Genomic DNA, 57,293 nt, shown 5'->3' with positions numbered 1-57,293 from the left:
GTCAGCGCATCATGGCGCGCCATGTGCGAGATCTTCGCCTGTGCCTCCAGCCATTCGGTGATGTCCTCGAAGGTCGCCACCCAGCCGCCGCCCTGCATCGGCTGGTTGACGACGCGGATGGAGCGGCCGAGCCGGTTGACGATTTGGCTGGTCGTGCGTGCCTCGCGCGCGTCGGCCACGAGGCGCGCGAAGAATTCGTCCGCGTCGCCCTGCCACTGGCCCTTGGCCTGCTCTTCCCGCAAGACGTCGACCAGCAGGCGGCCGGTCAGCATGACGTCGGCGCGACCCAGCATCGCCGCATAGCGCTCATTGAACAGCATGATCTTGCCGTCCGCGTCGAACATGCACAGTCCCTGCGACATGTTCTCGAGCGCGGTGTCCAGCACGACTTGCTGGCGTCCCAGTTCGCCCTTGGCACGGCGATCGAGCACAGCCGCCGCGAGCGCGATCGCGATGATCGCGGCTGCGGCACTGGCGGTGAGAATGGACAATGAGGCCGGCGGGATCGACAGGCCGCTGATGACGATCGCGGGATCGGCCGTCAACTCCACGGCGCCCATCGCGGTGAAATGATGTGAGACGATGGCGACGGTCAGCAGCACCGTCGCGCCGAGCGCACCCGCGAGGCTGTCGCGTCGCCCTGCGACGACCAGCGCAAGCGCCCCAAAGACGATGCCGAGGACGATCGAGACCGTCACGGTGCCAGTTGCCCAGCCGATATGCGCCGGTATTTCGAGCGCCATCATGCCGGTGTAGTGCATGGCCGCGACGCCGCTGCCAACGACGGCGCCACCGAGCGCAACCGGGATCGTCCGCGTCGCCGACACCGAGATGCTGAGGCCAATGAAGGTGACCGCGATCGCAAAGATCAGCGACAGCACCGTCACGGGAACGTTGTAGGCGCCGCCTGCACCGGGCCCATAGGCCTGCATCGCGATGAAATGGGTTGCCCAGATACCACAGCCGGCGACGACGGCATCAAGCGCGATCCACGAGACGCGAGCTCCCCCGATCGCCGCACGCGCGCGGTGAAACAGGCTGACGGCCGCCGCGCTCGCGAGCAGACATACCGCGCCGCCGAGTGCGACCAGGCGCCAATCATGCTGGTCCGTGAGACAGTAGAGAACTTGATACATTGCCGGCCCCTATCCAGCCTGCACTAGAGACCGCGGAGGTGGATAGTCGGTAACCGGCTATGTGCTGGTTCCCCGGATGGTGAACGCAAGATGTGTACGTTTGCTCACATTGTTTGTCCTCGCGAGGGTGCGCCCATCCCGATCACGGCCGCAGCGAGCAGCAGGGCGGTGGCCGATACGACCAGCGAGGCGTGCAGGCCCGCCATGAACTCCCCCTCCGAGGCCACAAGCGAGCCGAACAGCGCGACGCCAAGCACGCTGCCGGTCTGCCGCGTCGCGTTCAGGACGCCGGCGGCGATGCCGGAGCGCGCCTTCTCGACGCTGCCGAGCAAGGTCGAGGTCAGCGGCGGCACCAGCAGCCCAAGTCCGCCGCTGATCGCGATCATCTGCGCGCAGATCGTCCAATAACTGGTGTCAGCCTCGATCCATAGCAGGCCGAGACAGCCGATCGCCGAGACGCAGGCGCCGACCACGATGGTTGGGCACGGGCCGATCCGCTCGGCGAGGCGCGGCGCCAGCAGATTGACGGGCAGCACCGCCCCCATCATCGGCACGAAGGCGAGACCGGTCCACCATGCCGACAGCCCGTTGATCCGCTGAAAGTAGAGGCTGAGAACGAAGATCAGGCCGTAGATCGCGATGTTCACGAGCAGGCCGACGATCGCGGTCAGGGTAAACAGCCGGTGACTAAACAGCGACAGCGGCAGCATCGGCTGTGCCGCGCGGCTCTCCCGCCAGACAAACAGCATGGCCAGAACGGCCGCCGCCATGAATGCTGCGATCACCGCAGGATGTTCGAAGCCGAGTGTGCCGCCCTCGATGATCGCACCGGCGAGTGCGCCCAGCGCACCGATCGCCGCAAGCTGGCCGGGGAGATCGATCTCGCGCGAGGGCGCCCGCGTGGTTTCAGTAGCGTAGCGCCAGCTCAGCCAAAGGCCGATGAGGCCGATCGGCAGGTTGACGAGAAAGATCGCGCGCCAGCCGACCAGCGTGATCAGCGCACCACCGACGAAGGGACCGGCGGTGAGTGCAAGGCTCGCGCCGGCAGCCCAGACCGCGACGGCGCGACCGCGCGCGCGATCGTCGGTATAGGCATGATTGAGCAATGCGAGGGAATTCGGCACCAGGATTGCCGCTGCCAGTCCCTGGACCAGCCGCGCTGCGATCAGCACGATGGCATTGGGCGACAGCGCACAGGCCAGCGAGGCCGCGGTGAAGATCGCAAACCCCGCCATAAAGATGCGCTTGGCGCCGATGCGGTCGCCGAGCGCGCCGGCCGTCAGGATGAAGGCGGCAAAGGCGATGGTATAGGCGCTGACGACCCATTGCAGCTCGGCGACACCGCCGCCGAGCGTCCGGCCCATCGCATCGAGCGCGGTGTTGACGATGGTGACGTCGAGTTGCACCACGCCGTAGCCGAGGCTCATCGCCGCGAGCGTGAGGGAGGTCGCAAGGCGCGATGCGCCGCGCGGGGCGCCGTTCGCGTCGTCGAAAGCTTCATATTTGATGGTGTTGGCTCGCATGCTGCCACCTCGATTGCAGCCCCATGCGACATATACGCTTCCAGATCGCCATCATGGTTCGACAATGACCGAATGATGGATGCATCATGTACAAGCGCCGCGCGGATGACCGCGCGGCGCCCTTGCGGCTAAGCCTGGCCTCAGCCCGCCGCCCGCAGATTCACCTTGCTCTCGGCAAGCGTCGTCAGCTTCTTGTCGGTCGCCTTCTCTTCCTCGAGCGTCTTGGCGAGAACGGCGGCGCAATCGTTGCGGCCAAGCTGCTTGGCCCAGGCGATCAGGCTGCCGTAGCGGACGATCTCGTAATGCTCCGCGGCCTGCGCCGCGTTGATCAGGGCGGCGTCCAGCACTGCCTTGTCGGCGACTTCGCCCGCGGTTTCGTCCGCCTCCTCGATGATGCCGTCGATCGCGGGGCAGTCGACCGCCTTCACTTCTGCGCCATGCATCTTGAAGACTTCCTTGAGCCGCTCGACGTGCTGCCTGGTTTCTTCGAGGTGCGTCAAAAAGCCCTGCTTCAACTCCGGATCGGTCGCCTTATCTGCCATTTTCGGCAGCGCCTTGGTGAGCTGCTGCTCAGCGTAATAGATGTCCTGAAGCTGATGCACGAACAGGTCGTTCATGGTCTTGATGTCTTTCGTGAACAGTCCCATCGTTCCGATCCTCTCGGGTTTCGGGAACACGGAGGCATCGGCTTGCAGGAAAAGCCGCTCATTCCGCCATGTTCGATTGCTGATGGGGCGCTAACCAGCGCACAGCACCGACGTTCCAAAAAAGCGGCACCGCTTGCGTTGGAACAACGCCGGCGACGGCCGGACATGAAACGGTGTCAGCATGCGGGGCGCGATCCGGGCCGGTCTCTCGACTCATATGCTTAACGGCCCCGATGTGAACCACGTATGACAAAAGCGGCCGGTCCAACGCAGAACCTATCGTTGTCAAGGGCTGCACAAGTCGCTGTTTTTGCCTTAAATGAGCTACATCATGCCTAGCGATCAAAGCCCATTTCGGGCACTGATCGCACCCGACCGGCCAATGTCTGGCCCGGTCGGTCTTGCCCCCGCCGGGAGGATGAATGCACGGACTGCTGCCTGCGCTGAAGCGCGGCTTCAAGAGATGGATCGGCTGGCGACGGCTCGGCGTTGCGGCGAGCGTGTTCATCATCGCCTTCGCGATCACGACGCTTGTGCGCACTCTCAAACACATCGATACCGGCGTCATCCTGACCGCGTTGACCGAGATTCCCCGGGCCAATATTGGGCTGGCGGCGATCTGCGTCGTCTTCGCGTTCTGTACGCTGACGTTCTACGACTTTTTTGCACTGCGAACGATCGGCAAGAAACACGTGCCCTATCGCATCGCAGCACTCTCCAGCTTCACGTCCTATTCGATCGGCCACAACATCGGCGCCACCGTCTTTACCGGTGGTGCGATCCGTTTCCGGATCTACTCGGACTACGGGCTGAACGCGATCGACGTCGCCAAGATCTGTTTCCTGTCGGGACTGACCTTTTGGCTCGGTAACATCTTCGTGCTCTCGATCGGCATGGTCATCCATCCGGATGCGGCCTCTTCGATGGATCAACTGCCGTCGTCGATCAACCGGCTGATCGGGCTCGGCGGTCTCGCCGCGATCAGCGCCTATCTGATCTGGCTCTGCATGGGCGAGAAGCGTCGCGAACTCGGCCAGAAGGGCTGGAAGGTGGCGCTGCCCTCGGCGCCGCTGACGCTGGTGCAGATCCTGATCGGCGTGGTTGACCTCGGCTTCTGCGCCACGGCGATGTACCTCCTGATGCCGGCCAATCCGCCGATCGACTTCATGTCGCTGGCGGTGGTGTTTATCCTGGCGACGCTGATCGGCTTTGCCAGCCATGCGCCCGGCTCGATCGGCGTGTTCGATGTCGCCATGCTGGTCGCACTGCCCGAATACGGCCGCGAGCAGCTTCTGGCGACGCTGCTGGTCTTCCGCATCCTCTATTTCGTGATCCCGTTCGGCCTCGCCATCTCCATCATGGGCGCGCGCGAGCTCTGGATGAACGTGGTCAAGCCCTGGCAGGAGCGCCGGCGGCTGGCCGAGGCCTGCGTCCAGGGCAACCTGCCCAAGCAGGTGGCAGAGATGGAACGCGAACGGGCGCTGCGACAGGCTAGCAAGCGATAAAAGCGGCCAGACAAAGGTTGCAGGCGGAGGAGCAATGCTCTCTTATTTCCGCCTCAACTTTGCCGTTGAACACGCGGGCCATGATCCAAACATCTCTTCGCACCTTGTTTGCAGGGGCCCTGCTGCTTGCCGGGATACTGACGTCGTTGCCGCTCCAGCGCGCCACCGCGCAGGACGCCGGCGCGATGCAAATATCCTGGGAGGTGCGCAATCGCTTCCGGCTGTTCCGGGAGGAGCGTGACTTCCAGCTCCATGTCGAGAATGCGCGTAACCGCAGCATCCTCGCCGCCGAGCAGTCGCTGGAGCTCCAGAGCGAGGGCCGCGGCTGGGCCCGCAACATGGTCAACCGGCTCTGCATCGACCTCCAGGGCCGGGTCAACCAGCCCTGCACCCGCGACAACGTCAAAGAGGACTACATCACTCCGATCGACCACCCCGTGACCGTGCGCCTGACCGGCGCGGTGCCCGTCGGCGCCACTTGCGCCTGGTCGTTCGACGACGGCGACGGGCCGCAGACCTCGACCTTCGATTGCGCCGAGCCGATCAATTTGCGCGTCCGCTACGGCAAGCAGACGGTTGCAAGCGTCGACGTCTCCTCCGGCGCCGATCCGACCCAGCGCGTCCAGACCGAAATCCAGGTCCGCGACGTCTTCATCGCCGGTCTCGGCGACAGCATCGCCTCCGGCGAAGGCAATCCGGATCGGCCGCTGCCGCTCTCGGACGAGGGCTTCTGCTTCCGCTCCTATCTCGGCACTGCCGGCGGCGGCCAATACTACCGGCCGAGCCGGGCCGGGTATAAGGGCGGCCGCGCCTGCGAGGCGCCGGATACGCTCGCCAACTGGCAGCGCTACAGCGCGCTCTGGTTCAATTCGCCCTGCCATCGCTCGCTCTACAGCTACCAGGCCCGCACCGCGCTGGCGCTAGCGGTCCGCTACACCCACATCGCGGTGACCTTTCTGCCGCTTGCCTGCACCGGCGCCAGCATCGGCGACGGGCTACTCGGCTCACAGCGCGCCCGCGAATGTCCGCCCGGCAAGACCGGCGTCTGCAACACCAGCGTGAATGCGCAGGTCGCCGAGCTGCGCGAGGCGCTCACCGCGGCGAAGAAACGCCAGCCGGACCGCACGCTCGACCTCGTCCTGCTCTCGGTCGGCGCCAACGACATTTATTTCTCCGGCCTCGTCGCCGACGTCATCGTCGATACCGCAACCGAGCGCGCGCTGTTTCGCCGCTCCGGCGTGATGGCGAGCGTCGATGATTCCCGCGATGCACTACAGCGCGAGCTGCCGCAGAATTTCGTCAAGCTGCGCGAGGCCTTGAAGCCGCTGGTCGGCGGCGATCTCTCGCACGTGGTCTACGTCTCCTACGCCAATCCGGCACTCGCCGACGATGGCGTGCCCTGCCGCGGCGGCCGCGCCGGCTTCGACATCCATCCCGCCTTCAACGCCGATCCGCAACGCCTCGCCCGCGTCTCGACCTTCGTCGACACCGAGTTCCTGCCGCAACTGAAGGGCCTCGCCACCTGTACGCGCGGGGCGCTGTGCCGCGATCCCGAAGCCGACCGCATGACCTTCGTGGATTCGCATCAGGCGGCGTTCGCCGATCACGGTTTTTGCGCGCATTCGGGCAATGACCCCGAATTCGACCGCACGTGCTTTGCCGAGAACGGCAAGAGCTTCAATCCCGACATCGTGAGCGCCGCAAGCCAGCCGATGCTGTGCGGCCGCGGCGCCTCGGAGTATCGCGCCTACCTGCCCCGCGCGCGCTGGATCCGCGACGCCAATGACAGCTATTTTGCTGCGATGACCTATCCGCAAGGGCTACCGGCCGCGAGCCAGCCGACCGACATCCACGACGCGACCTGGGGCGTGCTCTCGGCGGTGTATGGCGGCGCCGTGCATCCGAGCGCAGAAGGACACGCTGCGATGGCGGATGCCACGCTGCCGGCCGCAAGCGCGGTGCTCGGCCTTGATGCCGTGCCGCCGGGTGTCACGCGCGGACTGCTCGCGCCACTGCTGCCGGGCGTGCAGCGGTAAGCGCGCGCGCAGGCGCGCTCCCCAACATTCGGTGTCATCGCCCGCGAAGGCGGGCGATCCAGTACTCCGTGACTGCAGTGATTGAATCGAGAAGCCGCGGCTTACTTCATTGCCTTCGCGGGGAACGACGACAGTGTGCCCCGACGTTCCATCAATCCAAAGACGGCATCGATCGATACTCCCTTCAACTTGGACACTTTGCCGCGCGCGCCTCTAGGAGTCGCATCGAGGAAACATTTCGAGTTCAAGGAGGCGCGTGATGAGCGCAGTGGTGTCCGCAACGGACGTGAGGAGGTCTCGCGTCAGGTTGTTCATCGTGACCATGTTGTTCTTGGTCACGACCGTGAACTATGCCGACCGCGCCACGCTCTCGATCGCGGGCTCCGCGCTCTCCAAGGAACTCCATCTCGATCCCGTCGCCATGGGCTGGATCTTCTCGGCTTTCGGCTGGTCCTATGTCGCCGCGCAGGTGCCGGGCGGATGGCTGCTCGACCGTTACGGCTCGCGCCTCGTCTATGCCTTCAGCATCATCGTCTGGTCGCTGTTCACGATGATGCAGGGCTGGGTCGGCTTCCTCAGCGCCGGCACGGCTATCACCGTGCTGTTCGCGCTTCGCCTCCTGGTCGGTGTCGCGGAAGCGCCGTCCTTCCCCGCCAATGCCCGCATCGTCGCGGCCTGGTTTCCAGGCAATGAGCGCGGCACCGCGTCGGCCTTCTTCAACTCGGGGCAGTATTTCGCGACCGTGATCTTCGCGCCGCTGATGGGCTGGATCGCGCATGATTACGGCTGGCGCTACGTGTTCTTCGTGATGGGCGGGCTCGGCGTCATCATGGGCCTGGTCTGGATCAAGACCGTGTACGGCCCGAAGGAGCATCCCGGCATCAATGAGGCCGAGTTCGACTACATCAGGGAAGGCGGCGCGCTGGTCGACCTCGATGCGCCCAAAGACGATCTGAAGCGCGAGCGCGCGCCCGAGTCCGGCTCCGGATGGGACCACATCCGCCAGTTGCTCTCCAACCGCATGATGCTCGGCGTCTATCTCGGCCAGTACTGCATCAACACGCTGACCTATTTCTTCCTGACCTGGTTCCCGGTGTACCTCGTCAAGGAGCGCGGCCTGTCGATCCTGCAAGCCGGCTTCGTCGCGACGCTGCCGGCGCTGTGCGGCTTCATCGGCGGCGTGCTCGGCGGCGTCATCTCCGACGCTATCCTGCGCAAGACCGGCTCGCTGACCATGGCACGGAAAATCCCGATCGTCGGCGGCATGCTTCTGTCGATGTCGATCATCGCCTGCAACTATGTCGACGGACAGGCGCTGGTGGTCGGCTTCATGGCGCTCGCCTTCTTCGGCAAGGGCATCGGCGCGCTCGGCTGGGCGGTCGTCTCCGACACCTCGCCCAAGGAAGCCGGCGGCGTCTCCGGCGGCCTGTTCAACACCTTCGGCAACCTCTCCTCGATCTCTACGCCGATCGTGATCGGCTACATCCTGGCCGCGACCGGCTCCTTCAACGGGGCGCTGCTGTTCGTCGGCGCCAACGCGCTGGTGGCGGCATTCGCCTACCTCGTGATCGTCGGCAAGATCGAGCGGGTGGTGCTCAAACGTTCCTCCTGAGCGCTCCGAGTGATCGGAGCGGGACAGGCAACTCAACGGCGGCTTCTTCAGCCGCCGTCTTTGTTTTGGGAGTGATCGATGCTAGAAGCGCCGGGGAAACGCCTTATTCATCTAAGGCATGTATCGATGTTCGACCTCAACCAGCTCCGCTGTTTCGTCACGGTGGCCGAAGAACTGCATTTCGGCCGCGCCGCCGTGCGCCTGAACATGACCCAGCCGCCGCTGTCGCGGCAGATCCAGGTGCTCGAGCACATCATCGATGCGCCGCTACTGGAGCGCACCAGCCGCTCGGTACGCCTGACGCCTGCGGGGCGCAGCTTCCTGCCGGAGGCGCGGCGCATCCTGAAGCTGGCGGAAAGCGCCTCGCAGGTCGCCCGCCGCATTGCGCTCGGAAAAACCGGCTCGCTGAAGATCGGCTTCACGGCCGCCGCCGCCTACGGCTTCCTTCCCGAGCTCGTCGCGGCCTGCCGCGCCAGGCTGCCGGAGGTGGACTTCTCGCTGAAGGAGATGGTCTCAGGCGACCAGTTCGAGGCGCTGACATCAGGTCAGATCGATGCAGGCTTGCTCCGGCCGCCGATCGCGCGGCCGGAAATCGCCAGCCGCCGCGTCGTCGCCGAGCCCCTGCTCGCCGCGATCCCGAAAAAGCATCCGCTGGCGAATGCGGAAACCATCACCATCAAGGATTTCGACGGCCAGCCCTTCGTGATGTATTCGCCTTATGAGAGCCGCTACTTCCACGACCTCCTGGTCGCGCTGTTCACCCGGGCCGACGTGCTGCCGCGCTATGTCCAGCATCTCAGCCAGATCCACTCGATCCTCGCAATGGTCCGCGCCGGCCTCGGCCTTGCGATCGTGCCGGCCGCGGCCGCCGGCTTGAAAATCTCCGACGTCCGCCTGCGGCCCCTGAAGCTGCGCACGCGCATCCCCGTCGAGCTGTTCATGGTCTGGCGCCGCGACAACGAGGATCCGCTGCTGGCGGCGCTGGTCAAAATCGCCGGCGAATTGTCCTCCGCGGAGGTGATGGAGGATTGATGCTCAATCCGCATCGGTCGATATAGGCTTTGGCTTGGACGCGCATCGAACGGTCTCCTAAACCACGGCGCATGGACGCGGAGGCCTCAAGCCCCCCTCCTCCACAACACGCAATCAGGGAGCAGCGCTCATGAGCAAAATGACCCCCCAGGAAATGGCCCAGAAGATCGGATCGGGCCTCCTGTCCTTCCCCGTCACGCCGTTCAAGGCTGACTATTCCTTCGACGAGGCAACCTACCGCGCCAACATGGACTGGCTGTGCGGCTATGACGTCGCCGGTCTGTTCGCCGCCGGCGGCACCGGCGAGTTCTTCTCGCTGACGCCGTCTGAAGTGCCGCATGTCGTCAAGATCGCAGTCGAAGAAACCAAGGGCCGCGTGCCCGTGCTCGCCGGCACCGGCTACGGCACCGCCACCGCGCGCGAGATCGCGATCGGCGCGGAAAAGGCCGGCGCCGACGGCCTGCTGCTGCTGCCGCCCTATCTCACCCATGCCGAGCAGGACGGCCTTGCCGCCCATGTCGAGGCGATCTGCGCCTCCGTGAAGATCGGCGTCATCGTCTACAACCGCGACAACGCCATCCTCCAGCCCGATACGCTGGCCCGCCTGGCCGAGCGCTGCCCGAACCTGGTCGGCTACAAGGACGGCATCGGCGACATCGAGCTGATGACCCGCGTCTACACCAAGCTCGGCGATCGCCTGACCTATGTCGGCGGCCTGCCGACGGCCGAGACCTTCGCGCTCCCCTATCTCGACATGGGCGTGACGACCTATTCTTCGGCCGTGTTCAACTTCGTTCCGGAGTTCGCGACCAACTTCTACGCCGCCGTGCGCAAGCGCGACCATGAGACGATCAATGCCGGGCTGAAGAATTTCATCCTGCCGCTGATCGCGATCCGCAACCGCAAGAAGGGTTACGCGGTCTCGATCATCAAGGCCGGCATGAAGGTGATCGGCCGAGATTCCGGGCCGGTTCGCCCGCCGCTGACCGATTTGACCGAGCAGGAGATGGCGGAAGTGGCCGCGCTGGTGCAAAATCTGCCCGCCATCCGATCGTCACAACAGGCTGCAGAATAAGAGGAAGACAACAGGGAGGTGCGTGCGATGGCCCAGACTGACATTTCCGGCGCGTCAGTCGCTGGTGCACCGGTCGTCACATCGATGCAGGTGATTCCGGTCGCGGGCCGCGACGGCATGCTCCTCAATCTGAGCGGCGCGCATGCGCCGTTCTTCACCCGCAACATCGTCATCCTCACCGACAATGCCGGCCACACCGGCGTGGGCGAGGTGCCGGGCGGGCAAAAGATCTGGCAGACGCTCCAGGACGCGCGCGATCTCGTGATCGGCAAGACCGTCGGCGCGATGAACAACATCCTCGCTGACGTTCGCACGGCCTTCGCCGACCGCGACGCCGGCGGCCGCGGCAAGCAGACGTTTGACCTGCGCGTGATGATCCATGCGGTCACGGCGATCGAATCCGCGCTGCTCGACCTGCTCGGCCAGCATCTCAATTTGCCGGTCGCAGCGCTGCTCGGCGAAGGCCAGCAGCGTAAGAGCGTCGAGACGCTCGGCTATCTCTTCTTCGTCGGCGATATCAGCAAGTCGAAGCTCGACTACGTCAAGGGCGAGACCGGCAAGCCCGACTGGTTCAACCTCCGCCATCAGGAGGCGATGACGCCCGAGACCGTGGTGCGGCTCGCGGAAGCGACCCACGACCATTACGGCTTCGCCGATTTCAAGCTCAAGGGCGGCGTGCTGCGCGGCGAGCAGGAGATCGAAGCCGTCACCGCGATTGCAAAGCGCTTCCCCAATGCACGCGTCACGCTCGATCCCAACGGCGCCTGGTCGCTCGACGAGGCGATCGGCCTCTGCAAGAACATGCACGGCATCCTCGCCTACGCCGAGGACCCCTGCGGCGCGGAAGGCGGCTTCTCCGGCCGCGAGATCATGGCCGAGTTCCGCCGCACCACGGGCCTGCCCACAGCGACGAACATGATCGCCACCGACTGGCGCCAGCTCTCCCACGCGCTGCGCCTCGGCGCGGTGGACATTCCGCTGGCCGATCCCCATTTCTGGACCATGCAGGGATCGGTGCGCGTCGCCCAGACCTGCCGTGACAACGGCCTGACCTGGGGCTCGCACTCCAACAACCACTTTGACATCTCGCTCGCCATGTTCACCCATGTCGGCGCCGCCGCCCCCGGCAAGGTCACCGCGATCGACACGCACTGGATCTGGCAGGACGGCCAGGCGCTGACCAAAGAGCCGCTCCAGATCAGGGGCGGCAAGATCGCCGTGCCGGATCGCCCTGGCCTCGGCATCGAGATCGACCGCGCCGCCATCGAAGCGGCGCATGAGCTCTACAAGAAGCATGGACTTGGCGCCCGTGATGACGCTATGGCCATGCAGGACCTGATCCCGGGCTGGACCTTTGACGACAAGCGTCCGTGCCTAGTTCGCTAAGAAACTCTGGAGGAATGAGATGACTGCGATCCTGAAGAACTTCATCGGCGGCGAATGGGTCGATGGCTCCGGCATCACCAAGAATATCAACCCCTCCAACACCAACGATCTCGTCGGCGAATACGCCAAGGCCGACAAGGCGCAGACCGAGAAGGCGATTGCCGCCGCCAAGGCCGCCTTCCCCGCCTGGGCGCAGTCGACGCCACAGGTGCGCTATGACGCGCTGAACAAGATTTCTCTCGAAATCATCGCCCGCAAGGAAGAGCTCGGTCGTCTTCTGGCGCGCGAGGAAGGCAAGACGCTCCCCGAAGGTATCGGCGAGGTCGCGCGCGCCGGCCAGATTTTTGCGTTCTTCGCAGGCGAAGCCCTGCGCCTGATCGGCGAGAAGGGTGCGTCCGTGCGTCCCGGCCTCGATGTCGAGCTCACCCGTGAGCCGGTGGGCGTCATCGGCATGATCACGCCGTGGAATTTCCCGATCGCCATTCCTGCCTGGAAGATTGCGCCGGCGCTTTGCTACGGCAACACCGTGGTGTTCAAGCCGGCTGAGCTGGTGCCGGGTTCCGGCCATGCGCTGTCCGAGATCATCGCCCGCTCCGGCATTCCCGCCGGCGTGTTCAACCTCGTGGTCGGCTCCGGCTCGGTGGTCGGCCAGACCCTGCTCGACCACCCGGATGTGGCCGCGATTTCCTTCACCGGCTCGGTGCAGACCGGCCGCAAGATCGCGCAGGCCTGCGTGCTCTCGAATCCGATGAAGAAGTTCCAGCTCGAGATGGGCGGCAAGAATCCGCTGGTCGTGCTCGACGATGCCGATCTCAAGACCGCCGTCGAGGTCGCAATCAACGGCGCCTATTTCTCGACCGGCCAGCGCTGCACGGCGTCCTCGCGCCTGATCGTCACCGAAGGCATCCACGACCGTTTCGTTGCGGCAATGACCGAGCGCCTGAAGGGGCTGACGGTGGACGACGCGCTCAAGGCCGGCGTGCATATCGGCCCGGTGGTCGACCAAAGCCAGCTCGATCAGGATTTGCGCTACATCAAGATCGGCCAGGACGAGGGCGCCAAGCTCGCCTGGGGCGGCGAGCTGCTCAAGCGCGAAACGCCCGGCCATTACCTTCAGCCGGCGCTGTTCACCGAGGCCAACAACAACATGCGCATTTCGCGCGAGGAGGTCTTCGGCCCCGTCGCCGCCGTCATCCGCGCCAAGAACTACGACGAGGCGCTGGCGATCTCCAACGACACCGAGTTCGGCCTCGCCTCCGGCATCTGCACGTCCAGCCTGAAATACGCCTCGCACTACAAGCGCAACAGCGAGTCCGGCATGGTGATGGTCAATCTGCCGACCGCCGGCGTCGACTATCACGTGCCGTTCGGCGGCCGGAAAGGCTCGAGCTACGGCGCCCGCGAGCAGGGCTCCTATGCGCGCGAGTTCTACACGACGGTGAAGACCGCCTATACCTTCCCCGGCTAACCACGGGGAAGATATCGTAGGGTGGGCAAAGCGAAGCGTGCCCACCGCTTACGTTCGGTGTGAAAGATGGTGGGCACGGCGCGTTGCGCCTTTGCCCACCCTACGACTCCAGTTTCTGAGGTAAGAGCAGATGGACCAGGACGTCGCAGCGAAAGAGCAGCCCCGCTACATCAAGCTCAACGAGCGCGACAATGTCGCGATCGTGGTCAATGATTTCGGGCTTCCCGTCGGCTCCCGCTTCGCCTGTGGGCTGACGCTGCGCGCTTTCGTGCCGCAGGGACACAAAACGGCGCTGGTCGACATCGCGCAAGACCAGCCGATCATCCGCTATGGCGAGGTGATCGGCCACGCGCTCGCACCGATCCTGGCCGGCGAATGGGTCGACGAAGTCCGCATCCGCATGCCGGAGGCCCCTGACCTCGACAAGCTTGAGATATCCACCGCCGTCCCCGCCCCGCTGCCGCCGCTCGAAGGCTTTACCTTCGAGGGCTTTCGCAATACGGACGGCTCGGTCGGAACGAAAAACATCCTCGGCATCTCTTCCTCGGTGCAATGCGTCAAAGGCACGATGGAGTATGCGGTGAAGCGCATCCGCGCCGAGCTCTTGCCAAAGTATCCGAACGTTGACGACGTGGTGCCGCTGACCCACGCCTATGGTTGCGGCGTTGCCATCAATGCGCCTGACGCGGTGATCCCGATCCGCACGCTGCAAAATATTGCGCAGAACCCGAACTTCGGCGGCGAGATTTTGGTCATCAGCCTCGGCTGCGAAAAGCTCGCCCCCGAGCGGCTGGTACCGGAAGGCATCAGCGATGCCATCGTGCGCATGCAGGACGAATCCTTTGACGGCTTTGGCGCGATCGTCGATGCGATCATGACCCAGGCCGAAGCCCGCCTGAAAATCCTCAACAAGCGCACCCGCGAGACCTGCCCGGCTGCCGATCTCGTGATCGGCCTGCAATGCGGCGGCAGCGACGCCTTCTCCGGCGTCACCGCGAATCCTGCCCTCGGCTTCGCCGCGGACCTGCTGGTGCGCGCCGGCGCCACCGTGATGTTCTCGGAAGTGACGGAGGTGCGCGACGCCATCCAGCTGCTCACGCGACGCGCGATCAACGAGGACGTCGGCCGCGCGCTGGTGCGCGAGATGGCCTGGTACGATTCTTATCTGGCCCGTGGCGGCGCCGATCGCAGCGCCAACACCACGCCCGGCAACAAGAAGGGCGGCCTCGCCAACATTGTCGAGAAGTCATTGGGCTCGATCGTCAAGTCCGGCTCATCCGCCATCACCGGCGTGCTCTCGCCCGGCGAGAGGGCGACGCAGAAGGGCATGCTGTTTGCGGCAACCCCCGCGTCAGACTTCATCTGCGGGACGCTTCAGCTCGCCTCCGGCATGACGCTGCAGGTGTTCACCACCGGCCGTGGCACGCCTTACGGCCTTGCGGCTGCACCCGTGATCAAGGTCGCGACCCGCACCGAGCTCGCGCGACGCTGGAAGGACCTGATCGATTTCGACGCCGGCGGCATCGCCACCGGCGAGAAGACCATCGAGGAAACCGGCTGGGACCTGTTCCGCCTGATCCTCGATGTCGCCTCCGGCCGCACCAAGCCGTGGTCGGATCGCTGGGGCATCCACAACGACCTCACGCTGTTCAATCCGGCGCCGGTGACTTGAAGACCGGCAACCGCACCCACAAGAGGACGTCTCAATGTCCCGCATCACGGCCCTGCGCACGATCCGCATCGACGAGCGGCCGAACCTGATCTGGGTCGAGATCGAGACCGACGAAGGACTGACCGGCCTTGGCGAGAGCTTTCGTGGCGCGCAGGCCGTCGAGGCGGCTGTGCATGAGCTCGCGGCACCGCTGGTGCTCGGCCAGGACTCCCGCCGGATCGAGGCGATCTCGCGCCAGTTGCTGACGCCTTATCTTGGCTTCCACAGCGTCAGCGCGGAGGTTCGCGCGGCGAGCGCCATCGACATCGCATTGTGGGACATCAAGGGCCAGCGCCACGGCATTCCCGTGCACGAGGCGCTTGGCGGCGCGAGCCGGTTGGAGATCCGCGCCTACAACACCTGCGCCGGCTATGCCTACAACACCAAGAGCGCCAGGCGCCGCGAGATCGATGCGGACGATGCCGCGCTCGGCCCCTATGACGACCAGGTCGCCTTCATGCGCGACGCCGGCGCGTTGGCCGAGAGCCTCGTCGGCGAAGGCTATGGTGCCATGAAGATCTGGCCGTTCGATCCCTTTGCAGCCAACGGCGGCCATTCGATCTCGCTCACCGACCTCAAGATCGGGCTTGAGCCATTCCGAAAAATCCGAGATGCGGTCGGCGATCGCATTGAGATCATGTGCGAGCTGCACAGCCTGTGGGGCACGCACACCGCCGAACGGATCTGCCGCGCACTCGAAGACTACGGCGTGTTCTGGGTCGAGGATCCCCTCAACAAGATGGACGATGTGCAGGGCCTCGCGGACCTCAGGCGGCGCGTGAAGACACCGATCTGCGGCAGCGAGACGCTGGCGGGCGTCGCAAGCTTCCGCAATCTGCTCGCAGCCGACGCCGTCGACGTGGTGATGCTTGATATCGCCTGGTGCGGCGGATTGAGCGAAGCGCGCAAGATTGCGGCGCTGGCGGAGGCCTACAACAAGCCGCTTGCGCCGCACGACTGCACCGGCCCGGTGGCGCTGATGGCCGGCCTACACCTTGCGCTTCACGCACCGACTGCGATCTTCCAGGAGGTCGTGCGCGCGACCTTGGCGACATGGTATCGCGACCTCGTCACCGATCTTCCCACTGTCAGGAACGGTGTGGTATCGGCACCGCGCGGTCCCGGCCTCGGACTTGCGCTTGTCCCAGGCTTGCGTCAGCGGCCGGACGCGACGGTGCGAGAGTCCAGGTTCGACGTGAAAGGCGGCTAGCGCGCCCTCGGCGTGAAACCGTCCGGAAACATTGGCGCGGAAAACTTCCTCCTCATTCGTCGTGTCGCATCACGCAATCAAATAAATCGCAGGCTGCGATCGAATGTTCGTATACAAGCGAACCTGTTGCGGCATCGACGCGACAAAACCTCCGATTGCCATCTTCCACGGAGATTTTCCCAATGCGCGTTCTTTCAATAATTGCCGTTTCCGCCGCGACGATTGCGAGCTCGGCCGGTGCATTCGCTGGCGAGCTTCCCTCTTACGAAGTGAAATCGTTTCCCATCTCGGCGGCGCAAGTCCAGGTGCTCGGCGGCGCCGGCGTCGAAGAGCAGTCGACTGCGCCCGCGATGATCGTCGCCGGCATGCCGGCTTCGCCGGCGCAAATGTCGGTGCTGTCGCCGCGCGTGAAGCGGTTTGCGAGTGTGAATGCGGAGAGCGAGGCGCGTTGAGCCGCTCCTGTCTTTCCGGGGCGTGCGTCGTCCCGGAAAAACGCGTCACCTCTACGTCATGCTGCCCGGCATGAAGCAGCGCACGCGCGGATGGCCGTCGATGTAGTGCTTCCATACCATGGTGCGGCCGATCTTGTTCGGCTCGGTGATGACGGCGCCGTCGGGTACGATGACCCATTCGTCATCGAGGTGCACGCGGTAACGCCCCTTGTCGGATTCCCAATCGACGTCGGCGACGACATAGCCGTCGGCATCCGAGCAGCATTGTCCGTACTCGCTATGCAGGCTCTCGAACCAGGGTTTGAGGGGCGAGTTGGCGTAGCGCCCGTCGTCGCGTGCCTGCGCCGATGTCGCCAGCAGCGCCGTCAACGCGAGCAGCACCGCCGCACACGGTCTTGCAAGTCTCATATCGTTTTCTCGCGGATCGAAGTCAGCGCCGCGAGGGACAGGCACCGCCGTCCCGTTCCGCACGAATGGCGGCAAGCGTCGAGACGGCGACTCAGCTCCCCCTGCAGCTTTGCGACAGCTATGCAAATCCGGCGCCAGCGCGCATTCCGGGGAACTACTGTCGCGCGCTGTTGCCCACGGCGCGCACGTCCTGCATGCATGAACCTCCAGCGATTTGGAGCAGCCATTTTCGAGGCTTTCCTTGGCGCGCCGGGACGTGTACGAACGTTGCCGTGAACCTTATCGCATTGTTTAACCGGCTGTTTCGACTAGAGAATCGGGTGTTGGCGTGACAGGCATCGGACCGTCAGCGCTATGAGTTCAAAAGAGTTGCTCCCTGGCCAGCAGGACGCCACCGATCTGCCGGCAAACCAGGTGCAATTCGCGCTCGTGATTTCGCGCATGCTCGATACGGTGAAAGACGACGCCGAAGCCAGGCGGCAGATGGTCTACGACCTTGCCCGCTACAAGCTCCAGGAGCAGTTCACCTACGCCGACACCAAAAACATCGACCAGATGAAGCGGGCGCTCGAAGTCGCGATCGAGGAGGTCGAAAAGTTCTCGCGCGAGCAACCGCCGCTGGAGCGCTTGCCGCAACAGCAGCTCACCTCGTCCAGGATCGACGAGACGGTCGGCCATCCCCTGCCCGCCGACGCTCAGGTGCTGCAATCGGAGATCAAGATGTCCCGCAGCAAGCCACCTGCGACTTCGGGTCCGCTCTGGCCGGTGATCAAGCGTACGGCGGCCATCCTGCTTGCGGCCGGCGCCGTCGCTCTCGTCATCTCGCAGCGAGACAATATCGCCGCGCTGCGCCGGCTGGTTACGCCCAAGTTCCAGGAATTCGCTCAGCAGACCGCCCAGGAGATCGCGCAAGCCCCGCCCAAACCGGAGCCGACGGTCACGGTCGCCAAGCCGGAGATGGTCACCGCCGTCGCGCCTCCGGCGAAACCGACGCGCGTGCTTCCGACCGACTACGGCATCTACGCCTTGATCGACGATCAGTCACTGGCGGAGTTGAACGCAACCGGCATCGCGGCGCCGGACATGCGGATCGCGATTTCAGCGGCATTCAAAAAACCCGATCGGCCCCATTTGCCCAGCGGTCGTGTCAAGTTCATCGTGTTTCGCCGGGAAGCGGCAAACGCGGGCCCGATGCGCGCCGAGGTTCGGGTGGTGGCGAAGGTCGCCAAAGAGTATTCGAACGACGCCGCAGGCAAGACGCCGAGTGGCGGAGACGATTCCGGGGTCATCCGCAACTTCGCCTATCCATTCCGAGTGGCACCGATTCCAGCAACACCCGAAATGTACGAGGTTCACGCGAGCGATCCAGAGCTCGAACTTCCGCCGGGGCATTACGTTCTGAGCCTGGGAACGCAGACTTACTATTTCCAGATCGACGGCGAGATCACCGATCCCCGGCAATGCCTCGAGCGGGTCGTCACCACCAGCGGCATGCTCTACACGCCTTGCAAGGTGGCGCGGACGTATTGACGGTGCCGTAGCCCGGGTGAGCGCAGCGACACCCGGGACAAGCGGCCCCGCATATCGCTTGGCTCATGAGGGCTACGCGACCGTCAATGACCAGTTGAGACACAACGGCCGCGCGAGCAGCCCTACTGCTTCGGCGCCGGCGCCATCATCATCGCGCCACCCTTTTTCGCCGCAGGCGCCGGTTTTGTGGTCGCCGCAGGCGCCTGTGCTGGAAGATACTTTGCGACGATGGCGGGATCGACCTGGGCGATGTTCGCGTCGGGCAGGCGCGTCCAGGTCTCGTCCTTGCCGAACAGGGAGATGCCGAGGAAGCCGCGCATGGTCAGGGTCTGGCCATCCGGGCTCACCGTCATCTTGGCCTTCCAGATGTTGCCGTCGCGCGGATTGACGACGTTGCCGCCGTCATACTTCAAACCGTCGCGCTTCATGTCGCGGATGAAGGACAACCCGAGCACCGGTGCGTTCTTGCGATCGTCGGCGCATTTCGCGCAGATCTCGTTCGGGTCATCGCCGGGCCGCGGAAAGGTCTTTGCAATCACGCCCTCGAAGATGCCGTTATGGTCGATGAAGAGGAACCACCCCACCGTCTTGCCGTCTTCGACCTTCTGCCAGAGGCCCGCGGCGGTTGGCTGGCCCGACACCGCAGCCGGCGCTTGCGCCGCAGCCGGCCTCACCGCGCCAAGCGACAACGCGAGCGCGAGGAGCGAGAGCAGCCGAAAGCTGAAAAAGAGTTTCCGCATTATGATCACCTTGCTAAGCCGCCACTGCAATGGCCGCAGACTACGGCGATTTCGCGAACGATTCCAGCACCAGAAACATGGGGCATCGCCTGCCCGTCCCCGGTGCCGTCAGTTGACACCGAGTTTCTTTTGCAGGCTGGAGGACGAGGTCGTGTACTGGAACACGAGCCGCTTCTCCGGATACACGTAGCGGTGGGCTTTTTGCGACATCAGCGCGCCCTCGTGGAAGCCGCACAGGATCAGCTTGATCTTGCCGGGATAGGTGTTGATGTCGCCGATGGCGAAGATGCCGGATACGTTGGTCTCGAACGCTGACGTCTCGACCGGCACCAGATTGTTCTCCAGCGCAATGCCCCAGTTTGCGACCGGACCGAGCTTCATGGTCAGTCCGAAGAACGGCAACATGGTGTCGCAGGAAATTTCGGTGACGTTGTTGTCGTTGCCCTTGATGGTCGCGCCGGTGAGCTTGCCCTCAGTGCCGGCAAGCGCCGTGACCTGGCCGAGCCGCAGATCCATCTTGCCGGAAGCCACCAGCGCGCGCATCTGCTCGACGCTGTGGGGCGCGGCGCGGAAATCGTCGCGACGGTGCAGCAGCGTGATGCGCTTGGCCAGCGGATGCAGATTGAGCGTCCAGTCGAGCGCGGAATCGCCGCCGCCGACGATCAGCACGTTCTTGTCGCGGAACGTCTCCATCTTGCGCACGGCGTAATGCACCGAACTGCCTTCATAGGCTTCGATGCCCGGCACCGGCGGGCGCTTGGGCTGGAACGAGCCGCCGCCGGCCGCGATCACCACCACCTTGCATTCGAACACCTTGCCGGTGTCGGTGGTGCAGCGAAATGCGGGATCGCCGATCCGCTCCACCGTCTCGATCATCTCGCCGAGATGGAAGGTCGGATGGAACGGCTTGATCTGCTCCATCAGCGCCTCGGTGAGGCCCTGCCCCGAAACCTGAGGAATGCCGGGAATGTCGTAGATCGGCTTTTCCGGATAGAGCTCGGCGCACTGACCCCCGACCTTGTCGAGGATGTCGACGAAATGCGCCTTCATGTCGAGAAGGCCAAGCTCGAAGGCGGCGAACAGGCCGCAAGGGCCGGCGCCAATAATCAGTACATCGGTTTTGATCACGTCGCTCATATCGTCTCTTTATCGATCGTTATCGGTTGGACGGCGCCGGTGGGCAGAGGTGACCCTGCCTGTCTAGCCAACGGGGATGGATCAGGGAAGGCATAAAAGCGGGAGCGCCCCGCAGCCGCGCCCACTTGCCGGGTCAGGATAACTGGGCTGTAACGGGATGCGATATGACGGAGATCAATCGGTGAACGCACCAAGCCGCCTCGATCCGACGCCGCGCCTTGAGGACTTTCCCTTTCGCCTCAGCGACAACGTCCGCTACGGGGATCTCGATCCCAACCAGCACGTCAACAACGCGGTCTACGCCACCTATTTCGAGACCGGCCGTGTCACGCTGATGAAGCTTCCCGAATACGGGCTGACGCCGCCGGGCCTCGCCTGGATCATGGTGCGTCTCGACATGCATTTCCGCGCCGAGCTGCACTGGCCGAACACGATCGAGCTCGGCCTTGGCGTCGTGAAACTGGGACGGACGTCAGTGACCTTCGAGCAGGTCGTGTTTTCAAACGGGACGTGCATTGCCTCGGCGACGTCCGTCGGCGTCCTGCTCGATGAGGCGACGCGGCGGCCGGCGCCGCTGACCGCAGAGGTAATCGAGAAGTTCAGACCCTGGCACAAGCGCGGCATCGAGGTCGGGCCGCCCGCTGCATAGACGAGAAGCGTTCAGGCCTGGCGTTCCGGCGTTGCCACCACCAGCCCGTCGAGCTCGTCGGAGACCTTGATCTGGCAGGACAGGCGCGAGTTCGGGCGCACGTCGAAGCCGAAGTCGAGCATGTCTTCTTCCATCGGCGTGGGGCTGCCGACCTTCTCGCGCCAGGCTTCGTCGACATAGACGTGGCAGGTCGCGCAGGCACAGGCGCCGCCGCATTCGGCTTCGATGCCGGGAATGCTGTTACGGATGGCGGCTTCCATCACGGTCGCGCCGTTCTCGACGTCCACGGTGCGGGTTTCGCCCTTGTGATCGACAAAGTGAATTTTGGCCATGTGTGCTCGTGCTGCCGCGATCTTGGGAAAAAGGAGGGTCTGGGCTGTCCTATAACGGGTCGATCAGGCCCGCGCTAGTGCGTAGGCCGCCCGCATATTACGGGATCGGCGGCCTAGTGCTTCAGGACCGCCTCGATGGCGGCGCGGACCTCGGCCACCGCCTCTTTCAGCGCGGCGAAGGCGTGGGGCTGGTTGTGGCCGATCCGGATCGCAGTCTCCAGGCTTGCGGCGGCGTCCGCGACCGCAAAGGCGCCGATCCCGCGCGCCGAGCCCTTGAGCTTGTGGGCGAGCGCGCCGGCATCAGTCGGCAGAGCCGCCATGGCCGAGATCAGGCGGACCGCCTGCTCGGCGAACATCGCGAGCACTTCCTGTTCCAGCTCGGCATCGCCGAGCGTCATCCGGGAGAGATGGTCGAAATCGAGCGGGCTGTCGATCGGTGCAAGCGGGGGCGAGGGCATCCAGTCCATCCGTTGCAGTTCAGGTGTCATGGCGCAGGCCCCGGCATCGCACGATGGTCCGCCGGTACGGCGGTCAGGTTCCCCCACCCAAGCATGGAAATGGTTAACGAAATGTTCGGGCCGTTTTACCTAATTCTGCCGGTTTATTGACGAAAAGTTGCCGCAATCCGGCGAGTCCGGTGGAGAATTGCATTTATTGCTAAGGCGTTACGGCGCGATCCTGTTAACGATGATTAAGATTGTCTTAATCGCAGGCATTTCATTCGCGACGCTCTGCCAATAGGATGTTTTGGAAATTGGCGGACAAGCCGTCCGGGTGGGGACGGCTCGGAAATCCGCGTAAGCGGCATGATCCGGTCTGTGAGCTTGCGTAGCGCGCGGGGCTCGCGGGGGGACGCGTACCAGTAACGAGGGCTCGGACTGAACATGGCAAACACTCCGAAAAAGGCCAAGGACCCCACGGAAGTTGCGCTTTCTGCGATCCAGGAAGCCCTGAACATCAGCGACACGGCGGCCGATACCAGCCGCAGCGCGTCCATGCGCAACGAAACGGCATCTTCCATGCCGCCGCCCGCTCCCCCGATGTTCGACGAGCCGAGCTTCGAGCCGCGTGCTGCCGCCAACGAACGTGCCGTGTTCGACCCGATCGAGGAGCCGCGTTCCTCGCGCCGCGCCGCCAACGACGACCGCGCGACCATCGGCCAGCTGCTGCAAACGTTGCAGACGGGACGCCCGACCCGCAACATCTATACCGGCGCGATCATCTTCACCGTCGTCTGGCTCGCGGCCTGCGCCGCGCTGACGGTCGGCTTCCTGCCCTCGATCCAGGCGGCGATGGGCCAGAGTGGCGGCGTGCTGGCCATTGCCGGCCTCGTCACGATGTTCTTCGCACCGATCATGCTGTTCTTCTTCCTGGCGAGCTTGGTCTGGCGCGGCCAGCAAATGAGTGCGGTCGCGCAGGCGATGGCGCAGGTCGCGATCCGCTTCTCCGAGCCGGAAGGCTCGGCCTCCGATTCCATGGTCACCGTCGGCCAGGCCATCCGCCGCGAGGTCGCGGCAATGGGCGACGGCATCGAGCGCGCCATTGCGCGCGCCGGCGAGCTCGAGACGCTGGTCGCCAACGAGGTCGCAGCTCTTGAGCGCGCCTATTCCGACAACGAAGTGCGCATCCGCGCCCTGCTCCAGGACATCGCGCATCAGCGCGACAACCTGGTCGGCCAGGCCGAGCAGGTCCGCAGCGCCATCTCGGGCGTGCAGATCGATTTGCGCCATGACATCGCGCTGATCTCGGACGCGATCGCCTCGCGCGTCGACGAGGTCGCCAAGTCCATCACCGGCGCTCTCGAAGAGCGCGGCGCCCACATCACGGGCGCGCTGAGCAATGCCGGCGACAACATGATCCTGGCGCTCGGCGAGCGCGGCGGCGACCTGCTCGACCGCCTCGAGGAAGCCAGCAACGAGACCACGCGCGCGGTGCTCGACGCCAGCGAGCGGCTGACCACCAGCCTCAACTTCAAGACCGGCCACGTCCACGACGAGTTCGTCGACCTCGCCGATCGCGTCCACGAGATGCTGAACGAGCGCATCGACCGCATCACCGGCGAGTTCGAGCAACGCTCCTCGGCGATCGTCGACGGCATCTCCGACCGCACAGAGCAGGTGCACGATAGCCTGAAGAATTCGTCGGACTCGCTGCTGCTCGAGCTCGAGCTGCGCTCCAACGACCTCTCCGCCAAGATCGACGACGCCGGCAACCGCCTCGCCGGCCACATCATGACCTCCGGCGACAAGGCGAGCGAGGCGCTCGACGCCACGGTCAACACGCTCGTCGCCAAGGTCGTCAGCCAGACCGAGACCGCGCACGACTCGCTCTCACTCCAGATGAGCGCGTTCGACGAACTGGTGAAGAACCAGGGCACCGAGCTGGTCGAGAAGTTCGCCCGCGACTCCGGCACGCTGGGCGCGCTGATCACCCGCCACATCTCCGAATTCGACCGCACCGTGAAGACGTTCGGCGGCGAGATCGTCGAGCGCATGGGCCAGCGCACCCATGACATCCATGAATCGCTGAAGACCTATGTCGACAATTTCGACACCCGCTTCACCTCCAACGGCGGCGAGATCACCGCTGTGCTCGACCAGCGCCTGGTGCAGTTCGAGACCGTGATCGGCGAACGCGTCACCAATCTCGACGCCTCGCTGAACGGCAAGATCTCCAGCCTCGACGGCACGATCGAAGGCCACATCAAGACCTTCGACGAGCAGCTTGTCGGCCGCGTCGGCGCACTCGAGCAGTCGTTCGACGTCCGCGCCAAGTCCGTGACCGAAACGATCGACGCGCGCCTCAACACGCTCGCCACGACACTGACCGACGGCGCCGCCCAGGCGATCCAATCCGTCGATACGCGGCTGACGCACCTCACAACGACGCTGACTGGCGGCGCGTCCGAGGCCCTCGAGGCCATCGACTCCCGTCTGACCAACCTCACCACAACGCTGACCGACGGCGCATCGCAGACGATCCAGACGATCGATAGCCGCCTGACGCATCTGACGACGACATTCAACAGCGGCGCGTCGCAAGCACTCGAGTCGGTCGACAGCCGCCTCACCTATCTGACGACGGCGCTGACCAACGGCGCCGGGCAGGCCGTGCAGTCGATCGACACCCGCCTGACGCTGCTGACCTCGACGCTCACCGACGGCACCGCGCAGGCGATCGAGGCGATCGACCGCCGCATCACCGGCGTCACCGAGATCATCGACGGCCGCAGCACGCATCTGACCGACACGGTCACAGCACGCTTCCAGGACATCCACCAGGCCATCGAGACCAAGGTCGGCTCGGTCGCCAGCGACATCGACGTGCGCGTGGCGCAGTTCGAGGACCTGCTCGGCTCGCGTGTCGAGGCCGTCGCCGGCCGCATCGAAAGCAGCGGCCGCCAGGCGAGCGAGGACATGATGTCCCGCGCCGAAATGATCTCGACCGCGATCCGCTCGCATGTCGAGGACGCCGAGCGTTCGCTCACCAACCTCGTGGTCAACACCAGCGAGACGATCCAGACCGGTGCGCGCACCGCGCAGCAGTCGCTGATGACGGTCTCCTCCGACGTCAACGCCCAGCTCAAGATGACCTCGTCCGAGGTCGAGCGCGCGCTGACGGCGGTCGGCACCGGTGCTGCGAACTCGATCCTGACCAGCGCCCGCGAGGCGCAGTCGACCCTGGTCGCCGCCTCCGGCGACGCCTCCAACCAGATCAAGGGGCTCGCAGCCGACGTCGAACGCACGCTGTCGGCGACCGGTTCTGCCACCGCAGCCTCGATCCTGGCCGGCGCCCGCGAGGTGCAGACCACGCTCGTCACGGCGTCCTCGGACGCGGCCAACCACGTCAAGACGCTCACCGCCGATGTGCAGCGTTCGCTGTCGCTGGCCGGTACCAGCACGGCCGAGGCGATCACCGCCGGCGCCCGCGATGCGCAGAGCGCGCTGATCGCGGCCTCGAGCGAGACCGCCAACCAGATCAAGGCGCTGTCCTCCGACGTGCAGCGCTCGCTCTCGATGGCCGGCACCTCGACCGCAGAGACCATCATGACCGGCGCCCGCGAAGCGCAGAGCACGCTCGTCAATGCGTCCTCGGATGCGGCGAGCCAGGTCAAGTCGCTCGCGGCCGAAGTGCATCGTTCGCTCTCTCAGGTCGGGCAGTCGACCGCCGAGGCGATCACCACCAGCGCCCGCGACGCCCAGAGCACCCTGCTCTCCGTCTCGGCCGAGCAGACCGGCCAGGTCCGTTCGCTGGCAGCCGAGATGCAGCGCGCGCTGGCGACCGCCGGCGGCGCCACCATCGAGGCGCTCACCAGCGGCGTGCGCGAGGCGCAGGGAACGTTGATCTCCGCCTCGACGGATGCGGCCAGCCAGATCAAGTCGCTGACCACGGATATCGAGCGCACGCTGACCTCGGTCGGTGCCGACACCGCCTCGACCATCCTCAACAGCGCGCGTGAGGCCCAGACCTCGCTGACATCGACGTCGGCGGATGCCGCGAGCCAGATCCGCACGATCTCGACCGAGATCGAGCGCGTGCTCAGCACGGCCACGACCAATGCGACCAACGATATCCAGACCAGCGCGCTCAACGCCCAGAACGCGCTGATCAACGCCTCCAACGAGGCGAGCTCGCGCGTCAAGTCGAGTTCGGCCGACGTCGAGCGCTCGGTGCTCGCCGCCAGCTCCAGCTTCGGCCAGGCCATGACCGGCAAGACCGACGAAATCGTCACCTACGTGCAGCAGCAGGCCGACCGCCTGACCAACATGATCGACGCCAAGCGCGGCGCCCTCGTCGACGCGATCGGTTCGAAGACCAGCCAGCTCACGCTCGACATCGACCGCGTCACCTCCGATGCGCTGAAGTCGATCGAGACGCGCGGCCATGCCTTCTCGCAGACCATGATGGGCAACGGCTCGGAAGTCGCCCGCACCATCAACGCGGCGAGCGAGATGGCGACCGGCGCGGTCGGCAAGTCGCTCAAGGACCTCGAGCAGGCCTCGCGCTCGGCGATCGACCAGTCGCGCCAGGTCTCGATCGCGGCCGTCACCGAGATGCAGGAGACCAGCAAGATCCTGCGCACCGACACGGTCGCCCTGTTCGAGCGTCTGCGCGAAGGCAACATCCTGCTCCAGGAGGTGCTGACCGGTGCGCACGACAACCTCAACTCGCTCGAGCGGGCGCTGGTGACGCGTGTCGCCGACTTCGTCTCGGCGATGAACGACGTCACCTCGCGCAACGGCGCCGCGACGCAGAACCTGGAAGACCAGCTCAACGTCTTCAACACGAAGACCACGCGGGCGCTGCAGGACCTCGGCGAGCTCTCGACCCAGTTCGACGCCCACGGCAAGGCGCTGGTCGAGGCCGCCCAGGTCGTCGAGCAGAGCAACAAGAACACCACCGCCTCGCTCGCCGAGCGCAAGCTGGCGCTGGAATCGCTCGTCACCACGATCGACCTGCGCACCACCGATCTCGACCAGCGTCTGTCGCGCTTCACTGGCCTGCTCGATGAATCGCTGGCCGCCGCCGAAGAGCGCGCCCGCGACATCGCCCGCGTCGTCGCGGAGACCGCCGGCGCAGGCTCGGCCGCGATCACCCGCCAGTTCGAGGCGGTGCGCGCGGCGTCCGAGGAGGAGCACCGGCAGACCGTCGAGTCCATGCACGACATCTACCGCCAGACCACGGACGAGGCGGATGCGATGTTCAAGCAGTCGACCGAGAAGTTCACCAACCTCGTCTCCAGCATGAAGCAGATGGCGTTCGAGATGCACAACGAGCTCGAAGCCACCCGCAACGAGCTGCGCCGCGGCGTGCTCGAGATGCCGCAGGAGGCCGCCGAGAGCACGGCGCAGATGCGCAAGGTGATCGTCGACCAGATCGAGGCCCTCGCCGAGCTCAACCGCATCGTGGCCCAGCACGGCCGTGGTCTCGACGTCTCGACGACGGGCCGCGCCAGCGTGCAGCGCCAGCAGGAAGAACCGATGATGGCAACCGTCGGCGCCCGCAGCAGCGAGACCCGCGTCCGCGACACCGGCAGCGCCTCGACGCTGCCGCCGCCGGATCTCGGCATGCCCGCGCCCGCGCGCCGCACCGAAGCGCCGCCGGTTGCGCCTTCCAGCAACGACCAGGGCCGTGACGGCTGGCTGTCGGACCTCCTCAACCGCACGGACGCCAACCAGGGCGCGCCGACCGGACGTGAGGCGCCCCGCGGCCGTGCGGCACCCTCGCCGCAGCCGCAGGCCCCGCAGGCCAGCAGCAATCCGCTGGAATCGCTGACGCTCGACATCGGCCGGCTGATGGACCGCAACCTCGCGGCCGAGATGTGGGACCGTTATCAGCGCGGCGAGAACAAGGCCTTTACCAAGCGCCTCTACACGCCCGCCGGCCAGAAGGCCTTCGACGAGGTCGCCCGCAAGTACCGCGCCGACCGCAACTTCAAGGGCACGGTCGACCGCTATGTCGCCGAGTTCGAACGCCTGCTCGACGAAGTCGCCCGCGACGGCCGCGGCCCGCAGGAGCTGCGCAGCCACCTGACCTCGGAGACGGGTCTGGTGTACACCCTGCTCGCCCACAGCGCGGGGCGGCTGGGGTGAGCGCGGGTAGCGACAACGAATAGCGAATAGAAAACGGAGGCCTCACGGCCTCCGTTTTTGTTTGGAGTGATCGTAGGCGTCTCGTGCCCGGACGCAGCGCAGCGACTCCTCGGCGATCCGCTGCAGAGCCGGGGCCCATCGCGCGGCACTGTACCGTGTTGCCTGCTCGGTCCCGGCTCTGCGCAGCAGCGTTGCACGCTGCAGCGCGTCCGGGACACGAGAGGTGATTGCGCTGCATCTCCAAGCACCGTCATTGCGAGGAGAGAGACGCGGATTACCCGTCTACTGCCGCCTGCGCTCGGGCTTCGGCGGCTCGGCAGGCGGCGGTGCCGCTGCCGGCGCGCTGTTGCTCGCGCCGAACAGGACGCGGGTCGGGTTGCGGTCAAAGTTGTTCACGGCGCGGCTGATGTCGCCCAGCGTCCGGCGGCCGTCCGTCATCAACGCGCCGGAGCGCTTGTCGAAATCGTCGGCGAGCTCGCGGATCGATTTCACCGCCTGGAACAGCTCGCCGCCGTCCTTGCCGCCGGCGAGCGTATTGAGGCCGAGCATGAGGCTGTCGGCCTTGAGCATCACGCCATCGACCTTGGCCATCACGCCATCGATCTTCTCGGCGTTGCGCGCGAGCGAATTGGTGAAGGTCTCGAGATTCTTCAGCGAGTTCTTCACCGATTCCTGATTGTCGGCGACGATCTTGTTGATGTTCTGCAGCGTGCCGCGGATGGCTTCAGTGACGTCCTGGAGCTTGTTGGGGTCGGCCGTCAGCGTCGGGATGCCGTCCTCATCGAGCGGCGGTGGCGGAGCCGCCTCCTCGCCGCCCTTGAGCGAGATCGCGGCAACGCCGGTCAGGCCCTGGAATTCGAGCCCGACGAGCGTGTCCTTGCGGAGCGGCGTGTTGTTCTCGACCATGGCGAGTGCGACAACCCGCCGCGGGTTGTCGAGCTTCACCGAGACGACCTCACCCACCCGGATACCGTTGAAATTAACGCTGCCGCCGTTGCGCAGGCCCGCCGCCGGGCCCTCGAACACGACTCGGAACGGGCTGCGCTGCTTGACGGAGTGCAGCGACTGGAACCACAGCACGAAGCCGATCGCCGCGGCGATCACCGCCAGCGTGAACGATCCGATCAGTACGTAATTTGCCCGCGTTTCCATCAGCTACTCCGGCACCTCAGCCCATCACCGCGCGAGCGCGCTTGCCATGGAAATATTGCCTCAGCCAGGGATGCTGCGAGGCCTGCATGTCGGCGATCGACCCTGCCGCAATGATCTTACCGTTCCCTAAAACGGCGATGCGGTCACATGCTGTGTAAAGGCTGTCGAGGTCGTGGGTTACCATGAAAACGGTCAGCCCCAAAGTGCGCTGGAGCGTCCGGACCAGCTCGTCGAAATCGCCGGCGCCGATCGGATCCAGGCCCGAGGTCGGCTCGTCCAGGAACACCAGATCAGGATCGAGCGAGAGCGCGCGCGCCAGTGCAACGCGCTTGATCATGCCGCCCGAGAGCTCCGAGGGAAAGCGATCCGCAACTTCGGGCTTGAGGCCGACCATGGTCAGCTTGGCCATGGTGATCTCGTCCATCAACCGCTGCGACACCCGCAGATATTCGCGCATCGGAAACTGGATGTTCTGCCGCACCGTCAGCGAGGAGAACAGAGCGCCCTGCTGGAACAGCACGCCCCAGCGCCGCTCCACGTTGCGGCGCTGCGAAGTGTTGGAGGAATCCAGATCGACCCCGAACACCTCGATGGAGCCCGCAATCTTCGGCACGAGGCCGATGATGGTACGCGTCAGCACCGACTTGCCCGCGCCCGAGGGACCGACAAAACCCAAAATCTCGCCGCGCTTGACGTCGAGGTCGAGGCCGTCGAGCACGCGCGTGGCGCCGAACTGCACGGTGATGTCGCGGACGCGGATGATGGGATCTTGAATCCCGTTTTGAGTTTCTTGCGCCATCGTCACATCCCGATCGAGGCGAAAAAGATGGCGAACACGCCGTCCATGACGATGACGAAGAAGATGCCCTTCACCACGGACGCCGTGGTGTGCTGTCCGAGCGATTCCGCGCTGCCCTGCACGGCGAGGCCCTCAACGCAGGCGACGATGCCGATCACCGCGGCCATGACCGGCGCTTTCACGATCCCGACGATGAAATGGTCGATCGAAATGGCGTCGCGCAGGCGCAACAGAAACGCCTCGGGATCGACGCCGCCATAGAGCCAGGCGACCAGGCCGCCGCCATAGAGCGCGGCCATCGCGCCGAGGAAGGCCAGGATCGGCAGCGCCAGCACCAGGGCCAGCATGCGGGGCAGCACCAGCACCTCGATCGGGTCAAAGCCCATGGTGCGCAGCGCGTCGATTTCTTCCCGCATCTTCATCGAGCCGAGCTCGGCGGTGTAGGCGCTGCCCGAGCGGCCCGCGACCATGATCGCGACCAGCAGCACGCCGATCTCGCGCAGCACCAGCACGCCCAGCATGTCGACGACGAAGATGTCGGCGCCAAAGCGGCGGAAATGGAAAATGCCTTGTTGCGCGATGATGCAGCCGATCAAAAAGGTGATCAGCACCACGATCGGCACCGCGCGCCAGCAGACCTGCTCCATGTGGTGCACGGTCGATGTCAGGCGGAACGAGCGGGGGTGGATCAGTGTGCGAAAGCCTGCCGCGAGCACCGCGCCGAGCATGTCGACGAGGCCTGCCACCGTACCGGCGACGCCGGCCACAGTGCGGCCGATCTGCTCCAGCATGCCGGTGATGGTGATCGTGCCCGAGTCGATCACAGGATTTGCCCTGACCCGCCGCACCTCGTCCACGAGGCTCGAATAGTTCGCCGAGAGGCCCGCGATCTGTGCTTCGACCGCGCCTTGCGTCAGGCTGCGGCGCAGCCGCTCGATCAGCCAGGCGCCAAACGTGTCGAGCTTGGCGACCTCGGAGACGTCGATGAAGATGTTTTGGGGGCTGCCGGCCAACTTCTCGGCATCCGCCACCATCCGCTCCAGGACCGGCGCGAAGCTCGCGGTCCAGGTTCCGGTGGCGCAGAGTGCCAGCGCATTGCCCTTCGCAATCCGTTCCAGCTTCGGATCGCTACTCAAGATGTCCGCTCCCGTGCCGGGGCGGAGAAAATCGGATGGTTGCGCACGCGCCCTTACCCAGAGAAGGTATCCCCAACTGCTTAATGTTAGTTGCTAGAGGTAACTAGCAGGTTCAGATTTCGCCAGAGTTCAAAATGACTTCCAGCAAAGTTCCGGCCCTTACCGCGCGAATCGAGCGCTTTCCCATCGCCGGCAGTTTCACCATCAGCCGGGGCGCCAAGACCGAGGCCGTGACCGTCGTGGCCGAAATCAGCCGGAACGGCCTGACTGGCCGCGGTGAATGCGTGCCCTATCCGCGCTATGGCGAGACCCCCGAGGCGACCTTGGCGGCTATCCAGGCCATGCAGGCGGCCGTGGCGGGCGGCCTGTCGCGAAAGGCCCTGCAAGCCGCCATGCCGCCCGGTGCCGCCCGTAACGCGCTGGACTGCGCCCTGATCGACCTGGAGGCCAAGGCGGCGGGCCTGCGGGCCTGGAACCTGCTCGACCGTCCGGTCCCCGGCGAGCGCACCACGGCCTACACGATCTCGCTAGGCACCCCCGAGGCCATGGCCACGGCGACCGCCAGGGCCGCGCACCGTCCGCTGCTCAAGATCAAGCTCGGCGGCGACGGCGATCCGGAGCGGATTGCGACCGTGCGCAAGGCCGCTCCCGAATCCGAGCTGATCGTCGATGCCAACGAGGCCTGGACCGAGGCCAATCTGGAGCGGAACCTTGCCGCCTGCGATGCCGTCGGCGTCACCCTGGTCGAGCAACCATTGCCAGCGGGCAAGGATGACGCGCTGGCGCGGATCAAGCGCCCGCTCGTGGTCTGCGCCGATGAGAGCGTGCACGACCGGGGCTCGCTCGCTCCCTTGCGCGCGCGCTACGACGCCGTGAACATCAAGCTCGACAAGACCGGCGGCCTCACCGAGGCCCTCGCCATGGCCGACGCCGCGCAGGCGCTCGGCTTCGAGATCATGATCGGCTGCATGGTCGCGACCTCGCTGTCGATGGCCCCGGCCATGCTGGTGACGCCGCAGGCGCGCTTCGTCGATCTCGACGGCCCGCTGCTGCTGGCGCACGATCGCGACCATGGCCTTCGTTATGACGACAGCCTGGTCTATCCGCCGGCCCCTTCGCTCTGGGGCTGAGCGATCAGCCGATGCCGCGCCGACCAGATCACGAGCGCACCGGCAGCGGCCATCGCAGCCATGACGTAGTACAGGCTGTCGCCGATGCGGGCGTAGATCGCGCCTGACGCGATCGAGGTCGTCGCGCCCAATAATCCGCTGCACGCGGCATAATAGCCCTGCCCGCGTGCGATCTGATGCGCGGGCACACGCTGCACCAGCAAATTCATCGTGCCGACAATGGTCATGCCGAAGGTCAGGCCGTGGCCGAGCTGCACGATCGCAAGCAGCGCGAGCGGCGGCTCGTTGGCGGTAACGATCCAGCGCACCACGGCGCTTAGCCCCCCGATCGCGATCAGCGTGGACGGATGCAGCGAGAAGCGCGGCGACAGCGCGAACACGACGATCTCGGCGATCACGCCCAACGTCCACAGCCCCGCGATCGTCAGCCCGCCGAGACCGTGGAGCTGCCAGTTGATGGCCGAGAACGTGTAATAGGCGACGTGGCTGCCCTGGATCAGCGCGGCCGCCGCGATCACGGCCCAGAAGCCGCCATCGCGCAGCAGCGCCTTGGTTGGATGCGTCTCGGCCGTCTTTCGCCTGACATCGTCGAGCGGCTGCAGCAGCAGGCTGGCGCCGACTGCCACCACAGCCCATGCGACGATCACCCAGATGAGATCGCGCGCCGCGATGTGGTCGACGAGAAAGCCGCAGGCGAGCGAGCCGGCGGCAAACGCCGCCGAACCCCACAGCCTCAACGGCCCGTAGTCGAGCCCGTAGCGCGCGACACCGCGCAGCGCATAGGCATCGGTCAGCGGGGTCGTCGGCGTCCACATCATGCAGGTCAGTGCATAGATCAGGAACAGCGCCAGTGGCTGCTGCTGCAAGCCGACTGCGGTGAAGCCGATCGCGGTCGCCAGCACCGACACCATCATGGCGGTGCGAATGGCGTGTCGCTTTTCGGCAAAGGCGGTGATCTGCGGCAGCGTGGTGAAGCGCGTGATCGCCGGCAGCGCGTTGATCAGGCCGATCCAGCTTGCGTCGATGCCGATCGACTTCAGCCAGACCGGGAAGAACGGCAGATGCGTGCCTGAAACAGCAAAGACCGCCGAATAGAACAGCGCAAGACTCACGGCGAATCGCCGCTTGACGGCTGCTGCGATGGGGATTTGTGATTCGGGCGGCATCAAACCAATTGCGATTCGGTCGATATCGTGGTGATCGTTACAGTAACGCGTACTGATTTGCGCGACGAGATTGTCATGGCCAACGAAGCATTCGCCCTCTCGCCCATGTCTGCCCGCGCGGCCGAGCCGAACGAGCAGGATTACGACGCGATCAGCGAAGCCTTCATGGAGACCGCGCGCGGCCGCTGGTTCCTCGGCGAATATGCCAAGCGCAACCGCAATGCCGACACCAGCATGGTGCTCGACGCGGTCGCGAAAATCGAAGAAACCCTTGCGGCACAGCGACAACCTGTCGTCGAGGACCGCCTGCCCGAAGCACTGATCGAGATCCGCCGCGCGATTCGCGAAGCCGAGACCATCGCGATCTCGGCCGTCGATCCCGCGGCGATGGAGGCCAGCCTCGCGGCGATCCCGCGCGGCATCCGCATCATCAAGGAGATCTCCTGGCGCTGGCGCGAGATCGGCGCCGACGGACGAATCTGCGACCTCATTGATTCGCAGCTTGCCTCGATCGAGGCGGCCTGCGGACAGATTTCGACCCTCGACCCCCGCGTCGAGCTCAAGGCCGCATTCGATCTGCTCAGGGATCGGGTCGGGCAGCTCGATGCTGAGGGCGACACAGCGCCGCAAGCGGCAGCCAGTCCCGCGCCGGCCGCGGTACAGGAAGCACCGTCATCCGTGGCGGAGCCTGCGGCGGTAGTCAGCGAAGCACCCGTGGCTTTTACCGAGGCGCCGCAAGAGATCGCGGAGGCTATCGAGCCCGAAGCAGCAATTGAAGCGTCCAGCAGCGTCGAAGCGCTCGCAATGGCCGAAGAACCGATGGACGTCGCCATCGAGCCGGAGATCGTCGCCGGCAACCACGTCGCGCACGAAGAGGAGATCGTCGAGCCCGCCTCCTTCGCGGAGGTGACCGACGAGTTCTCGCTCGATGCCGCCGCGGAAGCCGAGGACGAAGCCATCCTCGATGCCATCGCGCTGGAGATGGCCGCGCCCGATCCGGAGTTCGACGCGATCGTCGAACCGGTCGAGATGGAAGCGCCAGTTCCAGAGCCGATCGAGGTCGCAGCGCCGATTGCCGCCGAGCTTCCGGAACCGGTCGCACCGGCGCCCGCCGTCGCACCGATCATGGAAGAGCCTGCCGAGGAAGCGCCGATCGCGATGGAATCGCTAGCGCGTCTCACCAACGCGATTGCAGAAGCCGCCGCCGAGGTGATGGAGCAACCGCAGCAGGCCGTCGCCGCCAACGCGATATTCGCCGCGAGCCCGAGCGCGACGCTCCCGATGCCGTCCCCCTTGTCAGCGTCCCTGCCCGAGCAATCGCTCGGCGCAACCATCCTCGCCAGCGGCATCCTGCAAAAGCCCCGCGCCGCCGCCAACGACGCCCTCGCACCGATCCGCCGCATGACGCAAGCCGAGAAGATCGCGTTCTTCTCGTAGGGGCATGCTGCGCCAAGCCCGCTCCGGTAGCGCCCTCCCGACAGCATAGTCCGCGGAAATTGGCGGAGACGGGCATACGCTCCTGCTATAGTGTCGCGGCCATGGACTCAAACGAAACGCCGCCGCTTCAGCCTCGCTCCGAGCATACAGGCCCACGAATTGAATTCGCCAACAAGCTGAGAGGTATCGCGGCCGTCTCGGTCGTATTCTACCACTATGCAATGTTCTGGATCTTCGGGTGGCCGCCGAAAATATGGGGCAACCTGCCCGATGTGCCGCCGGTCAAGACCTTTTGGCTCCCTTTCCTTTACCAGTTTCCCGTTCAACTGCCGCGTCCGTTCGTCCCCAACATAGACTGGGGAGCGTTCGGAGTTGGTCTCTTCTTTCTCCTCAGCGGATTTGTCATCGCCAACTCCGTTCGGAGCTATCGACCATCGCAATTCCTGCTGAACCGAGCTCTGCGTATATATCCGACCTACGCCGTAGGCTTCATGGTTGTGCTGACGGCACATGCGATCGCAGGCTGGATTTACGGCAGAGGCCTACCGTACTCCGCAGCGCAGATGGTGGCGCATACCTTCCCCGGGGTTCGGCAGGTATTTAACACCGCCTATATCGATCCAATCATCTGGACCCTGGAAGTCGAGATCAAGTTCTACCTCGTCGCATTCATCGCCATGTCGATCCGGCGCAACGGCGCCAGCCTGCCTGTGACAGGCATCGGCCTTGGCATTGGAGCCGCCACGCTCGTGCTGTCTCTGGTCCTTCCCTCCTCCTCAGGCGTTGCCGCGCGTCAGCTCCTTTCGGACGCTCAGTTTGTCTGCTTCATCCTGATTGGATCATCATTCTTCGAATACTGGATCGGCGCCTCCTCGAGGCGTGAACTCACGCACCGCGCTGGGGCCATCTTCGCGCTGTTCGCATTGACTTGGATTGTCAGCGAGTATCGAGGCATTTCCATCCAATGGATAGGGCGCATCTGGAGCTATGCAGCCGCGTTGGCGATCTTTGCCCTCGCGATGAAGTTTTCCGAGAAGTTCGAATCCCGCAACCGCCTCGCCGACTTTTACGCCAGGATCAGCTATCCGCTCTATGTCGTGCATCTGGCAACCGGGTACCTGGTCCTTTCCCTCCTGCACGCGACGCCACTGCCCATCTTCATCGATATCGCAATCGCTTTTGCTGCAAGCACCGCGGCCGCTTTCATGCTTCATCTGGCCGTCGAGGCTCCGACTATGAAGCTGGCTCGAGCATTTGCCCGGAAAAAGGCGCAGTCCGCGATCCCGGCTCCTGAACCGGTCGAAGAGACGCTGCGCTGGGTCCGGGGCGCGAGAGGAGAATGAGGCACACACCACCGTCATCCTGAGGCGCGAACTGCGCAGTGCATTAGCATTGCGCTAAGAGCCTCGAAGGATCAACGGCCCCGATGCAGCCGGGCCGTCGCCCTTCTCGCCGAAGGGGCGAGCACCTCAGGATGACGGGGCAAACAAGTATTCGCTGCTTGGGCTCGTCGTTGCGAGTTCAGCGCAATCGCCTGCTCAACCACAATTCCAAACCGCGCCGATCGGCGTCCGCGTCCAGCACGGCCCAAAACTGCCGCCATTGTAGCGGCCGCCGCCGAAGCCGGGCCGGCCGAAATAGCGCCACTCGCCATCCCAGCCGTAATATTGCGGAACCGGGTCGATGTACCAGTGGCGGCGGTCGCTGCGCGACATGCGCCGCATCGCCTCTTTCTGCTTGTAGAGCGGAACGCTGTTGCTCAGCGGCTGACGATAGCCCGGCAGGAAGCCGTAGCCATGCCATGCCTGCTTGGGGCGTTTTTGAGTTGACGCAGCGGACGCGATAGCGGGCAGCAGCGACAGGATGACAGCAACGGATAGACACATTAGGCGCGACATGGATCGACCATAGACAGTCGATCGCGAGATGGCCATTCAAATTCGGGTGCGAGACTTTTCGCCGCTTCGCATCGGCTGGCCTTCCGAGCCGACGACGTCACCTAGCTGATCACGCCCTTCCTGATCAGGAAGCATCCATAGCCCCTGCTGTCGCCGACCTGCACGACGCCAAAGCCCGCCGCCGCCGCGCGATAAAAATCCGGACGCGAGAGTTTTCCTGGAGCAACGGCGCGGCCGACCGAGCGCTCGATCTCCGACAGCACCGCGCGTTGCACGTCGGGGACGCGATCGGGATCGTCGACCGGCGCCATCACGCGCACCGGATCGGGATCGAAATCATCGAGCGGATAGACCGACATGATGGCGCGAATGGCAGCTTCCATGCTCATGCCCGGCAGCTGGATCAGGCGCTGCGATGTGGTGCTCTGCGCGATGCGGGCGGCCGGATGATTGGCATCGACGAACACGAGGTCGTCGCCATGGCCCATGGAGGCGAGCAGCCAGAGCAGATCGGGCGTGAGGATCGGATCGATCGATTTCAGCATGTGACGTCCGGTTCCAGCGTGATTCAGATCACGCATACTAGCACGGTGATCGTCATCACGGACCACCGGCTCGAACGCGGTCAGGCTTCCCCGCAACCAATCTCGCACCGAGATCAGTGCCAGAGGAGCACGCCATGTTCCGCCTAAAGCCTTTCCTGATGACGGCTAGCCTCGTGGGAAGCCTGTTCGGCTTCGCCTGCGGCCCCGTTTCCGCGCAAGTCGCCCCGGTCCAGCCTGCCCCCACCGCGCTGCAAGGCCCGGAGCAGCGCGTGGCGCTGGTGATCGGCAATTCGAACTACCAGAACGCGCCGCAGCTCGCCAATCCCGACAATGATGCGGAGTCGATGGCGCAGTTTCTGAATTCGGCCGGCTTCGAGGTGGTCGCCGCAACCGATTTGACCCAGAACGACATGCTCCGCGTCGTCCAGGACTTTTCCGCAAAAGTGTCCGCGCGCGGTCCGAACACGGTGGCCATGGTCTACTACGCCGGTCACGGCGTGCAGCTCGCCGGCGAGAACTATCTGGTTCCGGTCGACGCCAAGGTGTCGAGCCAGACCGAGCTCGTCAACAATTCGGTCCGCCTCGTCGACGTGATGTCGACGCTGGAGACGATCCCGAGCCGCATGCGCATCGTCATCCTCGACGCCTGCCGCAACAATCCGTTTCCGAACGTCAACGACGCCGGCCGCGGCCTTGCCATCGTCGACGCGCCGAACGGCTCGATCGTCGGCTACTCGACCGCACCGGGCGCCGAAGCGCAGGACGGCACGGGCGGCCACAGCCCCTATACGCAGGCCTTCCTGAACGTCGCGCGCGAACCCAACGTGCCGATCGAGCAGCTGTTCAAGCGCGTGCGCCTTCAGGTGAACCAGACCACACTCGGCGCGCAGATCCCGTGGGAGAGCTCCTCGCTGACGTCGGACTTCACCTTCTTCGGCGACACAGCGGTGGCCGCCAACCGCGCGCCGGTGAATACGCCTGTCGTGCAGATGGCCTCCAATTTGCCGAGCCGTTCGACGCGCCAGGCCTATGACTACGTCGTGTCCGAGGCACGGCCGGAGTACTATCAGGAGTTCATCCAGATGTACCCGCACGACCCCTTGTGCGATCACGTCCGTTGGCTGCTCAATAACCTGCAGCTCACGCAGGCCTGGCACAAGGCGGTGCTGGCGAACTCGCCGCTCGGCTACAAGAGTTTTTACGACAGCTACGGCAACACGCCTTATGCGCAGGTCGCGCTGAAGCTCGAGGCTCAGCCGAAGCAGATCCCCCTGATGCAGGCGACCAAGTTCCTGGCGCCGCAGAACATCAACCCGACCTTCAAGATCGGCAATCTCGGCCAGCCCAAATACATGCCGCTGATGCAGCAGGGTAATGGCGGATCGCAGATGAACGGCACGCCGTCGCAGTCCCCGGGAAAGATCGTCACCCTGCCTGCGCCGACCAACACGACGACGAACAATGGCGGCATCGGCAAGATCGTGACCTTGCCTGCGACCAACAACAACCAGAATGCCGGCAACGGCACGCCCGGCAAGATCGTGAGCATGCCGGTGAATATCGGCAAGGGCGGCTCGACGGTTGATACCAAGCCGGTCGTTCAGACCCAGAACAATCCGATCCGCGTCAACAACGGCGTGAAGATCAACAACAACCCAGTGAACAAGGTGCAGGTGCAGAACACCCGCCCGCAGTTCAACACCACCAACCGGATCATCAACAACGGCAACAGCAACTTCCGCCAGTCGATGAACCAGTCGCAGAGCAACGGCGGCGGCAATAACCACCGCGGCTTCATGCACTGATCGCGCTAAAAGCGCACACAAAGAAGGGGCAGAGCGACGACGCTCTGCCCCTTCTTCATGTCAGAAGGTTAGAGAATCAGGCCACCAGCTCGGCAAACAAATCGGCATCGACATTGCCGCCGGAGAGCACGATCACCACGTTCTTGCCGGCGACGTTGAGACGCCCCGCGAGCAACGCGGCGAGGCCGACGGCACCGCCGGGCTCTACCACGAGCTTGAGCTCGTGATAGGCGAACGAAACCGCCGCGCCGACTTCCTTGTCCGATGCGGTCACGCCGCGCGCCAGCAGCTTGCTGTTGATCGCAAAGGTCATCTCGCCGGGGATCAGCGCCATCAGTGCGTCGCAGATGGTGCGGCCCGCGGGCGCATGCGGCTCGCGGTGACCCGCAGTCAGCGAAAGGCTGTGATCGTCAAACGCCTCGGGCTCGGCCACCACGATCTCGGCCAGCGGATAGCGCGCCTTCACGGCGGTTGCAACGCCCGCGATCAGGCCGCCGCCGGAGGCCGGCGCCACCACGATGTCGGGGCTAAGGCCCAGCCTTGCCATGTCCTCGGCAATCTCGCGCCCGGCGGTGCCCTGGCCCGCGATCACGAAGGGATCGTCATAGGGCCTGACCAGCGTCGCGCCGCGCTTCTCGGCGATGCCGCGCGAGATCGCCTCGCGATCGTCGTTGTAGCGGTCGTACAGCACGACCTCGGCGCCATAGGATCTGGTGCGCTCGCGCTTCGAGAGCGGCGCGTCCGCGGGCATCACGATGGTCGCCTGCATGTCGAGGATTTTTGCCGCCGCCGCCACACCTTGCGCATGGTTGCCGGACGAGAACGCGACGACGCCGCCGACGCGCTTGTCCTGCGGGATCGAGAACACCTTGTTGAAGGCGCCGCGGAATTTGAAGGAGCCGGTGCGCTGGAGCATCTCCGGCTTCAGGAACACTTTGGCACCGACGCGCTCGTTGAGCACGGGAAAGGACAACAGCGGGGTGCGGACGGCGTAGGGCGCGAGCACGCGCGCTGCGGCATCGATATCGGCAGGGCCGATCGGGAGGAGCTGTTCGGTCATGTCTGACCTTACCGTGGCCGATCAGGCCCGGGCAAGACACCTCCGCGCGAGGATTTCGTCGCCTCAGGCGACGAAGCGTGGCTGTTCCGTGCCGCTTCGGCCCGGCAGCACCGCGCCGACCGCCAAAATGCTGTCTATGAAGGCCCTCGCCGAGGCCTCCCAGGTGTAGTTGGAGGCGAACTCCACACAGTCCTGCCGGGAGACGTCGAGCGCCGCGAAGCAGGCGTTGCGCAGGTCGTGATCGAGCGCGCCGACGGGCGCATCGCCGATCACGTCGCGGGGGCCCTTCACTGGGAAGGCTGCAACCGGCAGGCCGCTTGCGAGCGCCTCCAGCAGGACCAGTCCGAACGTGTCGGTCTTGCTTGGGAATACGAACACGTCGGCAGCCGCATAGATTTCCGCCAGCGCCTCGCCGTGCTTCTCGCCGAGGAAGATCGCGTCGGGATAGGCCTCTTCAAGCGAGGCACGCGCCGGGCCGTCGCCGACAATCACCTTGGTGCCGGGCAGATCGAGGTCGAGGAAGGCCTCGAGATTCTTCTCCACCGCGACGCGGCCGACCGACAGGAACACCGGCGCCGGCAAGCAGAGGTCGATCGCGCGGGGATGGAACAGTTTTGTCTCGACGCCGCGCGGCCACAGCACCACATTATCGAAGCCGCGCTCGGTCAATTCCCGCGCGAGCGCAGGCGTCGCCGCCATCACCGCACGGCTGGGACTGTGGAAACGGCGCAGTGCCCGCCAGATCAGAGATTCCGGAACCGGCATCCGGGCACGGACATATTCGGGAAAGCGGGTGTGGAAGCTGCTCGTGAACGGCAGCTTGCGCTGGCGGCAATAGCGGCGGACCATCAGGCCGATCGGCCCTTCCGTCGCGATATGGATGCTGTCCGGCTGCGCTTCCTCGATCAGTTTTGCAATTCGCGCCGGGCGCGGCATGGCGAGCCGCACATCGCGATAGCTGGGCATCGCGAAGGTGCGGAACGATTGCGGCGTCAGGAACGTGAATTCGGCGCCAAGACCTTGAACATCAAGACCTTGAACATCAAGACCTTCAACATTAAGCGCCTCCGCGGCATCAGCAAGCTTGGTCAGCGTCCGAACCACACCGTTGACTTGCGGGTGCCAGGCGTCGGTCGCGACCAGGATGCGCATCGGGCGGCCCTTTTTATGCAGCTCTGGCTGCCACCTGCGGGACCTGCGCCGGCTTCTGCGCATGGTCCGCCCAGGTGATGATCTCGAAATGACCGTCGTCGTGCTCGACCAGCGCGGTGCAGCTCTCGACCCAGTCGCCGCAATTCATGTAGCGGATGCCGCCCTCGTCACGGATCACCGCATAATGGATGTGGCCGCAGATCACACCGTCGGCGTCGTGACGGCGCGCCTCGGCGGCGAGCGCCTGCTCGAACGCGCCGATGTAATTGACGGCGTTCTTGACCTTCTGCTTGGCCCATTGCGACAGCGACCAATAGGGCACCTTGAACAAGCGCCGGAAGAAGTTGACGAAGCGATTCATCTGGATCGCGAAGTCGTAGGCCTTGTCGCCGAGATGGGCGAGCCAGCGCGCGTTCTGCACCACGAGATCGAAGATGTCGCCGTGGATGACGAGATAGCGCTTGCCGTCCGCGCCGGTGTGGACGGTGTTCTCGACCACGTCGATGCCGCCGAAATGCGTGCCGTAATAGTTACGCAGGAATTCGTCGTGATTGCCGGGGATGTAGATGACCTTGGCGCCCTTGCGCGCCTTGCGCAGCAGCTTCTGGACGAGATCGTTATGCGATTGCGGCCAGTGCCAGCTCGACTTCAACGCCCAGCCGTCGATGATGTCGCCGACGAGATAGATCGTGTCGGCGTCATGGTAGCGCAGGAAGTCGAGCAGGAGATCGGCTTGAGAACCGCGGGCTCCGAGATGAACGTCGGAGATAAACAACGTGCGAAAGCGCCGCTCCGGGCTCTCGTCACTCACATCGTAACTTCCCATGCGCCAGCCTGTACCAAACGTCCCGTGACAGGGGGATGACAGATTGAACCCTTGAGGCACCCTCAGATACGAATCAGACCTTGCCTCGCTCTCCCCGCGAATATCAGTCGCATGCGACAATCAGGCGACATGAGGCCGCAGCGGCCTCCGCAAAGCTACGGAATGGGACGGGCAATGCTCTTACCCTCCCCTGGAGGGTGAACCGGGCCGCGCCGCGCGCCGCCCGTGTCAGTAAAACTTGTGGAAATGATGGACCGGCCCGTGGCCGTGACCGACGCTGAAACGGTCGGCGGCCGCGATCGCGGCGCTGATCCAGGCCTTGGCATTGCGCACGGCCTGCTCGAGATCTTCGCCCTTCGCGAGCCCGGCTGCGACCGCCGAGGACAGCGAGCAGCCGGTGCCATGGGTGTTTCGGGTGGCGACGCGCGGCGCGGCGAGCGCGATCGTTTTTTGGGCATCGACGAGATAGTCGGTGCTCTCGGCGCCCTCGCCGTGCCCGCCCTTGATCAGGACCGCGCGGCAGCCGAGCGCCATCAGCCGGCGCCCCTGGCTTTCGATCGCGGCCTCGCTTCGTGCAATGGGCTCGTCGAGCAAAGCCGCGGCTTCCGGCAGATTGGGCGTGATCACCGAGGCCAGCGGCATCAGCTTTGTCCGCAGTGCCTCGACGGCTTCGGACGCGAGCAGGCGATCGCCCGATGTCGCGACCATCACGGGATCGAGCACGACATGCGCCGGCTTCCAGCGCGTCAGCGCAGCCGCGATCGCATCGATGCTGGCGGCCTGCGCCACCATGCCGATCTTCACCGCGCCGATTTCGAGATCGGAGAATACGGCATCGATCTGGGCGGTGACGAATTCGGCCGGCACCGCGTGAATGCCGGTCACGCCGCGCGTGTTCTGCGCGGTCAGCGCCGTGATGGCGGAGGCGCCATAGACGCCGAGCGCGGCAAAGGTCTTGAGGTCGGCCTGGATGCCGGCGCCGCCGCTGGAATCGGAGCCGGCGATGGTGAGCGCGACGGGGGTCGTCATGGGCAGCTTTTCCGAGTTTTTAGGCCATGGACGGTCCTAGCGCGCGCGCCCAGGACCGGCAAGAATGATCGGCGAGCCCGCTTGCTAAATCCGGCGAGTTTTGGCCTATTGGCCTGGAGAATATGCCTTCGGAGTGACTGCAATGGTTCCCTTTTTTGTCCAGATCAAATGCAAGCTCGGCCAATCCTATACGGTCGCCAATGCGCTTGCCGAAGCCGAGATCGCCTCCGAGATCTACTCCACCGCCGGCCATTACGATCTGCTGGTGAAGTTTTACGTCGACAACGACACCGACATCGGCCACTTCATCAACGAGAAGGTGCAGGTTCTGCCGGGCATCCAGGACACCCTCACCATCATCACCTTCAAGGCATTCGGCGCAAGCTGACTGCCCGCATTTGGCGCAAGCCGCATGGTTGCGCGGCCGAGTGCCTGTGCTAGCGTCCGGTGCCTGAAATAGAGTTTCTGGAAATTGAAGTGAGCACTGAGCAAGTCATGGCCCTCACCACCTCGGTGCCGCTGCTGATCAGCCAGCAATTTGATAGTGAAGTGGTGCTCGCCAACTATCAGAACGGCGTCTACTACAACCTCGACGGCAGCGCCGCGCAAATCTGGCTCGGCCTCAAGGCCAACCGAACGGTTGAGGAGATCGGCAGCGCCCTCTCGGCCGCGACCAGCGGCGATGTGCCGTCCATCACACAACAGGTGCAGGCCTTCGTCGACAGCATGCTGGCAGAAGGGCTCATCGCCAAAGGCGATGCCGATGGGCGCGCCGAGACATGGTCGCCGGTGCTGTCGGGCACTTTTGCCGCCCCGGAATTCCAGCGCTTCGACAATCTGCGGGAGCTGCTGCTGATGGATCCCGTGCATGACGCCGGCGAGGAAGGCTGGCCGCTGCGCGAGCCTCATGAAAGCTAGCGGCCTCATCCGGCAGGAGATCGCGGCGATCTTCGCCAACCCGGTGCCGGTCGAAGCGCACGCACGCTGCGGCCCGTTCGGCTTGCGTCTCGGCTTTGCCTCGCAGGATCTGGCTGACATGTTCCTGCCGGCCTACATCCGGAGCGGGCCCGCGACCATCGATCTCGATCTGCGCTTCATCACCGCCGCCCACCATGATCTCTCCGCGCTGGTGCCGGAGGCCGCCGAGAAGCCGCGCCTGTTGATCGAGGACGGCATCTATTCGGTCTGGCAGCCCGCCGTCGTTCCCGTGCTCTATGCGGTCGACCTCACGGCAAGGCGCGGCATTGCCTGGCTGCCGAAGGGCGAAGCGCCGCCCTGGATCCGCAGCCGCCCCGCGATCTCGCTGATCCATGCCATGATGCACGACACGCCCTGGTGCGCCGTGCATGGCGCGGCCGTGGGACACGACGCAGGTTTTACGCTGCTCGCAGGCGAAGGCCACAGCGGCAAGACAACCGCGGCGCTGGCCTGCACGAAAGCCGGCTGGCGCTATGCGGGTGACGACTTTGTCGCGGTCAACAGCGCCACCGGCCAGATCGAGCCGCTGTTCTGCTCGGCGCGCCTGCGCCCTGCCCTCGTCGAGACCTTTCAGAGCTTCATCGGCGAAACCACGGCGGTCTCGGATTTCAACGGCGAGCCGCGCCATGAGCTGAGCCTCGCCGATCTCGGCGACCGCATCGGCGGCGGCAAGCTGCGCGCGACGTTCATCCCGCGCCGGCGCGGCGCGGCAACGCCCGAGTTTGCACCGGCAAAACAGTCGGACGCGTTTCGCGCGCTGCTGCCGACCACCGCTTACGAATTGCCGGGATGGCCGAACGAGATCGCTGCCAAGGTGGCGAAGATCGCCGGCCTCGCACCGGTGTTCTTCGCCGACACCGGCACCGCGCCGATGCAGATTCCCGCAGCCTTCGCCCACCAGCTCGAACGGCTGTGAGGCCGCATGCGCGTCTCCGTGGTCATCGCCGCCTACAATTCCGAGGCCTACATTGCCGAGGCGATCGAAAGCGTGCTCGGCCAGACGGTGCCGCCCGATGAGGTCATCGTCATCGACGACGGCTCGACCGACGGTACGCGCGGCATTCTCGATGGCTTCAGTGATCGCATTGTCGCGCTGACTCAGGCGAACAGCGGTCAGGCCGTCGCCGTCAACAAGGGCCTGGCGCTCGCACGCGGCAAGCTGATCGGCTTCTGCGATGCGGATGACCTCTGGACCCCGCGCAAGCTTGAACTGCAATTGGCACTGCTTGAACGCGACGGCGGCACCGAGGCCGCGTTCGGCAAGGTGCAGCAATTCGTCAGCCCCGATGTACCCGAAGAGCACCGCGCGCGCCTCAAACCTGATGTCGAGACCATGCCGGGCGAGCTGAAGCAATGCATGCTGATCCACCGTGCCGCGCTCGACCGGACCGGTGCGTTCGACGAGACGCTGCCGGCGACCTTCTTCATCGCCTGGCTCGGGCGCGCCAAGCAAAGCGGGCTGAAAACCGCCCATGTCGATGACATCGTCGTCCGGCGTCGCCTGCATCTCGGCAATGGCGGACGCATCAATACGGACGCGCAGAACGTCCAGACGCTGATGGCGTTACGCAAGGCCATCAAGGCGCAGCGGCCGCCGGAGTAAACACCGGCACGCCGTCGACCGACACCGACTTCACGAACAATCCGAGCAGGCGATGGTCGATCGAATGGCCGATATCCATCGGACGCCCGACGTCGAGCATCCGCAACGCAACGACGATCTTCCGCTCGCCCGTGCCGACGATCTTCGCTTTCAGCGTCAGCTTGAACGGCATCGGGTCGTTACGCCCCGCGATCATCTGCAACACCTCACCGGCGCCGGTATAGGCCGCGAAACGAAAGCTCTCGGTGGCCGGCGGCAGGAACGGGATCACTCCTAGCTCGACCACGGCGAACGTCTGCGACTGCCCATTGACCGGCACGTCGATGACGGCGAACTGATGATCGGTCCACCGTCCCTCGTCTTCCGGGATGGAAAACCCCTGCCCGAACCAGACGTCCTTTCCGCGCAGCGGATGCGTCGTATCAGCCGCCTGCTGCCAGATCCGCTTCAGGATCGCGTCCCGAAACAGGGGAAAATGCGTGACGCTGGCGTCGAACGCGGCGATGGCCGCGCCTGGCAGCCTCAGCCAATCCAACCCGCGAAACGGCGCCTTGAACTGCGCGCGCAATGACGCGAAGAAGGCGCCCCGGAAATGCTGCCATTGCGTGCGCTGCGCCCGCGGCACCGCGCGCACCGCGACCTCGACGGATTTCCCGGGCGGCGCGTAGCTCCACAACTGGCTCACCAGACCATCCGGCACGAGCGCCGGCATCTCCCGCGCGACGACGTCGAGCAATTGCGCCGCGAACAGGCTGCCGTTGTAGCGCATCACGATCGAACGGAAGCGATCCCAATCGACCTTGTCGCCGTAGTTTTCCAGGACGTGGACGACCTCGAGCGCGCGGAAAACCATCTCCTTCTGATCGGCAGGCTCCGGCCGCATGGCCGCGATCGCCAGCTGCTCGGCAAGGCCCGGGATCAGCACGTCATGGGTCAGCAGCTTCGCCCGTTCGGCGGTCCTGAACAATTCTTCGGTAAAGCTCTGGTCGTCGAGCCAGAAGATCGCGCGCCAGTGCAGATCGATGGCACGGCCGAAGCCGGCCCGCGACATCGCGACAGCATGGATGTCGCGGTCGAAATCGGACTCCGAGAACAGCTCGACCTTCATGCCATGGCTGCGGAACGAAGCCTGCCGCAGCACCTCGATCGCGCGAGGCGCCTCAACGCGGCGAACCAGGAGATCGTAATCCCCCGTCATGCGCTTCGCCATGTAGCTCTCGTCGCGCGCAAACAGCGCACCACCCTTGATCAGGAGCGCCGCGATGCCGGAGCTTTCAAGCGCCCTGTTGGCCTCGACGAGATCGCGAACCCGCGTCGCGTTCGACAACCAGACATGCTTGACGACGCCGCGCATCCGCTTGGTGTCGGCATCCACGATCCCGGCCCGGTCGACCGTGGCGACGAGCAGCGGCATGGTGCGGTAGACGATCTCGTCGGCAGCCTCCAGCGGCTCGGAGGCGCGCCAGTCCCGATAGGCGTCGATGGCGGTCTGGCCCTGTCCGAGAGCGGCCCGAAACAGCGTCAGGAAACGCCCATGGAGCACGATCGGGAGTTTTGCTGTGCTCGCCATCTCAACCAAACGGTTGAACCGTGAGGCCTGCTGCATCCGGCCCGGCACAATCACGCGTCGAAACAACAGGCACTACTCGCGCAAAGACCAGACAACTCATCGTGACGCAATTCCAACTCTCAACCGGCAGCAAAACATGCGGGTGCGCTCCCTGCGTGTCAATTGGAAACGGCCTGCGTCAGGCGCCACCCTCCTTGCGCTTAGGCCGCGTCGGACCTTCCACCGGCGGCAGCGACTTCAGGTAATCCGCCATCGCCGCAAGATCCGCTTCAGGCAATTGCGAAATGTTCTTGATCACGCGCGTCATCGCGCCGCCGACGCTGTCGCCGTCGGGCAATTCGCCTGTCTTCAGGAAATAGGAAAAATCCTTCACGCTCCATTCGCCAAGGCGCTTCTGCGTGATGTTCGGCACCCATCCCTCGCCTTCCGGATTGGGCCCGCCGGCAAAGCGCTCGCCCGAGATGATGCCGCCCAGCGCGTTGCGCGGGCTGTGGCATTCGGCGCAATGGCCAAAACTATTCACGAGATAGGCGCCGCGATTCCATTGCGGCGATTTGGTGCCATCGGCGACGAACGGCTTGCCGTCCAGAAACAGGAATTTCCAGATGCCGACATTGCGCCTGATGTCGAACGGAAACGGCACGTCGTGGTCACGCACTTTTCCTGCAACGGCCGGCAACGTTTTCAGATAGGCAAAGAGATCGAGCACGTCCTCGCGCTTGGCGTGCTGATAGGAGGTGTAGGGAAAGGCGGGAAAATAATGCTGCCCGCCAGGTGAGACCCCGCGCATGACCGCGTTGACGAAATCGGCCTCGCTCCATTTGCCGATGCCGTAGGTCGGATCCGAGGAGATGTTGGGCGCGTAGAACGTTCCGAACGGCGACTTGATCGCGACCCCGCCGCCGAGCCTGAGACGATCGGGCTGGTCGGGAACGGCATGGCAGGATGCGCAGCCGCCGGCGTTGAATATCACCTCGCCATTGGCGAGGTTTGGGACGTGGGCCGGCCCGGCGCTCACCGCGGCCACCACCGGCGCGCTGAGCCACCAATAGACGCCGGCCGCGGCAATCGCTGCGAACAGCGCCGCCAAAATTGTTCGTTGCAACATTCGGTCCATCCACGCGTTGGGTCGAGCCTATGACCGATATCCGCGCGGCTCCAGCCACGAAGAATTTAAGCAGTCCCCCGCGGCGACGGGAATAAACTGAAACGGCGGCTGTTGGAAGTTTGGCAGCCCTTTGAGGCCAGCAGGGAGAATGTTATGAACAAAACCGTCATCGCCGTATTCGCGCTCGGCGCCGTTGCCTTTACCGGCTCGGCGAGCGCCGAAAAGCTGAAAGCAACGCTCGACGCCAAGTCCGAGGTGCCGGCAACGACCAGCAGCGGCACGGGAACGGCCGATCTGGACTATGACGCCGCCAGCAAGAAATTGTCCTGGAAGCTCAGCTATTCCGGCCTGTCCGGCCCCGCCACCGCGGCCCATTTCCACGGCCCGGCCGAGACCGGCAAGAACGCCGGCGTCGCGGTCCCGATCCCCGGTGCCGCCAGCAGTCCGGTCGAAGGCTCGGCGACGCTGACCGACGCCCAGGCCGCCGATCTGTTGGCCGGCAAGCTCTACGTCAACATCCACACCGCGGCCAATCCGGGTGGCGAGATCCGCGGTCAGGTGACGAAGTAGGCGAAAACGCCGCTTCGTCGCGGAAAGGCCGGACGCAAGTCCGGTCTTTTCGATTCCGGCGTTTCGATTTTCGGCGTCTCAGGCGGGGCGCTTCCGCACCGCGACCTGATGGCTCTTCAGGATCACCTCGGCATCGCCGTGCCAGGCCAGGAACGTGTCGACGGCGGGCGCGACGCGCTCTGCGTCGGGATTGTCAGGCTTCCAGGTGTAGTCATCCATCAGCATCACGCCGCCGACGCGCAGCAGGCGCCAGGCCCCGAGGCAATCGATCATCACGTCGTCGCGCTGATGGCTGCCGTCGACATAGATGAAATCGAACACCGCGTTCTCTTCGCGCAAGCCGCCGAGCGCCTTGATCGAGGTACCCACGATCTTGCGAAGGCGCGCGCCATGGGCGGCAAGATTGCGGTCGAAGCGCCCGCCATCCTCCTCGGGGAAGAGGTCGACGCAGGTCAGATGCGCACCAGCGAAGAACGCGAGCCAGAACAGCGCGGACCGCCCCTCCTTGGAGCCGATCTCGAGCATACGGGTCGTCGTATCGCGCATATCCCTGAACAGCGTGCTCCAGACCATGGTGCGACCGGCCACATAGTCGCGCCGAAACTCCTTGCCCGTAAAGATGTGAGCGTAGGGGTCCTGGGCCCGCGCCAGCTCGACGACCCGCGCGTGAAGCTGCGTCAATCGGGCGGAGGGATCGTTCATGGATGTCCCAACTTTGGCTGTGCGACGACGCCGACCATTGTGCCATCGATCTGACGCTTTATGATCGCCTCCAGAGCAAAAGGCGCAACATGACCCCTCCCAACGAGAATTATCCCGCCTTCTCTGACATCCTATCGCACCAAGGAGCCTGCCGGAAGCCTGCTCACACACCATTGCACATTCTGGCGGACGCTATTGCGGCCGTTGCGTTTCTCTCATTCTCCGCACCGGTCGTCGCGCAAAGCGATATGGAGAGGCAGGCTCAATGCGAGCTGTCCGCAATCCGCGATACGCGATCGGCCCTCGCCGTGCAGTACATCCATTCCGCCTGCAACTGGCTTGTGGTCAACGGCGACTCCGCGCTGAACGCATCCAGCAAGGGTTATTATATCTGTCTCGTGCGGCAGCTCTCGGGCGCGCAAGGTAACGAGGCTGCCGCAGCCATCATCTCGGCATGCCGCACGTCAAATCCGTTTTGAGCTCCGCGCTCACGCGGCGTTCAGCGCCTGCCCGAGATCGGCAATCAAATCCGAGGGGTTTTCGATGCCGATCGACAGCCGGATCGTGGAATCGAGCACGCCGATTTTCTGGCGGATGTCGGCGGGAACGCCGGAATGGGTCATGGTGGCAGGCAGGCTCGCAAGCGACTCCGTTCCGCCGAGACTCACCGCCAGCTTGAGGATCTGCAGCGCGTTGAGGAATTTCACGGCCGCCGCCTTGCCGCCGGCGATGTCGAACGAGAACGTCGATCCCGCCCCCAGGCATTGCCGCGCGAAAACGCGGCCGGCCGGCGAGGCCTCATCGTGATGACCGAGATAGTGGACCTTCGCGACTTTGGGATGGTCGCGCAGATAGGCCGCCACGAGGCGCGCATTCGCATCGGCCTTTTCCATGCGCAGGCTCAGCGTCTCGAGCGAGCGGTTGATCATCCAGCAGGAATGCGGATCGAGCTGGGTGCCGATCGCGCCGCGGAGCTGCTTGATGCCCTTCATGATTGTCTTCGCGCCGAGCGCGGCGCCCGCGATCAGGTCTGAATGGCCGCCGACATATTTTGTCAGTGAGTACAGCGATATGTCCGCGCCGTGCTCGATCGGCCGCTGAAACACGGGACCGAGCAGCGTGTTGTCGCAGGCGATGATCGGGGTGTGTCCCTGGCTCTTGCCGATGGCGTCGGCGACGCGGCGGATCATCGCAATGTCGACCAGGCCGTTGGTCGGGTTGGCCGGCGTTTCGATCAGGATCATCGAGACCCGGCCCTTGCGCATCGCCTCGTCCGCGGCCTGTTTGATCGCCGCTTCATCGATGCCGTCGGCGAATCCGACGGCGCCGATCGACAGACGCGCCAGCGTGTTCGTCAGCAGGGTTTCCGTGCCGCCATAGAGCGGCTGGGAGTGCAGGATGACATCGCCGGGGCGGACGAACGCCAAAATCGTGGTCGATATCGCCGCCATGCCTGACGAGAACAGCGCACAGCTCTCGGTGCGCTCGTAGATCGCGAGCCTGTCCTCGACGATCTCGCTGTTGGGGTGATTGAAGCGCGAATAGACCAGACCCGCGCCCATCCCTTCCGGCGGCTCGCGCCGGCCGGCGACGAAATCGAAAAAGTCCTGCCCGTCCTCGGCCGTTTTGAACACGAAGGTCGAGGTCAGGAACACCGGCGGCTTGATGGCCCCTTCCGACAGCTGCGGATCATAGCCATAGGTCAGCATCAGGGTTTCCGGATGCAGCATATGGTTGCCGATGTGGGTCTTTGACGGGAACGGTTTTGCCATGGCCTGTCTCGCTGCTCCTGATTCAGTGCTCGCGGCGCTGGGTCCGACAGCTCGCATCGACGTCGCCGCGGTTGGCGTGAAGATAGCTGCTCCAGCGACGATCCGTCAGGGCTTGCGCGCAGATTTTCCTGCGGCGCAGCGTTGCGACTCGCGACCATGGTCGCGCAACAAAAAAGGCGGCTGCTCTCGCAACCGCCCTTTCACGATGTCCGCAGTCCGGATTTCGCTTGCGCTCCATCCGGGCTGCGAAAACCTCAGCCGTTCTTCACCCGGAACGTCTCGTGGCAGCCGCCGCATTCCTTGCCGACGGCGGGGAAGGTCGCCTTGAGCGTGTCGAGATCCTTGATCTTGCCCTTGGCCTCGCTGACGACTTTGGCGAAGCTTGCGACCTTGGCGTCGAAGCCGGCTTTGTCTTCCCAGATCTTCGGCGAGGCGCTGTAGTCGCCCTCGGGCTTCATGCCCTTGGCGCTGGCCGGAAACAGGTTCGGCAGCTTCTTGGCGGTCTCCTCGAACTGCGCCAGGGCCGTATCGACCGTGGCCTGGTCGTAGGGCTTCTCGCCCTTGACCATCGCCGCCACCGCGCCGGCGTTCTTGCCATTGCCCTTCATGAGGGTCTGCACCTCCTTGACGGAGTCCTGTTGTGCCCAAACCGCGCCCATGCCGAGCAGCAGCGCGCCCCCAACAACCAACACTCGCTTCATTCGCAAAATCCCTTTCCCTGAGACAGGATCGCGCCGACCCCACAATGGGGCCAACACCGCTTGCCCAATTTCATTCCATGGAAGGCGCGACGAAAAATCGTCGCGCCTTTGTTGGTTGCGCATGATCTCGTCGGAAAACCGCTACACGCTTTTCCGGATCATGCGAAATCACAGGCTGTGACGACGATGGTGCTCGTTGATGGCGATCCACACCCGCTCAGGCGTCGCCGGCATGTCGATGTGGTCGATCTTGTATTCGCGCCAGAGGGCGTCGACGATGGCGTTGACGACGGCCGGACAGGAGCCGATCGCGCCGGCCTCGCCCGCCCCCTTCACGCCGAGCGGATTGGTCGTGCAGGGAACGTTGGCGGTCTCGAACACGAAGTCCGGTCCGTCAGCCGCACGCGGCAGCGCGTAGTCCATGAAGGTCGCGGTGATGAGCTGGCCGTCGCTGGGGCCATAGACCACCTGCTCCATCAGCGCCTGACCGATGCCCTGCATGGCGCCGCCATGCACTTGGCCTGCCAGCAGCAGCGGATTGAGCGTCTTGCCGAAATCGTCCACGATCACGTAGTTGACGATCTTGATGATGCCGGTCGCGGGATCGATCTCGACCTCCGCGACATGGGTGCCGTTGGGATAGGTGCCGTCGGCGCTGGCAAAGGTCGCACTCGCGTTCAGCTTCGACGGGTCCGCGCCCGGGCGCTTGGCGAGATCGGCAAACGAGATCGAACGGTCGGTGCCGGCGATGCGCACGATGCCGTCCGTAATCTCGAGGTCGCCGGCGCTGGCTTCCAGCGCCTGCGCCGCGATCGTCTTCAACTTCTCGCCGAGCTCGCGGGTGGCGCGCTCGACGCTGACGCCGCCTGACGGAATCGAGGCCGAGCCGCCGGTGCCGAGGCCCGTGGCGATCATGTCGGTATCGCCCTGGTGGACGTGGACGCGCTCGGGTGCGACGCCGAACTGCTCGGCGACGATCTGCGCGTAGGCGGTCTGGTGGCCCTGCCCGCTCGACTGCGTGCCGATCAGCACGGTGATATCGCCATTGGGGTCCATCCGCACATTGGCGGTCTCCTCGCCCATGGTGCCGCAGACCTCGACATAGCTCGCCAGCCCGATGCCGCGGATCAGGCCGTTCTTCTTGGCGAGTTTTGCGCGCTTGGAAAATTCCTTCCAGTCGCCGATCTCCATCGCGCGCTTGAGATGCGCGGCGAAGTCGCCGGAATCGTAGACCTTGCCCGTGGCCGTCTTGTACGGCAGCGCCTTCGGCTGGATGAAGTTCTTGCGACGCACCGCATCCGGCGTCATCTCGAGCTTTCGCGCGCAGGCATCAACGAGCCGCTCGATGACGTAGGCCGCCTCAGGCCGGCCCGCACCGCGATAGGCGTCCACAGGCACGCTGTTGGTGAAGATGGTGCGCACCCGGCAATGGAAGGCCTGGATGTCGTAGAGGCCCGGCAGCATGCCGGCGCCGCCATGCGGAATGTAGGGCCCGAAAGTCGACAGATAGGCGCCCATGTCGCCCATCAGGTCGCAATCCATCGCGAGGAATTTGCCGTCTTCAGCCAGCGCCATCTTCGCGGTGGTGACGTTGTCGCGGCCTTGCGCGTCGCCCATGAAATGCTCGGTGCGGTCTGCCGCCCATTTCACCGCCTTCTTCAGCTGTCGCGCCGCGACTGCCAACAGGGCGTATTCCCGATAAGGAAACAGCTTCGTGCCGAAACCGCCGCCGACGTCGGGGCAGATCACCCGCATCTTGTCGGTGGGGATCTTGAGCACGTTCTGGCAGAGGATGTCGCGCAGCCGATGGCTGCCCTGGCTGCCGACCGTCAAGGTCAGATGATCGCGCTTGGCATCGTATTCGCAGACAGCGGCGCGCGCCTCCATGAAGCTCGCGACCACGCGCGGATTGACGATGGAGATTTCGGCGACCGCATGCGCCTTGGCGAAGGCTGCTTCGGTCGCAGCCTTGTCGCCGATCGAGACGTCGAACAGGACGTTGCCGGCCTTGTCGGGCCAGACCTGCGGCGCACCCTTCTTGATGGCATTGACGACGCCGGTCACCGCCGGCAGCGGGCTCCATTTGACCTCGATCGCCTCGATCGCGTCGCGGGCCTGGTCGATGGTCTCGGCGACCACGAAGGCGATGGAATCGCCGACATGGCGCACCTCGTCCTTGGCGAGGATCGGATAGGGAGGTCCCTTGAACGGGTCGGTCTCGAGATTGAACAGGCACGGCAGATCGCCCAGATCCCCAACCTCGGCGGCGGTCAGAATCAGCGCGACGCCGGGAAGCCCACGGGCGCGGCTCGCATCGATGGTGAATTCGGCATGCGCATGCGGCGAGCGCAGCATCAGGCAGCGGAGCGCAGCCTGCGGCGCATAATCGTCGGTATAGCGGCCCTTGCCGCGGATGAGCGCATCATCCTCCTTGCGCAACACGCTTTGGCCAACGCCGAACTTGATGGGAGCCGCCATTTTCTTGTCCCGTCCTATGGTTGTTTTGCGGACCATATTGCCGTGGAAAAAGTGGCAAGGCAAACGGGTTTAGGCGGGCAGAGTCCGCGATAAATCGTCCGTGCCCTCGCTCGTCACAGCAGGAGGGGACGGAAAGACCGCAGAGCGCTCATTTCCCTGTGAACATCGATCCGGTTGGTGGCATGATAGTTGCCGAACTCACCTCGCAGTGCACTCTTGAGAACAAGCAGCCGTACTGACCGCCGCTTGTTCTCAAAGCACATGTCCATCTCTGATGGTTGATCACTTACATCCCACCTCGGCTCCATGGATCCGTGATGCGATCTCTGAGACGATCGATCGCACGCTCGGGCGTGAAGTAATCGATCTCACCGCGCGTCAAGCCGATATCCATCAGCTCCCTGTCACTTAGGTCCTGCAAGGTGACCAGCTGGCCCTCCCGCCGCTGCTGAAACACACGCCAATATTGCTTGAGCAAGCTCAAGACGATGGAGAGGTCGAGGCCGCGCCTTGCAGCATCGCCCTCCGTCCCGGATGTGATGGTCGTCTGTTGTGGTGGCATCGCACGCTCCTGCTGTTGTGCCGGCAGGGAGCGTGGCCAAACAAAAAGGCCCCGTCCGATGCCGGCGGGGCCTGGTGGAAAAAATGTCGTCGTCGAATTCTAGCGCGCGACTCCTTCCACGGCCCAGCCGAAGCGGGTCATGTGCATCGAGTTGATGTTGCGCACCGATTTAATCATGGGACGCTGGTACCACGGCGACAACGCAAAATCAAGGGATGCGCAGAGGTCGGTCACATCCTGTAGGCGAGCACGTCGCTCCAGCGCCTAGCTGCGCACCAGCGAGACGAGCCAACCGCGGCCGAACAATCCGAGGATCGCGAGTGCGTAGACGATCGTGCCCCCGACGGCCAACAGAACCAATGTCAATTCATCCCGGAAGTGCATCGCGGCCAGCGAAGAAGCGCTGAAATGCGCGATCAGCCAGAATGCGGCGGCCAGGATCAGCCCGGTCAGCAGGAATTTGGCGAGCGACGTCAGCCAGGCGCGGTCGAGCACGAGAAAGCCTCGCCGCACGGCGAAGAAGAGCACCATCAGCAGATTGGTCCAGACGCCGACGGCGGTGGCCAGCGCCAGGCCGATCTGGGCCAGCGACCCCATCAAGGCAATCTTCAGGGCGACGTTGACCGCGATGCCGGTCAGCGAGGCGCGAACCGGCGTTGCGGTGTCCTTGCGCGCATAGAAGGTCGCGACCGCGCTGCGGATCAGCACGAAGGGAATCAGGCCGATGGCATAGGCCGCGAGCGTGGCGCCGGCGGCAGCAGCATCGGCCTTCGAGAACGCACCGCGGGCGAACAGCGCACGCATGATCTCGTCGGGCACTGTGAGGAAGGCGGCCACGAACGGCACCGAGAACAGCAGCGTGAAGTCGAAGGCGCGGCGCTGTGCCTTCATCGCGCCGTCATGGTCGTTGGCCGTGATCCGCCGCGACATCTCCGGCAGCAGCACAGTGCCGATGGCGATGCCGATCACGCCGATCGGCAGCTGATTGAGGCGGTCGGCATAGTACAGCGCCGACAGCGCGCCGGCGGGCAGGAAGGTCGCGATGATGGTGTCGGCGAACAGCGCGACCTGTGTACCCATCGAGCCCAGCGTCGCAGGCCCGAGCGCCCTGAAGAAAGCGCGGACGTCTTCATCGAGCCTCAGCGGCGCAAAGCGCGGCAGGCCGCCATGGCGCGCGAGATCGCCCGCGAGCAGAAAATATTGCAGGAAGCCCGAGATCAGGACGCCCCAGGCCGCGGCGTGGCCCGCGCTGGGAAACCAGGCGGCGAGCGCCAGCGTCATCATCATCGAGATGTTGAGGAAGATCGATGCGGCGGCTGCGCTGGCGAAGCGCTGCATCACGTTGAGCATGCCGCCATAGAGCGTCACTAGCGTGATCAGCAGCAGATAGGGAAAAGTGATCCGGGTGAGCTCGATCGCGAGCTTGCGCTGCTCGGCATCCTCGGAAAAGCCCGGCGCCAGAATGCTCATGGCTTGCGGCATGAACAGCCAGGCGACGATCAGCAGCACCACCTGCGAGGCCAACAGCAGCGTGAAGATGCGGTCGGCGAACAGTTTTGCCGCCCCCTCCCCGCGCTCGCCATGGACATGCGCATAGGCCGGCACCCAGGCGGCGTTGAAGGCGCCCTCGGCAAAGATCGCGCGAAAATGATTGGGCAGCCGCAGCGCCACGAAAAAGGCGTCGGCGACGGGACCGGCGCCGAGGATCGCCGCGAGCATGATGTCGCGGGCAAACCCCGTCAGCCGCGAGAGCAGCGTGTAACCACCAACCGTGAAGATGCGTCCGAGCATGCGTCTGTTTTAGAGACTTATCGAACAGAGGTCGATTGCATCTTGCGATGTGCATTGCTGCGCCCTCTCGCCTTGGAGAGGGCAGCGCCGCGAGCAGACACAAGCTCATTGGGGTGAGGGGTCTCTCTCAGCACGGAATGT

Annotated in this window: 49 protein-coding genes (1 of these 49 cut by a window edge); 23 read left to right on the top strand and 26 right to left on the bottom strand. The window is 64.7% G+C overall.

The features are described 5' to 3' along the window. The 3 genes from IVB29_RS33855 to IVB29_RS33845 form a co-directional block, all read right to left on the bottom strand. On the bottom strand, positions 1-1,136 hold the beginning of the coding sequence (locus IVB29_RS33855) for an EAL domain-containing protein (RefSeq protein WP_247507767.1). 1,264 nt of this gene lie to the left of the window's left edge; 1,136 of the gene's 2,400 nt are visible here — the first part of the coding sequence; it begins with the start codon at positions 1,134-1,136; its stop codon lies beyond the left edge, outside the window. Between the two features lie 104 nt (positions 1,137-1,240). Next, positions 1,241-2,659 carry an MFS transporter gene (locus IVB29_RS33850; RefSeq protein WP_247507766.1) on the bottom strand — a complete coding sequence of 473 codons (1,419 nt, stop codon included), beginning with the start codon at positions 2,657-2,659 and terminating at the stop codon, positions 1,241-1,243. 140 nt (positions 2,660-2,799) lie between these two features. Beyond that, positions 2,800-3,306, bottom strand: a complete 507-nt coding sequence (locus IVB29_RS33845) for a ferritin-like domain-containing protein (protein WP_247507765.1) — start codon at positions 3,304-3,306, stop codon at positions 2,800-2,802. Positions 3,307-3,728: 422 nt separating this feature from the next. Here IVB29_RS33845 and IVB29_RS33840 point away from each other — a divergent pair, with 422 nt between their 5' ends. From IVB29_RS33840 to IVB29_RS33795, 10 genes are all read left to right on the top strand, one after another. Continuing rightward, entirely contained in the window at positions 3,729-4,811 is a 1,083-nt protein-coding gene (locus tag IVB29_RS33840; RefSeq protein ID WP_247507764.1) for a YbhN family protein, read from the top strand. A gap of 80 nt (positions 4,812-4,891) precedes the next feature. Next, positions 4,892-6,847, top strand: coding sequence for a hypothetical protein (locus IVB29_RS33835; RefSeq protein ID WP_247507763.1), 1,956 nt, complete (start codon positions 4,892-4,894; stop codon positions 6,845-6,847). A 259-nt stretch (positions 6,848-7,106) separates the two neighbouring features. Then, complete coding sequence (locus tag IVB29_RS33830; protein WP_247507762.1) at positions 7,107-8,459, top strand: MFS transporter; 1,353 nt, start codon at positions 7,107-7,109, stop codon at positions 8,457-8,459. Between the two features lie 126 nt (positions 8,460-8,585). After that, positions 8,586-9,491 (top strand): LysR substrate-binding domain-containing protein, encoded by a 906-nt coding sequence (locus IVB29_RS33825; RefSeq protein WP_247507761.1) that lies wholly within the window; start codon positions 8,586-8,588, stop codon positions 9,489-9,491. Between the two features lie 130 nt (positions 9,492-9,621). Next, entirely contained in the window at positions 9,622-10,566 is a 945-nt protein-coding gene (gene kdgD, locus IVB29_RS33820; protein WP_247507760.1) for a 5-dehydro-4-deoxyglucarate dehydratase, read from the top strand. Positions 10,567-10,593: 27 nt separating this feature from the next. Then, a complete protein-coding gene (gene gudD, locus IVB29_RS33815) occupies positions 10,594-11,952 on the top strand; it encodes a glucarate dehydratase (protein WP_247507759.1) in 1,359 nt (452 codons plus the stop codon). 19 nt (positions 11,953-11,971) lie between these two features. Continuing rightward, positions 11,972-13,420 (top strand): aldehyde dehydrogenase family protein, encoded by a 1,449-nt coding sequence (locus tag IVB29_RS33810; protein ID WP_247507758.1) that lies wholly within the window; start codon positions 11,972-11,974, stop codon positions 13,418-13,420. A 130-nt stretch (positions 13,421-13,550) separates the two neighbouring features. Beyond that, on the top strand, positions 13,551-15,092 hold the full coding sequence (gene garD, locus IVB29_RS33805; RefSeq protein ID WP_247507757.1) for a galactarate dehydratase: 1,542 nt from the start codon (positions 13,551-13,553) through the stop codon (positions 15,090-15,092). A gap of 34 nt (positions 15,093-15,126) precedes the next feature. Further along, positions 15,127-16,341, top strand: a complete 1,215-nt coding sequence (locus tag IVB29_RS33800) for a mandelate racemase/muconate lactonizing enzyme family protein (RefSeq protein ID WP_247507756.1) — start codon at positions 15,127-15,129, stop codon at positions 16,339-16,341. A 182-nt stretch (positions 16,342-16,523) separates the two neighbouring features. Continuing rightward, a complete protein-coding gene (locus tag IVB29_RS33795) occupies positions 16,524-16,793 on the top strand; it encodes a hypothetical protein (RefSeq protein ID WP_247507755.1) in 270 nt (89 codons plus the stop codon). Between the two features lie 51 nt (positions 16,794-16,844). Here the strand turns inward: IVB29_RS33795 and IVB29_RS33790 are convergent, their stop codons facing one another. Continuing rightward, positions 16,845-17,201: a hypothetical protein gene (locus tag IVB29_RS33790; protein WP_247507754.1), complete on the bottom strand. Its 357-nt coding sequence runs from the start codon at positions 17,199-17,201 to the stop codon at positions 16,845-16,847. 354 nt (positions 17,202-17,555) lie between these two features. On the opposite strand from IVB29_RS33790, the gene IVB29_RS33785 reads away from it, so the two are divergent. After that, positions 17,556-18,731: a hypothetical protein gene (locus IVB29_RS33785; protein ID WP_247507753.1), complete on the top strand. Its 1,176-nt coding sequence runs from the start codon at positions 17,556-17,558 to the stop codon at positions 18,729-18,731. Between the two features lie 122 nt (positions 18,732-18,853). Here IVB29_RS33785 and IVB29_RS33780 read toward each other — a convergent pair whose 3' ends face one another. Beyond that, entirely contained in the window at positions 18,854-19,471 is a 618-nt protein-coding gene (locus IVB29_RS33780) for a DUF2147 domain-containing protein (RefSeq protein WP_247507752.1), read from the bottom strand. A 108-nt stretch (positions 19,472-19,579) separates the two neighbouring features. Further along, a complete protein-coding gene (locus IVB29_RS33775; protein WP_247507751.1) occupies positions 19,580-20,608 on the bottom strand; it encodes an NAD(P)/FAD-dependent oxidoreductase in 1,029 nt (342 codons plus the stop codon). 181 nt (positions 20,609-20,789) lie between these two features. Between IVB29_RS33775 and IVB29_RS33770 the strand changes: the two genes are divergently transcribed. Further along, positions 20,790-21,257 carry a thioesterase family protein gene (locus tag IVB29_RS33770; RefSeq protein WP_247507750.1) on the top strand — a complete coding sequence of 156 codons (468 nt, stop codon included), beginning with the start codon at positions 20,790-20,792 and terminating at the stop codon, positions 21,255-21,257. 11 nt (positions 21,258-21,268) lie between these two features. Here the strand turns inward: IVB29_RS33770 and IVB29_RS33765 are convergent, their stop codons facing one another. After that, positions 21,269-21,589 carry a 2Fe-2S iron-sulfur cluster-binding protein gene (locus tag IVB29_RS33765; RefSeq protein ID WP_045008721.1) on the bottom strand — a complete coding sequence of 107 codons (321 nt, stop codon included), beginning with the start codon at positions 21,587-21,589 and terminating at the stop codon, positions 21,269-21,271. A gap of 113 nt (positions 21,590-21,702) precedes the next feature. Next, the gene (locus IVB29_RS33760; RefSeq protein ID WP_247507749.1) at positions 21,703-22,077 is read right to left on the bottom strand and encodes an Hpt domain-containing protein; all 375 of its coding nucleotides are present in this window, start codon (positions 22,075-22,077) and stop codon (positions 21,703-21,705) included. Positions 22,078-22,473: 396 nt separating this feature from the next. Between IVB29_RS33760 and IVB29_RS33755 the strand changes: the two genes are divergently transcribed. Further along, the gene (locus IVB29_RS33755) at positions 22,474-28,182 is read left to right on the top strand and encodes a negative regulator of septation ring formation (RefSeq protein ID WP_247507748.1); all 5,709 of its coding nucleotides are present in this window, start codon (positions 22,474-22,476) and stop codon (positions 28,180-28,182) included. Between the two features lie 282 nt (positions 28,183-28,464). Here IVB29_RS33755 and IVB29_RS33750 read toward each other — a convergent pair whose 3' ends face one another. Genes IVB29_RS33750 through IVB29_RS33740 form a run of 3 tightly spaced genes read right to left on the bottom strand, consistent with a single transcriptional unit; the run spans position 28,465 to position 31,269 of the window. Beyond that, positions 28,465-29,334 (bottom strand): MlaD family protein, encoded by an 870-nt coding sequence (locus tag IVB29_RS33750; RefSeq protein ID WP_247507747.1) that lies wholly within the window; start codon positions 29,332-29,334, stop codon positions 28,465-28,467. A 16-nt stretch (positions 29,335-29,350) separates the two neighbouring features. Beyond that, positions 29,351-30,133: an ABC transporter ATP-binding protein gene (locus IVB29_RS33745; RefSeq protein WP_247507746.1), complete on the bottom strand. Its 783-nt coding sequence runs from the start codon at positions 30,131-30,133 to the stop codon at positions 29,351-29,353. Between the two features lie 2 nt (positions 30,134-30,135). Next, positions 30,136-31,269, bottom strand: coding sequence for an ABC transporter permease (locus IVB29_RS33740; protein WP_247507745.1), 1,134 nt, complete (start codon positions 31,267-31,269; stop codon positions 30,136-30,138). Between the two features lie 134 nt (positions 31,270-31,403). Here IVB29_RS33740 and dgcA point away from each other — a divergent pair, with 134 nt between their 5' ends. Beyond that, positions 31,404-32,399, top strand: coding sequence for an N-acetyl-D-Glu racemase DgcA (gene dgcA, locus IVB29_RS33735; protein WP_247507744.1), 996 nt, complete (start codon positions 31,404-31,406; stop codon positions 32,397-32,399). Here the strand turns inward: dgcA and IVB29_RS33730 are convergent. Next, on the bottom strand, positions 32,369-33,565 hold the full coding sequence (locus tag IVB29_RS33730; protein WP_247507743.1) for a major facilitator superfamily domain-containing protein 6: 1,197 nt from the start codon (positions 33,563-33,565) through the stop codon (positions 32,369-32,371). The two genes, dgcA and IVB29_RS33730, sit on opposite strands and share 31 nt — an antisense overlap. Before the next feature lie 75 nt (positions 33,566-33,640). Here IVB29_RS33730 and IVB29_RS33725 point away from each other — a divergent pair, with 75 nt between their 5' ends. Continuing rightward, complete coding sequence (locus IVB29_RS33725) at positions 33,641-35,002, top strand: hypothetical protein (protein ID WP_247507742.1); 1,362 nt, start codon at positions 33,641-33,643, stop codon at positions 35,000-35,002. 101 nt (positions 35,003-35,103) lie between these two features. Continuing rightward, positions 35,104-36,345: an acyltransferase gene (locus IVB29_RS33720; RefSeq protein WP_247507741.1), complete on the top strand. Its 1,242-nt coding sequence runs from the start codon at positions 35,104-35,106 to the stop codon at positions 36,343-36,345. A 195-nt stretch (positions 36,346-36,540) separates the two neighbouring features. Here IVB29_RS33720 and IVB29_RS33715 read toward each other — a convergent pair whose 3' ends face one another. Both IVB29_RS33715 and IVB29_RS33710 read right to left on the bottom strand, forming a co-directional pair. Next, positions 36,541-36,936 carry a hypothetical protein gene (locus IVB29_RS33715; RefSeq protein WP_247507740.1) on the bottom strand — a complete coding sequence of 132 codons (396 nt, stop codon included), beginning with the start codon at positions 36,934-36,936 and terminating at the stop codon, positions 36,541-36,543. Between the two features lie 65 nt (positions 36,937-37,001). Beyond that, positions 37,002-37,445 carry an RbsD/FucU domain-containing protein gene (locus IVB29_RS33710; RefSeq protein ID WP_247507739.1) on the bottom strand — a complete coding sequence of 148 codons (444 nt, stop codon included), beginning with the start codon at positions 37,443-37,445 and terminating at the stop codon, positions 37,002-37,004. A gap of 134 nt (positions 37,446-37,579) precedes the next feature. On the opposite strand from IVB29_RS33710, the gene IVB29_RS33705 reads away from it, so the two are divergent. After that, on the top strand, positions 37,580-39,250 hold the full coding sequence (locus IVB29_RS33705; RefSeq protein ID WP_247507738.1) for a caspase family protein: 1,671 nt from the start codon (positions 37,580-37,582) through the stop codon (positions 39,248-39,250). Between the two features lie 76 nt (positions 39,251-39,326). Here IVB29_RS33705 and IVB29_RS33700 read toward each other — a convergent pair whose 3' ends face one another. The 4 genes from IVB29_RS33700 to thiD form a co-directional block, all read right to left on the bottom strand. Then, positions 39,327-40,310, bottom strand: a complete 984-nt coding sequence (locus IVB29_RS33700) for a threonine/serine dehydratase (RefSeq protein WP_247507737.1) — start codon at positions 40,308-40,310, stop codon at positions 39,327-39,329. A gap of 63 nt (positions 40,311-40,373) precedes the next feature. Then, a complete protein-coding gene (locus tag IVB29_RS33695) occupies positions 40,374-41,462 on the bottom strand; it encodes a glycosyltransferase family 1 protein (RefSeq protein ID WP_247507736.1) in 1,089 nt (362 codons plus the stop codon). Positions 41,463-41,475: 13 nt separating this feature from the next. Then, complete coding sequence (locus IVB29_RS33690) at positions 41,476-42,288, bottom strand: UDP-2,3-diacylglucosamine diphosphatase (RefSeq protein ID WP_247507735.1); 813 nt, start codon at positions 42,286-42,288, stop codon at positions 41,476-41,478. Between the two features lie 228 nt (positions 42,289-42,516). Beyond that, positions 42,517-43,317, bottom strand: a complete 801-nt coding sequence (gene thiD / locus IVB29_RS33685; protein WP_247507734.1) for a bifunctional hydroxymethylpyrimidine kinase/phosphomethylpyrimidine kinase — start codon at positions 43,315-43,317, stop codon at positions 42,517-42,519. A gap of 142 nt (positions 43,318-43,459) precedes the next feature. Here thiD and IVB29_RS33680 point away from each other — a divergent pair, with 142 nt between their 5' ends. From IVB29_RS33680 to IVB29_RS33665, 4 genes are all read left to right on the top strand, one after another. After that, the gene (locus IVB29_RS33680) at positions 43,460-43,705 is read left to right on the top strand and encodes an Lrp/AsnC ligand binding domain-containing protein (RefSeq protein ID WP_045008738.1); all 246 of its coding nucleotides are present in this window, start codon (positions 43,460-43,462) and stop codon (positions 43,703-43,705) included. A 107-nt stretch (positions 43,706-43,812) separates the two neighbouring features. After that, entirely contained in the window at positions 43,813-44,235 is a 423-nt protein-coding gene (locus IVB29_RS33675; RefSeq protein WP_247507733.1) for a PqqD family protein, read from the top strand. After that, complete coding sequence (locus IVB29_RS33670; RefSeq protein ID WP_247507732.1) at positions 44,225-45,211, top strand: hypothetical protein; 987 nt, start codon at positions 44,225-44,227, stop codon at positions 45,209-45,211. The genes IVB29_RS33675 and IVB29_RS33670 overlap by 11 nt, the downstream gene beginning before the upstream one ends. A gap of 6 nt (positions 45,212-45,217) precedes the next feature. Beyond that, positions 45,218-45,898 carry a glycosyltransferase family A protein gene (locus tag IVB29_RS33665; RefSeq protein WP_247507731.1) on the top strand — a complete coding sequence of 227 codons (681 nt, stop codon included), beginning with the start codon at positions 45,218-45,220 and terminating at the stop codon, positions 45,896-45,898. On the opposite strand, the gene IVB29_RS33660 is transcribed toward IVB29_RS33665, so the two are convergent. Both IVB29_RS33660 and IVB29_RS33655 read right to left on the bottom strand, forming a co-directional pair. Then, on the bottom strand, positions 45,873-47,468 hold the full coding sequence (locus tag IVB29_RS33660) for a nucleotidyltransferase family protein (protein WP_247507730.1): 1,596 nt from the start codon (positions 47,466-47,468) through the stop codon (positions 45,873-45,875). The two genes, IVB29_RS33665 and IVB29_RS33660, sit on opposite strands and share 26 nt — an antisense overlap. 178 nt (positions 47,469-47,646) lie before the next feature. Further along, positions 47,647-48,576, bottom strand: coding sequence for a cytochrome c (locus tag IVB29_RS33655; RefSeq protein ID WP_247507729.1), 930 nt, complete (start codon positions 48,574-48,576; stop codon positions 47,647-47,649). A 153-nt stretch (positions 48,577-48,729) separates the two neighbouring features. On the opposite strand from IVB29_RS33655, the gene IVB29_RS33650 reads away from it, so the two are divergent. Beyond that, complete coding sequence (locus tag IVB29_RS33650; RefSeq protein ID WP_247507728.1) at positions 48,730-49,146, top strand: CHRD domain-containing protein; 417 nt, start codon at positions 48,730-48,732, stop codon at positions 49,144-49,146. A 78-nt stretch (positions 49,147-49,224) separates the two neighbouring features. Here IVB29_RS33650 and IVB29_RS33645 read toward each other — a convergent pair whose 3' ends face one another. Then, a complete protein-coding gene (locus IVB29_RS33645; RefSeq protein WP_247507727.1) occupies positions 49,225-49,848 on the bottom strand; it encodes a class I SAM-dependent methyltransferase in 624 nt (207 codons plus the stop codon). A gap of 2 nt (positions 49,849-49,850) precedes the next feature. On the opposite strand from IVB29_RS33645, the gene IVB29_RS33640 reads away from it, so the two are divergent. Beyond that, positions 49,851-50,327, top strand: a complete 477-nt coding sequence (locus IVB29_RS33640) for a VF_A0006 family four-cysteine protein (RefSeq protein WP_247507726.1) — start codon at positions 49,851-49,853, stop codon at positions 50,325-50,327. 9 nt (positions 50,328-50,336) lie between these two features. Here the strand turns inward: IVB29_RS33640 and IVB29_RS33635 are convergent, their stop codons facing one another. From IVB29_RS33635 to murJ, 5 genes are all read right to left on the bottom strand, one after another. Then, positions 50,337-51,620, bottom strand: a complete 1,284-nt coding sequence (locus IVB29_RS33635) for a cystathionine gamma-synthase family protein (protein WP_247507725.1) — start codon at positions 51,618-51,620, stop codon at positions 50,337-50,339. Positions 51,621-51,874: 254 nt separating this feature from the next. Then, the gene (locus IVB29_RS33630; protein WP_247507724.1) at positions 51,875-52,321 is read right to left on the bottom strand and encodes a cytochrome c; all 447 of its coding nucleotides are present in this window, start codon (positions 52,319-52,321) and stop codon (positions 51,875-51,877) included. Between the two features lie 168 nt (positions 52,322-52,489). Continuing rightward, on the bottom strand, positions 52,490-54,799 hold the full coding sequence (locus IVB29_RS33625) for a xanthine dehydrogenase family protein molybdopterin-binding subunit (protein ID WP_247507723.1): 2,310 nt from the start codon (positions 54,797-54,799) through the stop codon (positions 52,490-52,492). A gap of 286 nt (positions 54,800-55,085) precedes the next feature. After that, positions 55,086-55,361, bottom strand: coding sequence for a DUF1127 domain-containing protein (locus tag IVB29_RS33620; RefSeq protein ID WP_247507722.1), 276 nt, complete (start codon positions 55,359-55,361; stop codon positions 55,086-55,088). Between the two features lie 264 nt (positions 55,362-55,625). Beyond that, positions 55,626-57,152 (bottom strand): murein biosynthesis integral membrane protein MurJ, encoded by a 1,527-nt coding sequence (murJ, locus tag IVB29_RS33615; RefSeq protein WP_247507721.1) that lies wholly within the window; start codon positions 57,150-57,152, stop codon positions 55,626-55,628. Positions 57,153-57,293 lie beyond the last annotated feature (141 nt).

It is taken from the genome of Bradyrhizobium sp. 1, assembly GCF_023073315.1.
Taxonomy (GTDB): domain Bacteria; phylum Pseudomonadota; class Alphaproteobacteria; order Rhizobiales; family Xanthobacteraceae; genus Bradyrhizobium.
The sequence above is the reverse complement of the archived record's forward strand: the minus strand, read 5'-3'. Positions and strand labels throughout refer to the sequence as shown.

What these genes read in the sequence shown, in the direction of transcription:
- IVB29_RS33720 (WP_247507741.1), top strand. Translation starts at nt 35,104, where the DNA reads ATGGACTCAAACGAAACGCCGCCGCTTCAGCCTCGCTCCGAGCATACA.
- IVB29_RS33705 (WP_247507738.1), top strand. Translation starts at nt 37,580, where the DNA reads ATGTTCCGCCTAAAGCCTTTCCTGATGACGGCTAGCCTCGTGGGAAGC.
- IVB29_RS33800 (WP_247507756.1), top strand. Translation starts at nt 15,127, where the DNA reads ATGTCCCGCATCACGGCCCTGCGCACGATCCGCATCGACGAGCGGCCG.
- IVB29_RS33730 (WP_247507743.1), bottom strand. Translation starts at nt 33,565, where the DNA reads ATGCCGCCCGAATCACAAATCCCCATCGCAGCAGCCGTCAAGCGGCGA.
- IVB29_RS33665 (WP_247507731.1), top strand. Translation starts at nt 45,218, where the DNA reads ATGCGCGTCTCCGTGGTCATCGCCGCCTACAATTCCGAGGCCTACATT.
- IVB29_RS33715 (WP_247507740.1), bottom strand. Translation starts at nt 36,936, where the DNA reads ATGGCCATCTCGCGATCGACTGTCTATGGTCGATCCATGTCGCGCCTA.
- garD (WP_247507757.1), top strand. Translation starts at nt 13,551, where the DNA reads ATGGACCAGGACGTCGCAGCGAAAGAGCAGCCCCGCTACATCAAGCTC.
- IVB29_RS33680 (WP_045008738.1), top strand. Translation starts at nt 43,460, where the DNA reads ATGGTTCCCTTTTTTGTCCAGATCAAATGCAAGCTCGGCCAATCCTAT.
- IVB29_RS33745 (WP_247507746.1), bottom strand. Translation starts at nt 30,133, where the DNA reads ATGGCGCAAGAAACTCAAAACGGGATTCAAGATCCCATCATCCGCGTC.
- IVB29_RS33675 (WP_247507733.1), top strand. Translation starts at nt 43,813, where the DNA reads ATGGCCCTCACCACCTCGGTGCCGCTGCTGATCAGCCAGCAATTTGAT.
- IVB29_RS33755 (WP_247507748.1), top strand. Translation starts at nt 22,474, where the DNA reads ATGGCAAACACTCCGAAAAAGGCCAAGGACCCCACGGAAGTTGCGCTT.
- IVB29_RS33850 (WP_247507766.1), bottom strand. Translation starts at nt 2,659, where the DNA reads ATGCGAGCCAACACCATCAAATATGAAGCTTTCGACGACGCGAACGGC.
- IVB29_RS33635 (WP_247507725.1), bottom strand. Translation starts at nt 51,620, where the DNA reads ATGGCAAAACCGTTCCCGTCAAAGACCCACATCGGCAACCATATGCTG.
- IVB29_RS33690 (WP_247507735.1), bottom strand. Translation starts at nt 42,288, where the DNA reads ATGGGAAGTTACGATGTGAGTGACGAGAGCCCGGAGCGGCGCTTTCGC.
- IVB29_RS33670 (WP_247507732.1), top strand. Translation starts at nt 44,225, where the DNA reads ATGAAAGCTAGCGGCCTCATCCGGCAGGAGATCGCGGCGATCTTCGCC.
- IVB29_RS33775 (WP_247507751.1), bottom strand. Translation starts at nt 20,608, where the DNA reads ATGAGCGACGTGATCAAAACCGATGTACTGATTATTGGCGCCGGCCCT.
- IVB29_RS33765 (WP_045008721.1), bottom strand. Translation starts at nt 21,589, where the DNA reads ATGGCCAAAATTCACTTTGTCGATCACAAGGGCGAAACCCGCACCGTG.
- IVB29_RS33625 (WP_247507723.1), bottom strand. Translation starts at nt 54,799, where the DNA reads ATGGCGGCTCCCATCAAGTTCGGCGTTGGCCAAAGCGTGTTGCGCAAG.
- IVB29_RS33760 (WP_247507749.1), bottom strand. Translation starts at nt 22,077, where the DNA reads ATGACACCTGAACTGCAACGGATGGACTGGATGCCCTCGCCCCCGCTT.
- IVB29_RS33840 (WP_247507764.1), top strand. Translation starts at nt 3,729, where the DNA reads ATGCACGGACTGCTGCCTGCGCTGAAGCGCGGCTTCAAGAGATGGATC.
- IVB29_RS33695 (WP_247507736.1), bottom strand. Translation starts at nt 41,462, where the DNA reads ATGCGCATCCTGGTCGCGACCGACGCCTGGCACCCGCAAGTCAACGGT.
- thiD (WP_247507734.1), bottom strand. Translation starts at nt 43,317, where the DNA reads ATGACGACCCCCGTCGCGCTCACCATCGCCGGCTCCGATTCCAGCGGC.
- IVB29_RS33835 (WP_247507763.1), top strand. Translation starts at nt 4,892, where the DNA reads ATGATCCAAACATCTCTTCGCACCTTGTTTGCAGGGGCCCTGCTGCTT.
- IVB29_RS33785 (WP_247507753.1), top strand. Translation starts at nt 17,556, where the DNA reads ATGAGTTCAAAAGAGTTGCTCCCTGGCCAGCAGGACGCCACCGATCTG.
- IVB29_RS33845 (WP_247507765.1), bottom strand. Translation starts at nt 3,306, where the DNA reads ATGGGACTGTTCACGAAAGACATCAAGACCATGAACGACCTGTTCGTG.
- IVB29_RS33650 (WP_247507728.1), top strand. Translation starts at nt 48,730, where the DNA reads ATGAACAAAACCGTCATCGCCGTATTCGCGCTCGGCGCCGTTGCCTTT.
- kdgD (WP_247507760.1), top strand. Translation starts at nt 9,622, where the DNA reads ATGAGCAAAATGACCCCCCAGGAAATGGCCCAGAAGATCGGATCGGGC.
- IVB29_RS33640 (WP_247507726.1), top strand. Translation starts at nt 49,851, where the DNA reads ATGTCCCAACTTTGGCTGTGCGACGACGCCGACCATTGTGCCATCGAT.
- IVB29_RS33660 (WP_247507730.1), bottom strand. Translation starts at nt 47,468, where the DNA reads ATGGCGAGCACAGCAAAACTCCCGATCGTGCTCCATGGGCGTTTCCTG.
- IVB29_RS33630 (WP_247507724.1), bottom strand. Translation starts at nt 52,321, where the DNA reads ATGAAGCGAGTGTTGGTTGTTGGGGGCGCGCTGCTGCTCGGCATGGGC.
- IVB29_RS33750 (WP_247507747.1), bottom strand. Translation starts at nt 29,334, where the DNA reads ATGGAAACGCGGGCAAATTACGTACTGATCGGATCGTTCACGCTGGCG.
- IVB29_RS33810 (WP_247507758.1), top strand. Translation starts at nt 11,972, where the DNA reads ATGACTGCGATCCTGAAGAACTTCATCGGCGGCGAATGGGTCGATGGC.
- murJ (WP_247507721.1), bottom strand. Translation starts at nt 57,152, where the DNA reads ATGCTCGGACGCATCTTCACGGTTGGTGGTTACACGCTGCTCTCGCGG.
- IVB29_RS33655 (WP_247507729.1), bottom strand. Translation starts at nt 48,576, where the DNA reads ATGTTGCAACGAACAATTTTGGCGGCGCTGTTCGCAGCGATTGCCGCG.
- dgcA (WP_247507744.1), top strand. Translation starts at nt 31,404, where the DNA reads ATGACTTCCAGCAAAGTTCCGGCCCTTACCGCGCGAATCGAGCGCTTT.
- IVB29_RS33700 (WP_247507737.1), bottom strand. Translation starts at nt 40,310, where the DNA reads ATGACCGAACAGCTCCTCCCGATCGGCCCTGCCGATATCGATGCCGCA.
- IVB29_RS33620 (WP_247507722.1), bottom strand. Translation starts at nt 55,361, where the DNA reads ATGCCACCACAACAGACGACCATCACATCCGGGACGGAGGGCGATGCT.
- IVB29_RS33780 (WP_247507752.1), bottom strand. Translation starts at nt 19,471, where the DNA reads ATGCGGAAACTCTTTTTCAGCTTTCGGCTGCTCTCGCTCCTCGCGCTC.
- IVB29_RS33830 (WP_247507762.1), top strand. Translation starts at nt 7,107, where the DNA reads ATGAGCGCAGTGGTGTCCGCAACGGACGTGAGGAGGTCTCGCGTCAGG.
- gudD (WP_247507759.1), top strand. Translation starts at nt 10,594, where the DNA reads ATGGCCCAGACTGACATTTCCGGCGCGTCAGTCGCTGGTGCACCGGTC.
- IVB29_RS33645 (WP_247507727.1), bottom strand. Translation starts at nt 49,848, where the DNA reads ATGAACGATCCCTCCGCCCGATTGACGCAGCTTCACGCGCGGGTCGTC.
- IVB29_RS33790 (WP_247507754.1), bottom strand. Translation starts at nt 17,201, where the DNA reads ATGAGACTTGCAAGACCGTGTGCGGCGGTGCTGCTCGCGTTGACGGCG.
- IVB29_RS33825 (WP_247507761.1), top strand. Translation starts at nt 8,586, where the DNA reads ATGTTCGACCTCAACCAGCTCCGCTGTTTCGTCACGGTGGCCGAAGAA.
- IVB29_RS33795 (WP_247507755.1), top strand. Translation starts at nt 16,524, where the DNA reads ATGCGCGTTCTTTCAATAATTGCCGTTTCCGCCGCGACGATTGCGAGC.
- IVB29_RS33725 (WP_247507742.1), top strand. Translation starts at nt 33,641, where the DNA reads ATGGCCAACGAAGCATTCGCCCTCTCGCCCATGTCTGCCCGCGCGGCC.
- IVB29_RS33710 (WP_247507739.1), bottom strand. Translation starts at nt 37,445, where the DNA reads ATGCTGAAATCGATCGATCCGATCCTCACGCCCGATCTGCTCTGGCTG.